Origin of the sequence: Flavobacterium sp. 120 (assembly GCF_003633605.1) — a bacterium.
GTDB classification, from domain to species: Bacteria; Bacteroidota; Bacteroidia; order Flavobacteriales; family Flavobacteriaceae; genus Flavobacterium; species Flavobacterium algoritolerans.
Genome location: NZ_RBKZ01000001.1, coordinates 2537549 through 2595219 on the forward strand (window position 1 = coordinate 2537549; position 57671 = coordinate 2595219).

Sequence of the window (57671 nt, forward strand, 5' to 3'; positions counted from 1 at the left end):
TCGCTGCTGATGTGTGAACACGTCCTTGCGTTTCCGTTTGCGGTACACGTTGCACACGGTGAACACCCGCTTCAAACTTCAAAGTTCCATAAACATCTTCACCAGTAACTTCAAAAATCACCTCTTTAAATCCACCAGATGTTCCTTCGTTCATATCCACAACAGATGTTCTCCAACCTCTGTTTTCACAATATTTTGTGTACATACGGAACAAATCCCCTGCAAAAATACTCGCTTCATCCCCACCCGTTCCGGCACGAATCTCCACCATAACATTTTTAGCATCTTCGGGATCTTTAGGAATCAACATAAACTTGATTTCTTCCTCCAGTTCCGGTAATCTTTCCTTTGCTTCTTCCAGTTGCATCTTGGCCATTTCGGTCATATCTGCATCACTGTTATCCGCTATAATTTCGTTTGCTTCATCGATATTCGCCATCAAAATAACGTATTCATCGCGCTTTTCAGCCAAAGCTTTTAAACTTTTGTACTCTTGATTCAATTGCACATAACGTTTCTGATCAGAGATAACATCCGGCTGAATGATTAAATCCGATATCTCATCGAAACGTTGTTTTACTATTTGAAGTCTATCTAACATTTTCTTATTCCTTTTATTGGAGTGCAAAAATACGAAAAAACTATTCAGTTTGCAAGGCTCGTTTTTGGCGTATTACTTATCAATTGAAAACTTAAGGAACGCTAAGTCATCAGTAAAACAAATGGTACATGAGTAGAAACTTTAAACGTTAAACTTTTAAACAATTAAACTCTTTTTCAGGAGCTATTTCCTGCTATCCGCTATATTCCCGATAATAAAAACTACGGCTAAAAAGCCTTGTTTTTCTAAATCGGGAGATGCCGCTGCAAACGAAGTTCACTGAACTCCAATTAAAATAAAAGTAAAGTGAAGTAATCAGGGCTTGGGCATTGTGCTAAAAAAAGCGTTTTACGGTTTCCCGTAAAGCTATTGATTCAAAAGAAGTTAGTTTTGAACACCAAAGATAACTTAATATGTTTTTGTCCGTATTTTCGGTATTAAGTTATATATTTGAAAATAACTAAACTCTGCCGTTTATCAGGCAAAGCGACCCAAAATTAGATGGCTTTGTATGATTTTGTCATACATATACACAAGATGTGTGTAATACTTTGAAAACCGAAATAAATAATAACATTCCAATACAAAGAAAAAATGATTGAAAATATAGTTAGTGGAGTTATTGGTGGTCTTTTTGTGTTACTTATACAATATTTAGTTGAGCATCTAAAAAACAAGAAAAACTCAAAAAATAGTCTGATTGTTGGAAATCAAGAATTGAAAATAATTGATAAAAAATTTTTATACACGTACGAACCTCATAAAATTTCTATCGAAAAAGTAATTGAGGATTTTGGACAACCAATAAAAAAATATAACGACGAATTCGATGATTTTAAATTAGAATTATATCAATATAATTTTCAGAATGCAAAAGTGCTGTTTTCAAAGAGTAATGAAAGTTCAGAAATCATTTCGATTACATTATTTTCTACAAATGATAAAAAAAATCCTGTATTATGTAGAATGTCATTCGAGGATGATGATATTGAATTTGGAAAAGCAAAAATTAATGATATAATCATAAAAGATGGTATAGATTTAGAAAACTCAATGACTCAATTGGGTAATGTTTGTATAATTAAATCTAAATATTTCTATAGACAAATAAAACATCTGACTTTTTCTTATGAAATTGGAGGTAATTATGAAAGTTTAGAAGAGACAAAAGATGAAATTATTAATCAAGTTTGTGTTAGCCAAATGCAAAATGTGAATCCAATGTTTACATTTTATGATACATTTTATAATTAGTACTACACACAACAGCGGTTTCGCAAGATTTGGGCTTTAGGTTTGATTTAAAGTTACTCTTGTATTTGGAAATTTTGTGTTTAACCGAAAAATAAATCTTAATTTAGTCCCAAACCTCGCGAAGCCGCGGGACGTTGGCAGTAATTCCACAAACACTCATTAAAAACACAAATATGTCAGAATCTTTAGAATATGCTGAAAAAACTTTAAAAGGATTTAAAGAAAAAGCAAATCATAATAAAAATGAATCTCTTGTAAGCTTTGTGATAATACTCACATCATCCTTATTAGCACCATTATTTATTACCTTGGGAGAAGGTATAATATTAAGTAAAATCATTCCATCAATTTTATCTGTTATTGCTGCTGGATTCACATCATGGTTACAACTGCGAAAACCCCAAAAACTTTGGAGTCTGTATCGTGAATGTCAAAGGCTAATTGAAGATCAGGTAATTAAATATAAATTTAAAGTTGGAGAATATTCGGAAAATGTCTCAGCAGATTCACTCTTAGCAGAAAAAGTTGCAGAGATTGCGCTTAACGCTCATTACCAATGGACTTCAGTTGTTCCTAATCCAGAAACACTTAACTCTAAAGAAAAAATATGAACACTCAATTTGAAAAAGCAGTAACCAGATTAAATACTCATTATGGAGATTTTGATTTCTATTGTTATTCATGGGGTCAGCATGAAGAGGACAATATACTATGTTTAGCAAATCTTAAATCTAACGATGAACCTTTAATACGTGTACAAAGTGCCTGTTATACAGCAGAAATATTTAGAAGTTTAGACTGTGATTGTCATGAACAATTAGATGAAAGTATTAAACTCATAAACTTAAAAGGCGGAATGGTTATATATATGCTTTGTGATGGTCGAGGAGCTGGTTTACTAAATAAAGTAAAAGGGCTAGAACTTGGGAGAACTGAAGGATTAGATACATCAGAAGCTTATCATAAATTGAATATTGCTCAAGATCCTAGAGAATATAGTCGTGTCGTTCAAATATTAGATGACCTTAATATTAAATCCGTTAAATTATTAACTAATAATCCTCGAAAGATTGAAGGACTAATATCTGCAGGAATTAAAGTAACACGTGAGCCACTTGAAATAAAAGCTACAGAAACATCTAAATCTTATTTAGAAACTAAGACAAATAAGATGGGTCATTTAATGAACCAATTCAAAAAAGACTAAGAACTAATGCCCACAGTGGTTTTGCGCAATGGCTGGTTTTATTTTCCTTAGCCGGAAATTTACAGATCTTTACAACAAAGCCGCGGAACGTTGGCAGGAATTCATTGAAAATCGGAGAATTCAAGAACCTAAACTATAAATTTTAAAATGAAAATTATGACAGAACAAGAGGCAAGAAATCTTTTATATGATCTTTGGGAGAATGGAGAAATTCCGAACAATTTTGACGAAAATCATTCTGACTATGAAAAAGCTGTAAAATTGACAATGAAGAATGGAAATTTTGATTTTGATAAGTTTTATGAAAATGTTTCAATAATAAAATTTGGCATTTGGCAAGTTGAACTAGACGCATTAGTTGCAAATGGTCATGACTATATAATTGATTGTCATAGATTTTGGGAAACTCGAGAGTATAATGGGCATTTAGTTTGGGATTGGCTAATTCATTTGGCGCAAAAATCATGGGTTAAAAGTGAAAACATTAATGATTTAAATACTGCATTCTTTTTTTGTCAAGACTATTTTAGAGAATTTAAGCCAAACAATATTCCATATATTTCAACCGCTCAAACTTTAAACATTCAGAAACAATTAATGGAAATTAGAGATGAAATGAGTAGACATGAAAAAGTAAGTAAAAATGGAATTTTAGAGGTTGATGTTGAACAAATGATAAAATATAGAGATTTAAAAAGTAACATTAAATTCATATAAAAACTACTGCCAACAGATACTAAAACTGATTTGGGGAATTGGCTTAATGGAAAGTTGGTTATGTATTTGAATGATTTGCTTCGCCAGTTCGCTATCGCTCGGGTGGCAAATCCGAAAACAGGGCTTAATTTATTCCCAAACCCACTTTAGTACCAGAACGTTAGTGACTATTTTAATACTCCGCGGTTGTAACAAACTATTTTTTTTAAAGACTACTTAAAGAAAAAGAAAACATGGAAACGAACAGAAGACTTTGGCTGAAAAAAATTGGAATTGGAGTAGCTGGTATTGGACTTACAAACTTCAATTCATTTGCATCTCCTCTTGTATCAGAAAATTTAATTAATAGTTTTGAGGATGATGCTAACTTAATTTTTTTACGCTCAAATGAAAACCCTTATGGCCCATCTCCATTAGCAAGGAAAGCATTTGTAGACAATGCGAATATAAGTAACCGATATAATTGGGATGTTGCAACACAACTGATTTCTGACCTTGCAAAAAAGAATAGTGTTAAAGACGAAAACATATTGTTGGGAGCTGGTTCAACTGAAATTTTAGATTTGGTTGCAAAATTCGTATCATTAGACAAAGGAAATTACGTAATCGCAGACCCAAGCTATGATTATTGGACAGTTACATTAGATAATTTAGGCTTAACAAAAAATAAAGTACCTCTTACAACCGACAAGAAAATTAATTTGCAAGCTATGTTGGAAGTTGTAAACCAAGATACAAAACTTGTTTATATCTGTAATCCAAACAACCCAACAGGAACAATTTGTGAAAGAGAAGCATTGGTAGAATTTGTAACCAAGATTTCACAAAATACAATTGTATTAATTGATGAGGCATATTTGGACTTTACTAAACAGCAATCCCTTAGCAATATCGTAAATGACCACAAAAATATTATTATAGCCAAAACATTTTCCAAAATGTATGGTTTGGCTGGAGCACGGATTGGGTATGCGATTGCGAACAAAACAATAATTGATAATTTGGCAAATTTGCAATCTAATACAAATAATAGCGTTAGTGTATTATCAAAACTTGCTGCTATAGCTTCTTTGAAAGATGATAAATTTGTTTCAAATTGCTACTTGCTAAATGAAGATGTGAGACAATATACTATCAGCGAACTCAAAAAATTAAATTGTGAGTGCATTTATTCTAATACAAATTTTATCTATTTTTCACTTGAAAAATACAACAAGGACTATTTCAAGCAATTAGAAAGCAATAATATTCAAGGGGGAAGAATATATGAAGAGCAAGGTAAATGGACAAGGATTACAGTGGGTAAAATGGGCGAAATGAAAAAATTCATTAAAGCAATACAATAAAAAACTGCCACCAACACACGCTACAAGCAATTTGGGTATTAGGCTTAATTTGAAATTGGATTTGGATTTGGGAGGATTTGGCAAACACCATCTCCGCAAACTATAAATAAGTCGCAACAACAAAATATAATCGTGATTGCTCTGCAAAGTCTCACGACTTCGTAGCAATTCCAATAATCAACAAACACAGAAAAATAAAGGTTACTAAAGTTAGAACGGCATATAGCAATGGGTACGAAGTCAGGAGACTTCGCACAGCATGCTATCAATACTATTTTCGATTTTTGAGAAGACAGCATATTCCACTGATGCTTGTTTGCAACGAATACCAATTTTAATTTGTAGCACAATCGTAGGGTTTGCAACGCGGTTTTTTATACTTTTATTGAACTAAAACCTTATTTTCATAAAATGAATCCCAAAGTTGATGACTTTATAAGCAATGCCAAAAAATGGCAGCCCGAAATGGAGCAATTGCGACTATTGCTACTCGATTGCGGACTAAGCGAAGAGTTCAAGTGGCGTACGCCTTGTTACAGTTTTCAGGGAAACAATGTGGTACTTATAGGCAGTTTTAAAGAATACTGTGCGCTTAGTTTTTTTAAAGGAACTTTACTTCAAGACACCGATGGAATTCTATGCAAACCCGGAGAAAACAGTCAGGCTGTACGTTTTTTTAAGTTTACCAATCTGGAAGAAATCATAGAACAACAATCGATAATCAAAGCCTATATTTATGAAGCCATTGAAATTGAAAAAGCGGGCTTGAAAGTAAATTTCAAAAGCAATACCGAACTTGAATTGGTGGAAGAATTACAAAATACCTTAGACAAAAATCCAGACTTAAAAGTTGCTTTCCAGGCCTTAACTCCAGGGCGACAGCGCGCTTACAACCTATACTTTTCAGGTTCCAAACAATCCAAAACCCGCGAAACCCGAATTGAAAAATATACTCCCCGTATTCTTGACGGAAAAGGAATCAACGATTGTACTTGTGGATTGTCTAAAAAAATGCCCAGCTGTGACGGCTCTCACAAGTACATTCGAGCAGAAAATAAATGACAATCCACAGCATCTTTTGCTTTGGTTATTATGAAAACGAAACGGAATCGATAGCCCTGATGGAAGCGGCATCTCCCGATTTAGAAAAACAAGGCTTTTCGGCCGTAGTTTTTATTTATAGGAAATACAGCGGACAGCAGGACGGTTCTTAATTGAAAACACCATTCGTTCTGCTCCAGCAATGCAAAGTGTTCTTTAAAAAAAACATCTTCTTAAAAGTCTGGATTGCTGTGCAAAGTATCCTGACTTCGTGAAGCATGGGTGAAATTATTTACTGTAAAAATATTTTTCACAGCAATTTTTTTTTACTTTTAAAATAAAAAACATGAACAGAGTTTTATTCTTACTATTTATTATTTCTTTCTCAAAAACCAGTGCACAAAATGCTGTTTCAGATAAAATAAAGAATAACAATCCTATTTTCAAAGGTTGGTATGCTGATCCTGAAGGAATCATTTTTGATAAAACATACTGGATATATCCCACTTTTTCAGCTCCTTATGAAAAACAAGTTTTTTTGGATGCTTTTTCGTCTACTGATTTAACCAATTGGACAAAACATGCTAAAATTTTAGATACAACTGCCGTAAAATGGGCAAAAAAAGCGATGTGGGCACCGTCAATCATTAAAAACAAGAATAAATATTTTCTGTTTTTTGGAGCTAACGATATTCAAAGTGATACTGAATCAGGAGGAATAGGTGTAGCGGTTGCATCCAAACCTGAAGGTCCTTATAAAGATTATTTAGGAAAGCCATTAGTTGATAAATTTTATAATGGCGCACAACCTATTGACCAATTTGTTTTTAGAGATAAAGATGGTCAACATTATTTAATTTATGGTGGATGGAAACATTGCAATATTGCTAAGTTGAAACCAGATTTTACGGGTTTCATCCCTTTCAAAGACAAAACAGTATTTAAAGAGATTACTCCGGAAAATTATGTTGAAGGGCCATTTATGTTTATCCGAAATAACAAATATTATTTTATGTGGTCCGAAGGCGGCTGGGGCGGACCCAATTATTGCGTAGCGTATGCGATTGCCGATTCTCCGATGGGACCATTCAAGCGCATTGGTAAAGTCTTGCAACAAGATCCTAAAATTGCTACCGGAGCAGGGCATCATTCGGTTATGAAAGCACCTGATTCCAATCAATATTACATTGTTTACCACAGAAGACCGCTTACAGAAACGCATGCCAATTCAAGAGAAACGTGCATAGAAGAAATGTTTTTTGACGAACAAGGTTTTATCAAACCCATTACGATTACCAACGAAGGTGTAAAAGCACATATAATTAAATAATTGTATGGTATCTTTATTAGTTCATAACCTCATCCTTCGAATTATCAACAATCATTAGCGCAGCATTACAGGCTATACCCACAAACCAGAACAGCTAAACAAACAGTAAAAAAACACTAACACATTTAAAAAACATACCTATGAAACTACTACTTGCCACATTCCTTTTAGTTTTCAACTTAACGGCATTCGGACAATCGAATGACTTCGCCGGTGATTATAATCGTATTTTAAATGGTAAAGATGAAAGTCATTTATTTGACTATAAATTGACCTTACATCAAGATGGAACATTCCTATTTCATTATTATTCGAAAATTAAACAAGGAATTCCACCTGAAGTAAATAAATACGGAAAAGGAAAATGGAGTGCGAAAGACAATGTGATTACTTTTTCTTCTAACAAACAAGAAGACTTTGATGAAAAATACACGTTGGATTTTAATAATTCCAAGGCGAGATTTGTAACTAAGAATCCTAGAGATAAATCGGACCGAATAATCAAAACCAGACTTACGTTTGTTGAATCAGAAATCTCCTGGATGCAAAAACTGGATGTTTTTAAGATATAAATCCACATTACAACGCCTGTATACAATTAAACAATTAACAGCTTGACGAAGAAGCAGTAAGGGTAACTTTTAATTTACCAATCGAATATAAATTGAATTAACGATTACACCATTTGACCACAATGAAAGAGGAGATTCAAACATATAACGACATACAGACCTCAGACGACAAAGCAATTTGCAACGTGCTTGCTCAGACTATTGACAACGAATTGACCGAGGCTGAGAGCAAAATTTGGCACGCCCACCCTGTTTGGTTTTTAGACGGTAATCCAATTGTTGGTTATAGCAAACAAAAAGCAGGATGGCGTTTGATGTTTTGGAGTGGTGCTGACTTTGAAGAAGATGATTTAAACATAAAAGGAAAAAAATTTAAAGACGCTTCTATTTTCTTCACTACAGTTGAACAAATCAATACAAAAGACCTGAAACGTTGGCTGAACAAATCAAAAGATATCCAGTGGGATTACAAAAACATAGTAAAAAGAAAAGGACAATTAGAAAGGTTGAAATAAATGGAGATTAACCTTAAAATCTAAAGCATGAACAAGACAAATAATCACGATGAGCGTATTGCAAAAATGACATTCGCCTCGGTATATCCACATTATATCGCAAAAGTCGAGAAGAAGAACAGAACAAAAGAAGAATTATTTCAAGTAATTGAATGGCTGACGGGTTACGATGAAAAAAAACTACTAGAGCTCGTGGAAGAAAAAGTAACTTTCGAGAAATTCTTTCAAAATGCTACACTAAACCCTAATGCGCACTTGATTACCGGTGTGATCTGTGGGTATCGGATAGAAGAAATCGAAAATCCGTTAACGCAACAAGTACGATATTTAGACAAACTGGTCGATGAATTGGCTAAAGGACGCAAAATGGAGAAAATTTTGCGAGTGGCGTAAAGCACCCCAAAGACAACGAGATAAATTTACACTCTTAAACCCTCTCTCAAATCAGCGTAATCCGGTTCCCAATAGGAATAATTAATCTTCAATTCCATAATAATAAGACCCGCTCTTTTTAAGATTATCCAATGCATTTTTTGGAAATACCAGTTCATAACTCCTACCGATTTCTTTTTAATACCAATTTCTAAATTCCTAATTTGCGCCCTTAAATCAGAAAGAGAAAATGAAGGTCTGTATTGCCGAGAAACCAAGTGTAGCACGCGAAATCGCATCCGTTTTAGGAGCCAATACCAAACGCGACGGGTATTACGAAGGCAACGGTTATGCCGTAACGTACACTTTTGGGCATTTATGCACCTTAAAAGAACCTAACGATTACAAACCCCATTGGAAAAGTTGGGATTTGAACAACCTGCCTATGCTTCCCGACAAATTTGAAACCAAAGTGGTCGAAAATTCGGGAATCCAAAAGCAATTCAAAATCATAAAAAGTTTGTTTGACAAAGCCGAGTTGGTCATCAACTGCGGGGATGCCGGGCAAGAAGGAGAACTTATTCAGCGCTGGGTCATGAATGAAGCCAATTATAAAGGCGAGGTAAAACGCTTGTGGATTTCGTCCCTGACCACCGAAGCCATCAAAGAGGGTTTTGAAAACCTAAAACCATCTGCCAACTACGATAATTTATACTACGCCGGATTTTCCAGAGCCATTAGCGACTGGTTACTCGGTATGAATGCCACCCGTTTGTACACCGTAAAACATGGTGGATACAAACAAGTATTGTCTATTGGAAGGGTACAAACCCCTACTCTAGCCATGGTTGTAGACCGATTTAAAGAAATTGAAAATTTCAAGCCGCAACCGTATTGGGAGTTGCAAACTTTATATCGAGAAACGCTTTTCAGCTATGAAGATGGACGCTTTTTAAAAAAAGAAGATGGAGAACTTTTGGCCAATAAAGTCAAAGAAAGTGAGTTCGAAATTGTTTCTGTCGAAAAAAAGAATGGCAATGAGTTTGCGCCAAAACTCTTTGATTTAACTGGCCTACAAGTATATTGCAATACAAAATTTGGCTTTTCAGCAGATGAAACGCTTAAAATTGTCCAGACTTTGTACGAACAAAAAGTAGTCACCTATCCCAGAGTCGACACCACGTTTTTACCAAGCGATATTTATCCAAAAGTACCCGGAATTCTGAGAAACTTGACGAATTATGCGGCGTTGACACAACCGCTTTTGGAAAAAAAGATAAAAAAATCGCCTAAAGTTTTCAATGACAAAAAAGTTACCGATCACCATGCGATTATTCCAACGGGGATTCAAAGCAACTTGCAATACAATCAGCAACAAGTGTATGACATAATTACTAAGCGTTTTATTGCGGTGTTTTATGATGATTGTTTGGTAGCTAATACAACAGTAATCGGGAAAGCCGCCGATGTAGCTTTCAAAACTACCGGAAAAGAAATCTTAAAAAAAGGCTTTAGAATAGTTTTTGAAGATCCGAACGCCAAAGAAAAAGAAGCCGATATCCTGCCGAGTTTTGTTGTAGGTGAAAAAGGCCCACACGAACCTTCATTTTTAGAAAAGGAAACTAAACCACCCAATCAGTTTACGGAGGCCACCTTATTGCGCGCCATGGAAACCGCCGGCAAACAAGTGGATGATGAAGATTTACGCGAATTGATGAAAGAAAACGGTATCGGTCGTCCATCCACGCGAGCCAATATTATTGAAACGCTTTTTAGACGTCAATACATCGTTAGAAACAAAAAACAAGTATTGCCAACGCCAACAGGAATTCAACTAATTGATACTATTCAAAATGAGTTGGTTAAGTCGGCAGAACTGACGGGTTCTTGGGAAAAACAGTTGAAAGATATTGAAAAAGGAACCTTTACCGCCGGTTCCTTTATCAAAAACATGAAGCGCATGGTTGAGGTTTTGGTGTATGAAGTACGCAGTGAAACCAGACGCGCTAATATCTCGCATGCAGGAAATGTCCAAAAGGAAGAGGCTAAAGTGGAGAAAAAGAAAGCTGCAGGAATTTTGGCGGAAGCCTGTCCGAAATGTAAAAAAGCAACGCTCATCAAAGGAAAATCCGCTTATGGCTGTGGCGAATACAAAGCAGGTTGCACGTTCCTATTGCCCTATACCTTTGCGGAGAAAAAAATATCCGAGAACCAATACCTGCGATTGCTTCAAAAAGGATCGACCGTAAACTTGAAAGATTTCAAAACCGATGCCGGCGCTGTGGAAGGTTTACTCCGCTTTGATGAAAATTTCAAACTCAAATTAGAACCGAAGAAAACTTTAATGAAAACCATACCGGACGAATTAGCCTGTCCGAAATGTGAAAAAGGAACGGTTCTTAAAGGAAAAACTGCTTATGGTTGCAGTGATTATAAATTGGGTTGTGATTTCAAAGTGACTTTCGATGTAGTCAGAACGAATTTAAAAGATCAAAAACCGACCAAAGAATTGGTTTATACCATTTTGAAAGAAAGCGAAAATAGTTACTGATTTCTGATTAATGCTATCTGAAATGCTTCGCTGGTTCGCTATCGCTCGGGTCAAAAATCATTAATCAAAAATCTTTCTATTCTATTTTTTTATATTTTAGCGTTTCAAAATAACACCAAATACTTACACATATGTTTCAAAAAACAACTCTTATACTGCTTTTGCTAGTAATTGTTTCCTGCAAAAATTCTGATTCCAATAAAAACGAAAAAATCAAAGCGGCAAGTTGGCTTTTGGGGAATTGGGAAAACAAATCAGCCGATGGTAATCTAACGGAAAATTGGGAGAAATTGAACGATAGCACCTTTCAAGCACAATCCTATTACATAAAAGAGAAAGATACAGTGCATTTTGAATCTATCATCTTACAACAAAAAGGAGAAAACTTAACGTATACTGCAACAGTAAAGGGACAAAATAACGACAAACCCGTTGTTTTCAAATTGACAACTGCAACCGACAAACAAGTATCATTTGAAAATTTGAAACACGATTATCCTCAAAAAATCAGTTACAGCCAAATTACTCCAGACAGTTTAGTCGCTAAAATTTCGGGAATCCAACAAGGAAAACCAAGTTCTGAACAGTTTTCGATGAAAAAAATCAAATAAAACTTTAACATTTAAGTTTCAATCAAAACCTTGCTCTAAATAAGCAAGGTTTTTTTTTATGCCGTAAAATACTGACTTTCAAATTACTGAAAATTATTTTTTAATATTATTTATATTTAGTCTAAATAAGTTTTGTCAAAACAAAAAGCACTATTATATTTGCGGTATTATTTTTAATTAATCTAAATAAATGAAAACGATAAATACATTTTACCTGTCTGTTTTATTAATTGGCATAACAGTGAGTGCTCAAGAAAAAAAAGAGCAAGAAAAAGATTCTCTTAAGACCTTAAAGGAAGTTATTGTAAACACCAACAAATACAAGTACAAAAGAGAAAAAAGCACCACGGTTTCAAAAATGCCTTTGAACAATATTGAAAATCCTCAAGTGTACAATACCGTTACCAGCGAATTATTGAAAGAGCAAGTGGTGACTAATTTTAATGATGCATTGAAAAATGCAACAGGTATAACGCGTCTTTGGGAATCAACAGGACGTGGGGGTGATGGAGCAGAATATTTTTCTATGAGAGGATTTGCTGTTCAGCCTACCATGATTAATGGTCTTCCTGGAATCAATAACGGAAGTATCGACCCTGCAAATGTGGATAACATTGAAGTTATAAAAGGACCATCGGGAACATTATTTGGAAGCAGCTTAATTTCTTACGGAGGTTTAATAAACACTGTCACTAAAAAGCCATACTCAACTTTTGGTGGAGAAATAAGTTATATTTCAGGATCGTATGGATTGGACCGAATCACTGCCGATGTAAACATACCTTTAAATTCAGATGTTGCCGTTCGAATAAATACAGCGTATCAAAAAGAAAATTCGTTTCAAGATGCTGGTTTCGGCAAATCATTTTTCTTTGCGCCTTCGCTAAGTTATAAAGTGAATGATAAACTTTCATTCTTAATAAATACAGAATTCACCAACAGAAATTCTGCTAATGCACCCATGATTTTCTTGAGCAGATATTCTCCTTTATCTTTTAATTCAATCGAATTATTTGAAAGAAATTATAAAAAATCGTTTACTTCAAACGAATTATCAATCAGTAATCCAACGTATAGTTTACAAGCTCAAATGTTTTACAAGTTGTCTGACCAATGGACTTCTCAAACGGTATTATCCAGAAGTAACAGTAAAACCAGCGGGTATTATTCGTATTTATTTGACGCGTCAAACGGAAATGATTTTTCAAGATATATTTCTAAAAGAAACGGAGAAACTTTGGCAACTGATATTCAGCAGAATTTCATAGGAGACTTTAAAATTGGAAGTTTAAGAAACCGATTGGTCGCAGGTATTGATTATTATAAATCAAATATTATAAACGGAAGCACCGGTTGGTTAGGAAACGGAACTGTTTCCTTAATCGATGGATCAGATACGGGAGATTTGACCCAAGCAGGAGTTGACAACCTTTTAGTAGGTTCGTTCGAAGGAAACTCAACTGCAGAAACGGAAGTTATTAGTGCTTATGCGTCGAATGTGTTGAATATTACGGATAAATTATCTGCCATGGCGAGTTTGAGAATTGACAACTTCAAATCTAAAACAGCAACCGAAGAAAACAGTCAAGCAGCCGTTTCTCCAAAATTCGGTTTGGTTTACATGCTGATTAAAGATAAAGTTTCTGTTTTCTCCAATTATATGAATGGCTTTGTAAATGTAACGCCACGAGAAGTTTCTGAAGTGGATGGTTCTAATCCGAGAATGGAATCTTTTGACCCAGAACAAGCCAATCAATATGAATTTGGACTAAAAACAAACTTGTACAAGGATATTATTTCAGCATCGATTAGTTATTACAACATTGATGTAAAAAATAGAATAATGACTGATCCCAATAATATCAACAATTCCATTCAAGGCGGCGAAGTAAACAGTAAAGGAATTGAATTGAGTTTTACGGCAAATCCTGTCAAAGGATTTAACATCATTGCCGGATTCAGCAACAACAAAAGTGAAGTTACTAAAGACAATCCCGGAGATGGTTATTTAGGACAAAGACCCGAAGAAGCAGGACCGGAAACCCTAGTTAATTTCTGGGCTAATTACACGTTGACTTCAGGAAAATTAAAAGGTTTCGGAATTGGATTTGGTGGAAACTATGCCAGCGAGTACAAAACCTTAAACAGAGCAAATATTGGAACATTTGAGTTGCCAAGTTATACCGTTTTAAATTCGGCTTTATCGTATACGAGTGATAAATTTAATATCGCATTAAAATTGAATAATGCATTAAACGAAAAATACTATTCTGGTTGGTCCACTGTAACTCCTCAGCGTTTGAGAAGTGTAACAGCAGGTTTAACCTATAAATTTTAAGTTTCATAATTGGTTTTGTTTCACTAAACTCCTCATTTCGGTGGGGAGTTTTATCCTTTTTAAATGAAAAATAACAACTTCAAAAAAGCAATTCGAAAAATCCATCTTTGGCTTGGTTTGTCCTCTGGTTTAATTGTTTTTATAATCGCCATAACAGGATGTTTGTATGCCTTTCAAGAGGAAATACAGGACATCACAGAAGAATATCGTTTTGTGGAAACGCAAAATAAATCCTTTTTACCTCCATCTCAACTGGAAATCATCGCTAGAAAAGAAGTTCCTAATAAAGTACTTCACGCCATCAAATACAATGAAAAAAATAATGCTGTTGAAGCTATATTTTTTCATTACGAACCCAGTTATCATTATACAACTTACATGAATCCTTATACAGGAAAAGTGCTGAAAACGATCAATAATGAGGAAGGTTTTTTCCCTTTTATACTAGACGGACATTTCTATCTTTGGCTGCCTCATGAAATTGGGCAGACTATTGTGGCATCGGCGACATTACTATTTCTGATACTGCTCGTTTCGGGTTTAATTCTTTGGTATCCAAAAAATAAAAGTGCCGCAAAACAACGCTTTTGGTTCAAATGGAAAAAAGGTACAAAATGGAAAAGAAAAAATTATGATTTACATAATGTCACCGGTTTTTATATCTTGATAATCGGAATTATTTTTGCCATTACGGGATTAGTATGGGGTTTTCAATGGTTTGCGTACTCGTATTATAAAGTGTCAGGCGGAGAAAAATCATTATTATATGAAGAACCGCTTTCGAAAAAAAATCAGAAAACTGCAACTACTACAATCGTAAAACCATTAGATGCTGTTTGGCTTAAAATGCAGAAAGAATATCCTCAAGCTAAATCCATTGAAATTCATCCGCCGGAAACGAATCTTTCACCAATAGCCGCCAATGCGAATAGTGACAAAGGAACATATTGGAAAATTGACTACCGCTATTTTGATCAATACAGCTTAGACGAAATGACTGTTTCCCATCTTTGGGGCAGAAAAACAGCGGATAAAGTTGCTGATAACCTCATGAAAATGAATTATGATATTCACACTGGAGCAATATTAGGATTACCGGGGAAAATATTCGCCTTTCTTTGTAGTTTACTCATTGCAAGTCTGCCAATATCCGGATGCTATATTTGGTGGGGACGAAATAAAAAAAATAAAAACACAACAACAGTTTCAGTGTAAATCAAAATAAAAAAACATAATTGAATTATTTAAAGCAATTGCATTAAACCTTTCAATTCATTTTATATCTAAATAGATAATTGAAAAAATTCTTATGCTTTTTGAATTAGATATAATGCAAACAAGTATAAAAAAACACAATAAAAAATTTCTCTTTATAGGGTAAATAATAATTGCTATTATACTATTTATTTTTACATTTGCGTTATTTTTATTTATTCTAAATAACTAAACTATTAAATAAACAAACTTTCCCTATTAATAAGAACCTTGACAATACATTTATGAAAAAGAATCTTTTTATTTCATTTGCTTTAGTCGCTACTTTATTTGTGAGTGCGCAGCAAAAAAATACACTTTTGGAGCAGTCTTTCTGGAAAACAACACCAGATGTAAACGCAGTTAAAGCAGAAATAGCAAAAGGGAACAGCCCATCAGCATCAACACCTAATGCTTTTGATGTAACCGTTATGGCTATTAATAATGATGCACCTGAAGCTACAATAAAATTCTTATTGGAACAACCCGGAAATGAAGTCACTAAATCTACTCATGATAATCGTATTTATTTACATTGGGCCGCTAATAAAGGAAATACAGCAATCGTAGAATACCTTATAGCCAAAGGATCAGACATTAACCTAGAAGATAGCCAAGGTTTTACTCCAATTACATTTGCAGCCAATAATGGTCAAAATAATACTGCTGTTTATGATGCGCTTTTTAAAGCTGGAATAGACCCAAAGAAAAAATATAAAGACGGTCTAAACCTATTGTTTATGGCAATACCGTCAGACAAAAACCTGACACTTACTACCTATTTTGTTTCTAAAGGATTGTCTCTTAAAGACATTGATAATGATGGAAATACTGCCTTTAATTATGCAGCCAGAACTGGAAATGTAACCCTTTTAAAAACACTGTTAGAAAAAGGAGTGAAATACACTGATAATGCACTAATTATTGCTGCACAAGGCTCTCGTAGAGACGCAAACACAATTGAAACCTATAAATACTTGGTAGAAGAATTAAAACTAAAACCAACAGTAACCAGTAAAACAGGAGAGACTGTACTTCATTTTCTGGTAAGTAAATCCAACCAAACTGAAATCATCAATTACTTTTTAGCAAAAGGAGTAGACGCCAACAAAGCCGATAATGAAGGGAATACTGCATTAATGGCAGCAGCCGGGTCAAGAGAAATTGCCGCACTAGAACTGTTATTGCCAATTGTAAAAAATATCAATATACAAAATGGTAAAGGTGAGTCGGCATTAACGATGGCTGTGAAATCTGGGACACCAGAAGCAGTTGCACTATTATTGAGTAAAGGTGCCGCTGCAAACGTTCAAGACAAAGATGGAAACAACTTAGGATATTACTTAATACAGTCCTACAGACCAATAGGTCGTGGACCAGAAGCTGCTAATGGACCAAAACAAGATCCTTTTGAAGCTAAAATAAAACTACTTCAGGATAAAGGATTAAACGTAGTCACTCCTCAAAAAGACGGAAGCACGCTTTATCACTTTGCTATCGCAAAAAACGATTTAACTTTGCTAAAGAAAATTACTGATTTAAATGTCGATGTAAACGCAAAAAACAAAGATGGTTTAACAGCATTGCACAAAGCAGCTATGATTTCTAAAGACGATACTATCTTAAAATACCTGATCTCTATTGGTGCCAAAAAAGAAATCACCACTGATTTTGACGAAAGTGCCTATGCCTTGGCAAAAGAAAATGAGTCTTTAACAAAAAACAACGTATCTCTAGAATTTTTAAAATAATAGTATGAAATTGCCGTGATACAAAATCACAAACAATAATGAAGAATGGCGATACCATATTCCTTTAAAACAAATATTATCTACATATGAAATCAATCCTGAAAATTAGTTTATCTATAGCGTTTCTATTCCTTTTGTCCTTTCAAGCTGCCGCACAAACCAGTAAATACAAATGCATGCTCCAAATGTCCAACTACATGGGAGAAGGCGCTTATATTGTAGTTTCACTTGTAAACGCAAAAGGCGAATATGTGAAAACATTATATGTAATGGGTGACGATAAAAAATGGTACAAAACCCTAAAAGAGTGGCATAAATTCTATTCTAAAAAACCAGAAAACATCAGCGCCAAAACTGGAGCTTCAGTAACTGGCGGCGACCGTAGCATCACTACACTAGAAATTGAAGATGCTAAAATCAACAAAGGATTTAAATTGCGATTTGAAACAGCTGTAGAAGATCATAAATATTACACCGCCGATTTAGAAATTCCGCTTACAACAGAAGGAATTGCTGCAAAAACTGAAGGTAAAGGTTATATTCGTTACGTAAGATTAAACAAAATATAAAATAAACAGCTTTTACATTAAACCATAATAAGTCATATAAGCTTTTACAAAACGTAAAACTTATATGACTTATATGTTAAAATTTATTATCAATGACTCTTTCTTTTTGGCGTTACTCACACTTGGCTTTGGCTGTATTTTCTGCTGCATTTTTGATATTGGCATCCGTAACTGGTGTCATACTCGCAGTCGATGCCATACAAGAGAAAACACCGCCATACAAAGTAGAAAATTTCGACAAAATAACACTTGGAGAAACTTTGCCGATATTGCGCAAAACCTACCCTGAAATAACGGAATTGAGTGTAAACCACAATCAATTTGTAACACTGCAAGGTATCGACCAAGAAGACAATGATGTAAATGCTTATGTTGATCCAAGAACTGGAAAAATACTAGGAGAACCTATCAAAAAAAGTGAGTTTATCCAATGGACGACAGCGCTCCATCGTTCTTTATTTCTTAAAGAAACGGGGCGTTTTTTTGTTGGTTTTATTTCCTTTTTGTTAGTATTGATTTCCATTTCGGGTTTTGCTTTGATACTCAACCGACAAAGAAGTTTTCGCAGTCTATTTTCTAAAATTGTAAAAGAAAATTTTGCCCAATATTACCATATTTTTCTAGGACGATTATCGCTGATTCCGATTCTGATTATCGCACTTTCTGGAACCTATTTAACCTTGGAAAAGTTTAATTTTTTCCTCGAAAAAACAGATTCAGAAGAGAAAACCGAAGCGACTGTAACTACGCCAATTGCAGAAAAAAGTGCTGCTACTTCCGTTTTTAAAAATACGCTTCTGGCCGATGTTCAAAAAATCGAATTCCCTTTTTCGGATGATCCCGAAGAATATTATATCATTACCTTAAAAGACCGAGAAATAGAAGTCAATCAGGTTTCCGGGGCAATTGTAAATGAAACTCCTTTTCCGATGAGAACTTTAATATCGGATTTGAGTCTTAACTTACATACCGGTCGAACCAATATTTTATGGGCGATAATTTTAGGAATAGCGAGTTTAAATATTCTCTTTTTTATCTACTCGGGATTTGCAATGACTTTGAAACGAAGATCGAGTCGCATTAAAAACAAATACAAACCCGAAGACAGTACATTTATTTTGCTGGTAGGTTCTGAAAATGGAAGTTCATTGCGATTTGCTAATGCTATTCACAAACAATTACTTGCTCACGGAGAAAAAGCTTTCCTTACTGAATTGAATAATTATTCGGTTTACCCAAAAGCAGAACATCTTATCGTATTTACTTCAACCCACGGATTAGGAGATGCTCCATCTAATGCGAGTAAATTTATTTCGCTCATTAACAAAACCGAACAACAGCACAAAATCAATGTTTCGGTAGTCGGATTTGGTTCAAAAGCGTATCCTGATTTTTGTGGTTATGCACGTGACATTGACACTTTATTGGCGAAACAAAATTGGGCGGAGCACTTTTTAGAATTACAAACCGTAAACGACAAATCAGCTGAAGAATTTGTAGGTTGGGTAAAATTATGGAGTGCCAAAACAGGAATTTCTCTTTCCTCCACTCCATCAATATACAATGAGGTTCCAAAAGGTTTGGAAAAACTGGTCGTACTGGACAAGACCGCTATTTCTGATACGGAACATACTTTTTTACTCACATTACGCGCTAGCAGGAGCGCTAAATTTACTTCGGGCGACCTGTTGGCTATTTATCCTGCAAATGACACCCGAGAACGCCTATACTCCATCGGAAATCATAATGGCTATATATTATTAGTGGTAAAACTACATCCTTCTGGTTTGGGATCCGGTTTCTTATATGGTGTGGAACCTGGTTCGATTATAAAAGCCAGAATCCTCAAGAATGCTGCTTTTCACTTTCCGAAAAAAGCACCCAAAGTAGCACTAATTTCAAATGGAACCGGTATCGCTCCCTTTCTGGGAATGATAGAACAAAACAAGAAAAAAACCGAAATCCACTTGTATTCCGGCTTTCGAAAGGAAACTGAAACTGTTTTAGGATATAAAAAATTTGCCGATGAAATGATGGAGAAACAACAACTTCAAAGGTTTCATTTGGCTTTATCCCGTGAAGCAAACCATAATTATGTGATGGATTTAATCAAACGTGACGCTGATTTTTTCATGGATTTGTTAACACAAGGAGGCGTTGTAATGATTTGCGGTTCGCTTGCTATGCAAAAAGATGTAGAAGCTGTTCTTGATGAATTATCTCTTTCCAGAACAAGTATGGAAATTGCAGCTTATAAAGCGAATGGACAAGTGTTGACGGATTGTTATTAGTGGAATTATGTTACTTTGTAATTGCGAGGAACGAAGCAATCACATTAGTTGCTCAACTTATATGCTTATGCTAGTGCGATTGCTTCGTTCCTCGCAATGACTACTGATACTTTTATTATGAAATTCCAATTCCTCTTTCTCCTTTTACTAATTTGCGCTTTCACAAGCCACAGCCAGGTCTTACGAAAAAGAACCACCTTACTTATGGGCGGGCGTTTTGATGTTAGCATTGTTGCCAAAGATTCACTATCGGCAGAACAAAACATAGACGCCGTTATTGCAGAAATTACCCGAATCGAGAATTTAATTTCTGATTGGAAATCGGACTCACAAGTATCGGAAGTAAACCAAAATGCGGGTATTCGACCAGTAAAAGTGGATAGAGAAGTTTTTGAATTAACACAAAGAGCGATTCGATTTTCTGAAGTAACCCATGGCGGTTTTGACATTAGTTTTGCGGCGATGGATAAAATCTGGAAATTTGATGGTTCCATGACTGCGATGCCATCGGCGGAAGCCATTAAAAAATCGGTTGAAAAAGTGGGCTATAAAAATATTGTTTTGGATAGTGTTCAATCGACTATTTTCCTAAAACTAAAAGGAATGAAGATTGGATTTGGAGCATTAGGAGAAGGATATGCCACCGATAAATGCCGAGATATGATGCTTGCAAAAGGCATCAAAGCCGGAATTATAAACGGATCAGGCGATATGAGTACTTGGGGAAAGCAACCTAACGGGAAACCTTGGAATATAGGAATTACCAACCCCTTTCATCCTGAAAAACTTTTGGGTGTTGTTCCATTAAAACAAGATGCAGTAACCACTTCAGGGAGCTATGAGAAATTTGTTGTTTTTGACGGCAAACGCTATTCGCATATCATCAATCCGGCAACGGGCTATCCCGCAACGGGCTTGTGCAGTGTAACGGTTTTTGGACCAAATGCTGAAACGGCTAACGGCTTGAGTACTTCGCTAATGGTTTTAGGAAAAACGGCAGGACTGCTTTTACTCAACAAATATCCTGATTACAGCTGCATCATAATTACTGATGATGGAAAAGTTGTGAAATCAAAAAACTTCCGAATCAAGAAATTTAAGGCACGACTTTAATGATTCTAAGCTTAAACTTCCGAAATTAAATACTATTGCATCAAAGATAGGCTTCCTATTTGTAGTTAGGAATGGTTAATTCCAATATTCTGTTTTGACACCAATTCCACAAATCAAGTATTCCCTTTGAAAACAGTTGCTAATCCTTAAAATCTGCAGCACCGAAAATGTCCTCCTCAGCGATGGTATTTGCAAATTGCTTTAACAAAATTTAACATAAAAGATCTTCAAACACTTTTCAAGGGATGAATTTCAGAATTCACAGGGTCAAAAAAGTAATATTAACAAGACAAAGACCATCAAAAAGAAAGCTTCGGGTGAAAATGGTTGTTTCATAAAAATATAAAACACTAAAAAACAATACGTTAAATATATTTTTAATTTTTATTAATATTTAATCTAAATAAGTTTTGCAAATCCATACTTGGGTTTTATATTTGCATCGTTATTTTTAATTATTCCAAATAAACAATCATGAAATATATTTTACTTCCAACTTTAACACTTTTATTCAGTTTATCCTGTCTAGCACAAGAATCAGCAAATGCTTCTGGTGATAAAAATTATGATGAAACTACTTCTTCAGAATTTGACACTATAAAAAACAAAAAAGGAGGGATACTAAAAGAAGTTATTATCACAGCAAACAAGGAGAAAAAACCAGTTTCAGCATTGAGATCAGGTTTAAAACCAATGGACACTCCACAAAGTGTACAAGTTATTGGATCTGAAATTATAGCACAACAACAAAGCATTCGTTTGAGTGAGGTACTGAAAAATGCCAATGGTGTTTATGTAGGTTCTGCACGTGGTGGCGCTCAAGAATCATTTTACTCTAGAGGTTATGATATGTCAGCCAACAATATGTTTAAAAATGGTTTTCGCTATAATGCGGGGTCTATTCCTGAGGTTTCTTCTTTGGAAAAAGTAGAATTTTTAAAAGGTAGTGCGGCTTTATTATTTGGTAACGTTGCTCCTGGAGGAATCTTAAATTTGGTTACGAAAACACCATCTTTCAAAAGCGGTGGAGAAATTTCTATGCAAGCAGGAAGTTTTGCTTACTACAAACCAGCTGTAGATTTTTACGGACCATTAAATAAACATATTGCATATCGTTTTACAGGTTCTTACGAAAACTCAGAAAGTTTTAGAGATGTTGTGAAAAACGAACGTTTATACATTAATCCTTCCTTCCTTTTTAATGTAACTGATAAAACTCAAATTACAGTACAAGGAGATTACTTGAAAAGCAATTGGACACCAGATTTTGGAACTGGAGTAATAGGAAAAGAAATTGTTGATGTGCCACGCAGTAACTATTATGGTGCGCTTTGGTCAAATGGAAAAACAAAATCAGCAAGTGCTTCCGCATTACTTAATCACAGTTTTAATGACAACTGGAAATTAAATTTCAATGCTTCTTTTCAAAATTTCGACAGAGAATCAAAAGCTACAGAACGTATTGTAATATCTCCAACAGCTAATCCTTATGGAAATTTCAATAGACCATTAGGACAGAATAAAGGTACTGAACAAATTTTTGGAGATCAATTAAGCATACAAGGAAACTTCAACACCGGAAAAATAAAACATCAATTGTTTACAGGTGTAGATTTTGAAAACTCTTTTGCACAAGCATATACGTTTGCTTTTAGTACTGCCAATTATGACACTGTAAATATCTTTACTTTCGACCCTGCAACACAGCGAATGGATGAGCCAAATTCTACGCTTACCCGAATAGTAAGTACTGATACAAACCGTTTTGGGGTTTATGCACAAGATTTGATTTCGTTTACAGAAAAAATTAAGCTTTTAGCAGGTATTCGTTGGTCTTGGCAAGAAGCAGAAGTAATCAACAACAGCTTGACAACTCAAGCTCCAATACGTAAAGATGAGGCATTCTCTCCAAAATTTGGATTAGTGTATCAACCAACAAAAGAGATGTCTTTGTTTGCCAGCTACTCTAACTCATTTACACCAAATACTGGAACAACAGTTGATTTAAAACCAATAAAACCTTCAATCATAGACCAATATGAAGCAGGTATTAAAAAAGATTTCTGGAGAGGTATTTTGAGTACAAATATTACTGCGTACCAAATTACAAACAGCAATTTGGCACAAACAGCAGAATTTAAAGCTGATGGATCAAACAATACTGATACGACTATAAAAGTCTTGAACGGAGAAACTACTAGCAAAGGAATTGAAATTGATATTACAGCCAGACCTACAGAAGGCTTAAACATTATTGCCGGTTACAGCTACAACGATATGCGTTATACCAAAACATCCGGATTAAACGGAAGTACTATTGAAGGAGATCGTGTGGTAAGAACTCCAGCTAATACCGCTAATTTAAGCTTTTTCTATACTTTGCCAGCCGGAGCATTAAAAGGTGTTTCTTTTGGAGCAATCGGGAACTACATTGGTAACCGTCTTGGAGGTTGGAATAATCTAGTTGTAATTAATCCTAATACTGGAGCTCAAACAATCAATGACAGAGAAATTCCAATGAGTGGTTATACAACAATCGATGTTTCTGCAGGTTATACTTGGAAAAAAATCTCAATCTTATGTAGGTTGTCAAATATTACAAATGAGTTGAATTATACGGTACACGAAAACTACAGTATCAATCCAATTGCACCGCGTCAAATATTGACAAGTTTAAAATATAAATTCTAAAACCAAACTTTGGTTTTATTTCATCCAAAACTTTTTCTGCCAATTTCATTTTTTTGAAAAGCAGAAAAAGTTTTTGTTATTTTAACGAACTAAAAAATTGTATTTGCAAAAGAATAAAAATACGATTCCCTCATTAAATTAAAAATTATGAAAAAAATAAAATTCAGAAATTTACATCGTGATTTAGGCTATTTTTATATTGGACTTATTGTATCATTTGCCTTCTCTGGACTTTTGATGAACCACAGAGATGCTTGGCATCCAGAAAAATATACTACTGAAACAAAAGAGATTGAAGTGAAATTACCGGAGGAAAGTGAAATCAACGAAAAATTTTCTGAAGATTTAGGAAAACAACTGGGCATCGATGACAAAATGAGACGTCACACAGTGAAAAAAGGAGACTTTAAAATTTCTTTTGAAAATCACGATGTCGAAATTGATATGAAAACCGGAAAAGGAGAAATCATCTCTTTTGTAAAAACACCAATAATTAGTCAGGCGATGAAATTGCATAAAAACACTTCTAATTTTTGGATTTACTATTCTGATATTTTTGCCATCAGTTTAATCATCATCGCTTTGACAGGAACTATAATGATCAAAGCCGGAAAATTCAGTTGGAAAAACAGAGGTTGGAAACTCGCAGTAGCCGGAGTGATTTTTCCATTGATTTTTCTGTTTTTATTGGGATAAAATTCAAATTTAAGGCATGAAATTTAAAAACCTCGTTTAGAAATAGACGGGGTTTTCTATTTTTCACCAAAGCGTTATTTTTTTCATATATTTGATGGTAACAATTGATATATAATGACTTAACAAATTTTAAATTATGAAAAAAACATCTATTTTATTTGGGGCTTTATTAATCATGATACTTTCATCATGTAAGGATGAGAAAAAAAAGGAAGAAGCACGTTTGCCTGAACAATATGAGTTGGAAGATTTTTACAATACCAAATCGATAAGTGCTTCAGGATTCAATGACGATGAAACAAAAATTCTAATAAACAATAACACAACCGGAATCTACAATGCGTATGAGTTATCTCTCGCAGATACTACCGCTATAGCATTGACAAAATCTACTAAAGAAAGTATTTATACTGTAGATTACTTACCTGGAAGTTCTAAATTCATTTATTCGGCTGATGAAGGAGGAAACGAAAATTCTCATTTATTCCTAATGGATCGTAAAAGTAGTACTCCAAAAGACATCACTCCTTGGGCAAATAGCGCCAATAGTTTCAATGGCTGGAGCCAAGACAAAAAAAACATGTACATAAACAGTAACAAGCGAGATGTAAAGTATTTTGATATTTTAAAATTAGACACTCTAACTTGGAAACCAACCATTTTATACCAAAACGAATCCGGTTTAACCCCATCAGTAATTAGTAAAACGGAACGTTATATAGCACTTACCAAAGAAATCACTACGGATAAAAACGAAATGTATTTATACGATAGTAAAACCAAAACAACTAAACGTCTCAGTAACGACAAAGAAGCAAATTGGAGTCCAATGGCTTTTGAAAAAAATGACAGCATTTTTTATTATACCAGTAATGAAGATAAAGAATTCAGTTCGTTACTCAAATACAATATCAATACTGGAAAATCAGAAGAAATTTTCAAAGATAAATGGGATGTAATGTATATGTCTTTAAGCGAAAAAGAAAAATACCATATTGTTTTTGTGAACAATGACGGGAAAAACAAAGTACTCCTTTTTGAACATGCAACCGGAAAACCGCTAAAGCTACCTGACTTTGATGATGGTGATGTAATAAATGTAATCATTTCCAATAGTGAAAATAAATTATTGCTGACTGTAGGAAGCAGTACCAGCTCTCCAAACTTATATCTTTATGATATTCCTTCCAAAAAACTAAAACAACTGACTTCCACTCTAAGTAAAAAAATCAATCAAGACGACCTTGCAAAAGCCGAAGTGGTTCGTTTCAAATCTTTTGATGGCAAAGAAATACCAGCTATTTATTATAAGCCTTTACAAGCTTCTAAAAACAATAAAGTTCCAGCATTAATCTGGGTACACGGAGGACCTGGCGGACAAAGTCGCATTGGATATTCAAACACCATACAATATCTGGTTAATAAAGGATATGCGGTTTTGGCCGTAAACAATCGCGGCAGCAGTGGCTATGGAAAAACATTTTACAAAATGGATAATAAAGATCATAGTAACGGAGATTTAAAAGACTGTATTTGGGGCAAAAAATGGCTAACAGAACAGGATTATATTGACCCGAATGCTATTGGTATTTACGGCGGAAGTTATGGCGGATGCATGGTTTTAGGTGCATTAGCATTTCATCCCGAAGAATTTAAAGTAGGTATCGATTTATTTGGCGTTGCAAATTGGCCCAGAACATTAAAAAGTATTCCTCCTTATTGGGAATCATTCCGTAAAGCGCTCTATGACGAAATGGGTGATCCATATACTGCTGATAGTATTCGATTGAAAAAAATATCGCCATTATACAATTACGATAAAATAAACAAACCATTACTTGTTTTCCAAGGGGCTAATGATGTAAGAGTATTGCCTGTAGAAAGTGATGAAATTGTAGAAGGAGTAAAGAAAAATGGAGTGCCGGTTCAATATGTAGTATATCCAGATGAAGGGCATGGATTTCAAAAAAAGGAAAACCAAATTGCGACAACAAAAACCACATTACTCTTCTTGGATAAATACCTAAAGTCTAAGAAATAGAAATAATTAAGTATGTTCAAAAAAAATCCATCTCGTTATAAATGAGATGGATTTTTTTAATGTAAACCTTCTGAGTCTATCATTATTAGTTCAATACTTATATCTAAGGGAAATTTTGTGAATTGCAACCAATTTAATCGGCGAGCAATTTCATAAAAAGCTTAATTTATTTGAATTCCATTTTTTTCAAGTAATTCAAAAAGAGCGATACTTTGATTTGGCTCGTATTTTTCTACACCACTTTGATACCATTTTGCAATTAAATTCATCTGATGTGAAGTATAACCATCTGTATCAATGCTTAAGCCAAGCAAACCTGACAGAAGAAAATCTTCCAAAATTTTATTAGTTACAATACATTCCGGAATTCCATCACTAACGCATCCGTTCATCCGTTCATAATCTGATCTCCCAGAATCAAATCCAGCAATAAAAGCTTCATTCCTTTTTGCATAATTAAACTCCAAAAATGGATTCAAACCAATTGAATATCCTTCAAAATAATGTTGTCTGTAAGCTGGACTATATATTTTTTTCATTTCTATACTAAAGTATTAATTGAAAATCTCACTACAAACATATTAACAATATTTTACTTAGTACATAAAAATCGTTTAAAGGACAAAATACTCTTTAAATCACAATAGAATAGCCGTTTATCGACAAAATATTGTCAAATCACAACAAATCACAAGAATTCTGCTTTTTCCGAAATCGGAATTATTTATCTAATTTTCAACAAAAAAATCCCATTCGCCGAGACGAGTGGGATTTTAAATTTTATAAATAAACTAACTCTTATTTCAATCCTGCCAAACTATGTTCGATAGTCTCAATTTTAGATAAGGCATCAGCTTCTTTTTGTCTTTCGTTTGCCAAAACTTTCTCTGGCGCACCAGCCACAAATTTCTCGTTTGCCAGTTTATTTTGAACTGATTTCAAGAAACCTTGCGTATAAACTAACTCAGCAGTCAGTTTTGCAATTTCCTCTTCAACGTTTATATTTCCTGTAATCGGAATGAAATACTCATTCGATTTTACACGAAAAGATAACGCTCCTTCTACTTTATCCGAAACATATTCTAATGATGTTATGTTTCCTAATTTAGTTATAACAGTATCAAAATAAGTAGACACTTTATCATTGTTTACCGCTTTCAATTCGATTGTATCTTTAAACGGAATATTCTTGTCTTTACGAATCGTTCTAATTCCAGATATCACTTCAATTGTATTTTCGAAATCAGCAATTAGACTCGCATTAAAAGGTTTCATTTCCGGCCAAGTCGAAACGATTAACGCTTCCTCAGTAGTTCTTTCGGCAAGAATTTGCCAAATTTCCTCTGTCAAGAAAGGCATAAAAGGATGTAATAATTTCAAATTATTTTCAAGCATTTCGATGGCTTTCGCCAAAGTTACGCTGTCAATTGGTTGTTGGTACGCCGGTTTAATCATTTCGAGGAACCAAGAACAGAAATCGTCCCAAACCAGTTTGTAAATGGCCATTAAAGCATCCGAAATTCTGTATTTTTCAAAATTGTCTTCGATTTCCAAAAGTGTTTGTTGCAATTTGGCTTCATACCATTCAATCGCCACTTTAGATGATTCCGGTTGCGGAATTGTATCCGAAACTTCCCAACCTTTTATCAGTTTTAACGCATTCCAAATTTTATTGGTAAACGCTTTTCCTTGGTTACACAATTCCTCATCAAACATAATGTCATTCCCTGCAGAAGCGCTCAAAAGCAATCCTACACGAACTCCATCAGCACCAAATTTTTCAATCAAATCTAAAGGATCAGGTGAATTTCCTAATGATTTAGACATTTTGCGTCTTTGTTTGTCACGAACTAAACCAGTCAAATATACATTTGTAAATGGTTTTTTTCCTGTGTATTCATAACCTGCAATTATCATTCTCGCTACCCAGAAAAATAAAATATCCGGACCCGTTACTAAATCATTCGTTGGATAATAGTATTTAAAATCTTCGCTTTCGGGATCCATAATTCCTCCAAAAACAGACATTGGCCACAGCCAAGAAGAAAACCAAGTATCAAGAGCATCAACATCTTGTTTCAAGTCAGAAGTTGTAAGTTGTAAGTTGTTGGTTCTTTCTTTAGCTAAAACTAAAGCTTCTTCGATAGATTCAGCAACTACGAAATCTTCTTTTCCGTCCCCGTAGAAATAAGCTGGAATTTGTTGTCCCCACCATAATTGACGCGAAATATTCCAATCGCGGATATTATTTAACCAATGTGCATACGTATTATTAAAACGAGCTGGATGCAATTTGATTTCGCCATCTTCTAAAACAGATTTAATCGCAGGTTTAACCAAATCTTCCATTTTCAAGAACCATTGGTCTGATAAACGAGGTTCGATAACCGCTTTAGTTCTTTCAGAAGTTCCAACTTTATTCAAGTGTGTTTCTGTTTTTGCCAAAGCTCCAATAGTTTCTAATTCTTTGACAATTGCCTCACGAACCACAAAACGATCTTGTCCTTGATATTGCAATCCAAAACTATTCAAAGTAGCATCTTCATTGAAAATATCAATAATTTCCAAATTGTGCTTCTCGCCTAATGCTTTGTCATTCATATCGTGCGCCGGAGTCACTTTCAAACAACCAGTTCCAAACTCGATATCAACATATTCATCTTCGATAATTGGAATTACTCTTCCGCAAATAGGCACAATCGCTTTTTTTCCTTTCAAATGAGCAAAACGTTCGTCATTTGGATTGATACAAATCGCGGTATCTCCAAAAATAGTTTCCGGACGTGTGGTTGCAATCGTCAGGAAATCTTCACTTCCTTCGATTTTATATTTTAAGAAATATAATTTTCCTTGTTGTTCTTCGTAAATTACTTCTTCGTCAGACAAAGTAGTTTTTGCTTCGGGATCCCAGTTTACCATTCGGTATCCTCTGTAAATCAAGCCTTTGTTGTATAAATCCACAAAAGAACGAATTACTGAGGCTGACATATCAGGATCCATCGTAAACTTGGTTCGTTCCCAATCGCAAGAAGCCCCTAATTTTTTCAATTGATCAAGAATTACACCTCCGTATTTATCAGTCCATTCCCAAGCATGAGCCAAAAATTCTTCGCGTGTTAAATCATTTTTATTGATTCCTTCGGCTTTTAATTTAGCAACTACCTTAGCTTCAGTAGCTATCGAGGCATGATCCGTTCCCGGAACCCAGCAAGCGTTGAATCCTTTAAGACGCGCTCTTCTGATTAATACATCTTGGATGGTATTGTTTAACATGTGTCCCATGTGCAAAACCCCGGTAACATTAGGCGGAGGAATTACTATGGTATATGGTGTTCTATGGTCTGGTTCTGAGTGAAAATAATTGTTTTTCATCCAGTAGTCATACCACTTATTTTCAATGGTTTTAGCGTCAAATTGTGCAGGAATTGTCATTTTATTGTGGATTCGTTTAATCGTTAAATTCGATTGTTTGTTAGTTCAGTTAAACAAATAACCAAATCAACAAATAAACTTTAAAACTTTGGTCTGATATTTGTAATTCTAATTGGGAACAAAAGTAAATAATTAAGTACACTATAAAAAGAGAAATAAAAATTTGTACGTTAATTAAAAGAAAGTAAATTTACTAAATGAATTTAAATATAAGAAAATGAAAAAAACAATAGCTTTATTCGCATTCGCATTAATCAGCAGTATCGGTTTTGCTCAGAATGGCCCAAAAATTGAATTTGCAGCCAAAGACAATACAATTGATTATGGAAAGGTTACTAAGAATGAAAATGGCTCTCGTGATTTTATCTTTACAAATACAGGTAATGCTCCATTAATTATCACTAATGTACTGTCTACTTGTGGCTGCACGGTTCCTACAAAACCAGATGAACCAATCATGCCAGGGAAAACAGGAAAAATAACTGTGAAATACAATATGGCTCCAGGACCAATCAGAAAAACGATAACTGTTGAGTCAAATGCAGTAAACTATGAAGGTGGAAGAGTTGCTCTGAAAATTAAAGGTGAAGTTATTTCTAATTAATTTCAGAATCAAAAATAAATTAAAAACGCTTTTGGATATTATTTCCAAAAGCGTTTTTTGTTTATAAAATATTATACAATTGAAACCTGAATTTTAAGATTTCGCTTTTACGTTCCACTTCTAAAGTAATCCATTTTTCTTCTTCCTCTTTAAAAAGGGCATTAATTTCTTGCAATGAAAGTTTATGAATGGGATTATTATTAATTAAAATGATTACATCTCCTTTTTGTAATCCTGCGTTAGCTGCCGGAGAATTTTGCCTCACATAGGCAATCTCATAAATAGGTTTTAATTGGAATTTATATTTAAAGTCATCCATAAATACTCTAACACCACCGGACTCATTATATTTTGTAGACAAAGGAACCGTTTCCATCCGCACAGTTTCCTGAACCCACTGTAATCCATTTTGTTGTATTTCGACTCCACTTTTATTGTAGCTGAAAGGTACACTGTAATCACTATTCTTTTTTAAATACATTTGGCTGTTTTGGTAATCAAAAACAACTGTAAACCGCTTCATAATTTCTCCTCCTACTGAGCCTTTTCGATCTGGCACCATATTTACATTCCTAATTGATATCGAATCTGGAAAGGCAACCACAGGATTATTAAATTCAAAATCACCCATCTCAAATTTTTTAATTATGGCTCTTTTACCTTTTACATCACCACTAAAACCCCTACCCAAGAAATCTTCGAAATTTTTTGCAGGAACTTTAATCAATTCTGAACGATCTTGAAACAACCATATTGCATCGCTGTTCCCTATATCTATCAATAACTTTACAGGAATTTCTTTATTATCCTGAATTATTGTGCTTTTTAAATAGGGTTTGGATTTTTCAACAGTGATAGGAATTGTTTTGTAACTTTTTTCAATTTTTTTTCTGTTTTTATCATTGTCCTTATAAACTATAACTCTTTTTTTCCTGTAATTGACTTCTATTAAATTATTTTGAAAAAAATGATACCCAATAATTCCGTTGACCGGAATCCCTACATGTGACGATAAATTAAATTCAGGGTCCAAAATAATATAGAGCATATGATTACTATACTTCATATCATTAAACTCTAAGACATTATTAGTGGATTTCAATCCTTCAACAGCCTCTTGGCTTCCTAATCCTTTCAGCAATATTTTCTCAGCATTGAAAAAACGAACTTCTTTTTTATCTTCTAAACTAAATAATATCGTTTCGGAAACACCGGTATCCAATAAAAAATTCAATTCTACTCCATTTACTTTTATAGGTACAAAGACTAAATTATTAATCAATTTAAAAGGGACACTAATTTTATTCATGTCTTTTTTAAACTGAAATCCTTGTTGTGCAAAAACAGGGCAAGCAAACAGGTAAATGAGAATTATTACTATTCTTTTTTTCATTATTAATCTTTTACATAAAAATACTAAATAAATCATATCAAAAATGCAGATTTAACAATATATACGCATATTGATTATAATAAATTCGAAAAAAAAATTGCAAATTTGCAATTCAATAATCAAGACTATGCCAAAAATATCAAACAAAGGCAAACAAATGCCTGAATCGCCAATACGAAAATTAGTTCCATACTCAGAAATAGCGAAGAAAAAAGGACATAAAGTATACCATTTAAACATTGGCCAACCAGATATCAAAACTCCTGAAGTCGCCATGAACGCCGTTAAAAATATTGATTTAACTATTCTGGAATACAGCCATTCTGCTGGAAATGAAAGCTACAGAAAAAAATTATCTGCCTATTATATCAATCAAGGCATTTCGGTAAATATTGAAGATATTATTATCACTACCGGTGGATCAGAAGCACTTATGTTCGCGATGGGAAGCACTATGGATCAAGGAGATGAAATCATTATCCCAGAACCATTTTATGCTAATTACAATGGATTTTCAACAGCTTCAGGCGTTACTGTTGTTCCAGTAATTTCGACTATTGAAACAGGTTTTGCTTTACCGGCTATAGAAGATTTTGAAAAACTGATTACTCCAAAAACTAAAGCCATCCTGATTTGTAACCCAGGAAACCCAACGGGATATTTATATTCGAAAGAAGAAATTATGAAATTGGCAGCTTTGGTCAAAAAACATGATTTATTCTTGATTTCTGACGAAGTATATCGTGAGTTTACCTATGATGGTGACATCCATTATTCAGTAATGAATGTTACCGGACTTGAGGAACACGCTATTATGATTGATTCGGTTTCTAAGAGATATAGTATGTGCGGTGCAAGAATAGGATGTATTGTTTCTAAAAATAAAGAAGTCATGGCGACCGCTATGAAATTTGCACAAGCAAGATTAAGCCCTCCTACTATTGAACAAATTGCAAGTGAAGCTGCACTTGATACTCCAAAAAGTTATTTTGATGAAGTAATTTCAGAATATAGAGAACGCAGAGACACTTTAATAAATGAGTTGAATAAAATTGAAGGTGTTATAGTATCTAAACCAAAAGGTGCTTTTTATTGCATTGCACAACTTCCAGTTGATAATGCTGATGATTTTGCACAATGGCTTTTAGAAACCTATGATTTGAATGGTGAAACCGTTATGGTAGCTCCAGCTGCAGGGTTTTATTCGACTCCAGGAATGGGATTGAATCAGGTTCGAATAGCTTATGTGCTAAAGAAAGAAGATTTAATTAGTGCTGTATCAATTTTGAAAGCAGCGATTCCAGTTTATAATGCAACGCAATCAAAAAGCTAATATAAGCTTTGCTTTTTTAGTGCTAAACTGACGCTAAAAAAACATTCCTATTACATCAAAAGGCAGTAACTATTGAGTTATTGCCTTTTGCTTTTTATAACCAATAGAAACAAGCCATTGACTTTATAGCCTATAAAGTCATCATTAAATAGTATGAGCTTTAGAAATTCTTTAATTTTTATTATTTATCTTTACGGCTTAAATATTTACACCCACAATAATAGTTGCTTTTAATGATAAAAAACGAAGAATTTCAAGACGAAATAGGAGATAATCATGTTAGTTTATCCGCAAAAAATCCAGTAAGAGATGATGCTTTTGACATTACTGATGATGAAAAAATTGAGAAAATAAAAAAAGACGTTGAGAGCATTCTACTGACACTTGGAATGGACTTGACTGACGATAGTTTAAAAGGCACGCCCAATCGTGTTGCAAAAATGTTTGTAAAAGAAATTTTTGGAGGTTTAAATCCTGCAAAAAAACCAAAAGCATCTACATTTGACAATAATTACAAATATGGCGAAATGTTGGTTGAAAAAAACATTATCGTTTACTCAACTTGCGAGCATCATTTATTACCAATCATAGGAAGAGCTCATGTGGCTTACATTTCTAATGGGAGCGTAATTGGTTTATCCAAAATGAATCGTATTGTAGAATATTATGCCAAAAGACCTCAGGTTCAAGAGCGTTTGACTATGCAAATTGTTCAGGAATTACAAATCGCTTTGGGTACTGAAGATGTCGCTTGTGTGATTGATGCGAAACACCTTTGCGTTAATTCAAGAGGAATCAGTGATATCGAGAGTAGCACTGTGACATCCGAATTTGGTGGAAAATTTAAAGACAATGTAACTCGCAGAGAGTTTTTGGATTATATTAAATTAGAAACAAAATTCTAAAAAAGAAATAAATTTCATAGTACTGATAAGCCCTAGCCCTGATGGAAGCGGTATCCTTTTTATGGCTTTTTTGCTATAAAAAGATTAAGCGTACAGCAGGAAAAAGCTCCTAAAAAATAAAAAATGCCATTATATAGTAGCCAAACTCTAAAAATATACAATTCTCTTTCGGGAGAAAAAGAAATTTTCACACCAATACATGAAGGAAATGTAGGAATGTACGTTTGTGGACCTACGGTTTACAGTAATGTGCATCTTGGAAATGTGCGAACATTCATGTCTTTTGACGTGATTTTCAGGTATTTTTTGCATTTGGATTACAAAGTGCGTTACGTTCGAAACATTACGGATGTGGGGCACATTGTGGATGATGTGGATGAAGGTGAAGATAAAATTGCAAAAAAAGCCCGTTTAGAGCAACTGGAACCTATGGAAGTGGTGCAGCGCTATACGGTAGATTTTCATGATATATTGAATGAATTTAATTTTTTACCGCCAAGTATTGAGCCAACAGCTACAGGTCATATTATTGAGCAAATTGAAATTATTAAAACCATAATCGACAAAGGAATTGGTTACGAAGCCAATGGATCGGTTTATTTTGATGTAGTGAAATTCAATGAAACCAATCATTATGGCAGATTAAGTGGTAGAAATATTGAGGATATGCTGGCTAATACCCGTGATCTAGATGGTCAAAGTGACAAGAGAAATTCACAGGATTTTGCGCTTTGGAAAAAAGCCGAGCCTCAACATATCATGAGATGGCCTTCGCCATGGAGCGATGGATTTCCGGGTTGGCATCTTGAATGTACTGCAATGAGCACAAAATATTTAGGTAATCATTTTGACATTCACGGAGGTGGAATGGATTTGAAATTCCCGCATCATGAATGTGAAATTGCTCAAAATGAAGCATGTACTGGACAAACTCCAGTCAATTACTGGATGCACGCCAATATGCTTACGTTAAACGGTAAAAAAATGGCCAAATCTACTGGTAATAATATATTGCCAAGAGAAATTTTGACCGGAGAAAATACTATTCTAAGCAAAGCCTTTTCAGCATCGGTAGCACGATTTTTTATGTTACAAGCGCATTACCGAAGTATTCTTGATTTTTCTGATGATGCCATTGTCGCTGCCGAAAAAGGATACAAACGATTGATGGAAGCAATGAATTCATTAAAAGATATCACTGCAGACACAAAAAGTACGATTGACATTCCGGCTTGGAAACAATTCTGTTATGATGCAATGAATGACGATTTTAATACGCCAATTTTAATTGCGCAGTTATTTGAAGGCGTTCGTTTTATCAATTTGTTGAAAGATGGAAAAGAAACGTTGAATACCGAGGATTTAAAATCTTTTGAAAAAGCAATGAACAGTTTTGTTTTTGAAGTCCTGGGACTGGAAGATGAAAAAGTTTCGGATAGCGGTAATGACAAATTAGAAGGAACGGTAAACATGCTTATTGAAATGAGAAAACAAGCTCGTGACAATAAGAATTTTGCTTTATCAGACCAAATTAGAGATCAATTGATTGCATTGGGAATCCAGTTGAAAGATGGAAAAGAAGGAACTACTTTTAGTATTTAGTTTTCTATACCAAGTCGCAGATTAATACCGTAAAATAATTTTGATTAACAAAAGTGAAGTTTTAAATTCTAATACTAAAGTCATGTTGTCAAAAATAGTTGTTTACCCATTTTTGCTATTGGTTCGATTTTATCAAGTTGCCATTTCCCCTTTTACTCCAGCAGCTTGTAGATTTGAACCTACCTGCTCTTCCTATATGATTGAAGCATTACAAACCCATGGCTTATTTTATGGTGGATTTTTAGGAATGAAACGTATTTTAAGTTGCCATCCTTGGGGCAAAACAGGTTATGATCCTGTTCCCAAAAAAGCATGTCATCATAAACATTAACTTTTTTTAAATACGAAATTTTACTTTAAATCTTTATTTTTACGACTAATAAACAAATTTAACACTAAATGACACACGCTTTAAACATCGTTTGGAATCCATCAGAGGGAATCGATTTAGGCTTTTTTATCATTCGATATTACAGCTTAATGTTTGTAATTGCTTTTGGATTAGGCTGGTACATAATGAAACATATATTTGAACGTGAAGGAGAATCTATAGAAAAATTAGATTCATTGTTTATCTGGACTGTACTTGCCACTTTGATTGGCGCCCGTTTAGGACACGTTTTCTTTTATGATTGGGAGTATTACCGCAATCATTTATTGGAAATCATTTTACCTTTCCGTTTTTCTCCAAATTTTGAATTTACCGGTTACCAGGGTTTAGCAAGTCATGGCGCTGCCATTTCTATCATAATTGCGATGTATTTTTACAGTAAAAATGTGCTAAAAAGACCTCAAATGTGGATTTTAGACCGAGTGGTAATTCCAGTTGCCAGCGGAGCCATTTTTGTGAGATTAGGAAATTTTTTCAATTCAGAAATTATAGGTCATGAAACCACATCGCCATTTGGAATAAAATTCATCAAAGATCATTTCAGTCCGATGGATGCGGTCAATGCTACTCAAATAGCCAATCCTAAAGATGCCTATACAGCAATAGCAACCGATCCAAAATTTGCATCATTACTGGAGCAGGTTCCAGTAAGACATCCTACGCAATTGTACGAAGCATTTTGTTACGTTTTTGTTTTTGCTATTTTATTTTTCTTGTATTGGAAAACTGAAAAAAGAAATAAAACAGGATACCTATTTGGTATGTTTCTAGTCCTTTTATTTTCTGTTCGTTTTGTTGTAGAATCCGTTAAGGAAAGCCAAGGTGGATTCGAAAGCTCTTTGGGATTATTCTCTACAGGACAATGGCTAAGTATTCCTTTTATACTTATAGGACTGTATTTCATTTTCACTGCTGAAAAACCTCTTAAAGTATAACATCATGTTTACTTAATAAAACGAAAAAGCTCCCGTTACAATGGGAGCTTTTTCGTTTTATTATCTTTTTAATGAGAAATGAGATTTGAATTTCTTAGGAATATCTTGTTCAGTGTACTCAATACTGAACCAATAATCATTGGCTGGCATTGGCTGTCCAATGTAAGTTCCATCCCACCCCGTGCCATTTGGAAAAATTTCTTTTAAAAATTTACCATGACGATCAAATATTAGAATTTTTGAATTTAATTGGTCTTGCAAAGCAAAAACATTCCAAGTATCATTATACCCATCAGCATTTGGTGTGAAAAACTTAGGATAATTGATTACTAAAACATTAGTTCTAGTTATTGGCGGACTACAGCCATTTTTGTCTATAACAGTAACGGAATGAGTTCCTAAAGAAACATATTCAAAAACGGGGCTTTCCTGAAATGGTCCATCATCTAATTGATACAAATAATCGCCAGTTCCTGTAGCGATAACTGTAACTATTTGATTTTTCGCAAAAGCCTCAGAAACTGTCCAATCTACATCTAAAAGGGTATTTGAGGGAGTCACAGTAACATTAATTGTTTGTGAAGTGGCACATTGATTTGAATTTGGAGAAAAAACATAAGCACCACTTGCCATATTGTTAACAATTGCAGGCAACCAAGTTCCTGAAATTCCATTTGGAGAAGTAGTATTCAAAATAGGCGGTATACCTCCCATACAGATTGAAAAATTAGAAAAATTAGGCTGAACAAGAGGAGTAACAGTAACTGCTAATGTTTGGCTATTGGCACATTCAGATGCATTTGGCGTAAAAACATAACTTCCGCTAGTTGTATTACTAACTGTTGATGGCGACCAAGTTCCTGTGATTCCATTAGGAGAAGTTGTTGCTAATATTGGCGCAGTAGACCCTGAACAAAATGGGGCTATTGCGGGAAAATTAGGTGTTCCTTTTGGTATAATCGTCACACTTAATGTTTGTGTAGTCGCACATTGATTTGGATTTGGTGTAAAAACATAGTTCCTGCTAACAGTATTACTAATCGTTGATGGAGCCCATGTACCAACAATACCATTTGGAGATGTATTTACCAAAAGTGGTGCGGTAGTTCCAGAACAAAACGGTGGAATACTTGCAAAATTTGGCGTAACAACCGGTACAATATCTATTGTGACTCTTGTAGGAGTTACTGAAGTACATTGTCCTGTATTAGGTGTAAAAGTATAAGTAACTGGACCTAAAACTGCCGTATTAACTGTAGCTGGACTCCAAGAACCTGAAATAGCCGGTGTATTATTTGAAGTTGTTGGCAAGATTGGCGCAGTCGCATTTTGGCAAACTGTAGTTGGAATACCCGTAAAAGTTGGTGTTACCAATGGGGTAACGATTACATTCAAAGTTTGTGTGGTAGCACATGGAAACAAAGTTGAATTTGGAGTAAATACATAACTTCCGCTAGTCGTATTGCTTATTATTGCTGGCAACCAAGTTCCTGTGATTCCATTTGGAGATGTAGGACCTAGTAACGGTGCTGGAGTTCCAGTGCAAAAAGGAGCAATAGCAGGAAAATTAGGAGTTACTGTTGAAGTTCCGCAAGGCACACTACAAGTGATAGTTTGTGGAGGCACACAAGGATGTGTAGCTGAAGACAATGTTAATGTTGCAGATTGCCCTGGTAACATATTAAATACTTGAAAATGAGAAACACCTGTACTTCCGGTTACAGGAGAGCCACCTTGAATTGTATAGGTGTAATTATACGAATTAGAAATCAGAGGATTATTAGACCAATCAAAAAATACAGAAGAAGCTCTATCAGCTGGTAAAATTTGCGAAGCGTCACATCTGAAATTAAGAATAGTGGCTGCATTATTAGCAACTACAATAACATCAATTTTTGAACGAGTACTTTCAACACCTCCTACAGTTTCACTAACATAATAAGAAGTAGTTCCGACGGTAGCTGTTGAGGGAGTTGGTGCGGTAGCTGATGCCGTTCCCCCAGTTGCGTTTGTACCATACCAATTTAATGTTCCTCCGGAAGATGCTGTGGACGTCAATGCAGTTGCTACAGCATTTTGACAATAATAAACAGGAGTAGTAACTGTTGGTGGCGAAGCTAAAATATCTGAATTTTCATTTCTAGATATAAGAAATAGTAAAGCATCCTTAGAATTAGAACTTGTTTTTAAAGTAAAAATCGAGCCACTCTTAACTAATCCAAGGCTCTTGTTTTCAAGACCAATGCTGCTATTTTTAGCATGAAGAATTGAATTAGACAAAATTGTAATTAAAAAAATAAAAACGAAAGACTTAATAAATTTTTCCATTATTAGTTAGGTTTTAATTTCATCAAAAAAACAGCGAGCTTTAACAAATATTTAGTAAATATATAAATTTTATACTTTCATAATCTATAAGTTCATAGATATTAATAGATTATACATAACATAGAAAATTCAGAAGTAATTCTATAAAGGAAATGAAAAACCAAAATCAATATTTTTAGTATTATAACCTGAATTTGAACCTTGCAATCCTGCATTGGACACATGACGAAAATTTGGCCTTATGTCAACTGTTATTTTATTTATTTTAAAAGTAAAACCTAAAGCTAGCACATCTGAAAAAGCAAATCCTTTTGACAATCGCTCTGTCTCTGTGTCAGTAAACATAGGCCCAATACTACCTAGAATATAAATACTTGCTGTTTTAAAAACTGGTTTACGCATCAAAAAACCAATATTTAAAACATATTCTTTTATATCTTTTAACTTGGTATATCTTTCTCTTTTTTCAATATAATTGGGGTCATCAGGCTTAACAAAATAAAAATTTAATAGTTGATGTTTCGCAAAGTTTAGTTCTGGTTGCAACAAGATTTCATATTGAAAATGTTTTGTTTGTTTTACGGTATAGTATACTTGTAGTTTATAATAACTGTTTGTATACGTATAATCGCTATTTTTTAATTCAGTTCCAAAGCCATAACCCAAACCTAATTTTACTTTACTCAATGTATCTTGCGCATAAAATGTTTGATAACTAAAGACAAAAATTAAAATAAAAATTATTTTTTTACACATGAAATTTAGTTTATAGCCAATATATTTCTTTACCATTAAATTACAAATAAAAACTTAAAATTGACATTATGTATTAAAAAAAAAGAGATTCAACTTTCGCTGAATCTCTTTTAAAAATTTATGTAAAAAGCTCATTTAGCTTTCTTGATGTGCTTTTTCTACCTTGCTTTTATCCTCTTTAGATATTGTATCTACAAGTACCGGAGTAGCAATAAACAATGAAGAATATGTTCCTACGATAATACCCACTAACATAGCGAATATAAATCCTCTGATAGATTCTCCTCCAAAAACAAACATGATTAATAAAACCACGATCATTGTTAATGAAGTATTGATTGTTCTGGACATTGTTGTATTAATAGATTGATTTACAATCTCAGCAAAAGTACCTTTAGTTTTACCTGCTAAATACTCTCTAACTCTATCAAATACAATAACAGTATCATTCATAGAATACCCAATAACCGTTAGAATCGCAGCGATAAAGTGCTGATCGATTTCCATACCAAAAGGCATAAATTTATAACACAAAGAGTAAATTCCTAATACAAAAACAACATCATGCGCAATAGCTGCAATTGCACCTAAACTATATTGCCATTTTCTGTAACTGATCATCAAGTATAAAAATACGATAGCCATTGCTCCAAGTACTGCCCAATATGCATTTGTTTTAATATCTTCTGCAACTGTTGGACCAACTTTAGATGCTAGTAAAATACCTGATTTTTTACCATCATAAGCATTTACAAATTTCTCATACGTCATATCTGCTGAAAAATGTTGTTTTAAAGTAGCAAACAACAATTTATTCACTTCTTCATCAGCTTTAATTCCTGGCTCCTGAACTTTATATTTTGTTGTGATTTTTAATTGATTATCACTACCAAAAACTTTTACTTCAGCGCTACCATCAAAAACTTTAGCTAACTCCGCTTTTACAGCTTCAGTTTCAATTGGTTTTTCAAAACGCACTTGGAATGTTCTTCCTCCTACAAAATCAACCCCTTGATCTAAACCATTTGTTGCCAATGAAATAATACTTATAACAACTACAACACTAGAAAACAAATATGTCCATTTTTTTACTCCTAAGAAATCAAAGTGAAAGTTGTTAAACATATTCTTAGAGAAATTCGTAACAAACGTCAAATTATTCTTTCTACTTATGTTCCAATCAATGAAGATTCTTGCAATGAAAATAGAGGTAAATAATGAAGTTACAATACCAATCAATAATGTAGTAGCAAAACCTTTAATTGGTCCTGAACCAAAAATAAACAATACCGCTCCTGTTAAAATATGCGTTACGTTAGCATCAGTAATTGATGACATTGCACCTCTCCAACTGTAAGAAGTCTTAATGGCTTCCTCTAATGTTTTACCTGAACGTAATTCTTCTTTTGCTCTTTCGTAAATAATGATATTCGCATCAACTGCTGTTCCCATTGTTAAAACGATACCTGCAATACCTGGCAATGTAAGAACTGCTCCGATACTTGCTAAAATTCCGAATAAGAAAAGTAAGTTAACCGCTAACGCTACATTAGCATACCAACCTGCTTTACCATAATATATCATCATCCAAAGTGATACTAAAAGCAATCCTATCAAAGCAGAATTAGTACCATTATCAATAGCTTCTTGCCCTAGGGATGGTCCTACCACTTCTGATTGAACAATATCTGCAGCAGCAGGAAGTTTACCTGCTCTTAAAACATTCGCTAAATCTTTAGTTTCTGTAACATCAAAAGCTCCTGAAATTTCAGATCTACCACCAGAAATTGGACCTGTAGATACTCCCGGTGCAGAATAAACCACATCATCCAAAACAATAGCAATATTGCTTTTTTGAGTATATGCTCTACCTGTTAATTCTTCCCAAGATTTTGCTCCTTGACCATTCATTTGCATTGAAACCGCTGGTTTACCCATTTGGTCAAATGTATCTTTTGCATCAGTAACAACACCACCACTCATAGAAGGAACATTGTCTCTGTTCCCTTTTAAAGCGTATAATTCTACAGCATCAACACTTTTTGCTTTAGCATCTTTAATAGTCATTGGTTTACCCCAAACAAATTTTGCATAACGTTGGTCACCTGCTAATAAAACTCTAATATCTGCTCTTTTCAAATATCCGTTTACTACGGCAGTATCTTTTGGAGAGAAAAGCCCTAAAACTGGACCTCCACCTTGACCAATGATTTTATCAAACAAAGGATTTTCTCCTTTTTTAGTAGCAGTTGAATCTTTTTCATCTGTAAGTAATGCACTTAAAGAATCTTTTACAACTGGTTTTACTTCAGTAGTTTTGATTTCAGTTTTTTTCAATGACTCATTAGCAGCCATTAAGAAATTACCAATTTCTTCAATTTTATACGTTTCCCAAAACTCTAATTGAGCTGTACTTTGTAATAATTTTTTAATTCTATCTACATCTTTTGCACCAGGAAGTTCCACAAGGATTCTTCCAGATTCTCCTAATTTTTGAATATTAGGTTGTGTTACACCAAATTTATCAATACGTTTTCTTAAAACACCAAAAGCACTTTCTACAGACTCATCTACTTTTCTGGAGATAACCTTTTTTACTTGTGCATCTGTCATTTGAAAATCAACTCCACCTTCACCTTGCAAGCTTCTGTTTGCAAAAATATCAGGAGATGCTAATTTTACAGTTCCTTTTGAATTTTCATCAAAAGCATCATAAAAAGCATCTAGATACGATTGATTTCCTTTTTGATTTGCAGTAGCATCAGCCAAAGACTTATTGAAAATTGGGTTTTTAGAATTATTCGATAATCCTTTTAAAATATCCTTTACAGATATTTGAAGTATAACATTGATACCACCTTCTAAGTCAAGACCTTTATTGATTTGTTTGTCACTAACTTCATTGAATGTAAAATCGGTAAAACCAAGATTAAATACTTTTTCTTTACCAATAGAATCTAAATATTTTACTTCTTTTTCAGGATTTCCACCTGCAAAAGATTTTGCATCACTTTTTACTTTGCTCGCGACAAAAGTGAAAGAAAGTTGGTAAATACTTACCAATGCAAATAGAATTGCGAAAAATTTAATAAGTCCTTTATTCTGCATTATTACTAAAAATTAATTATTTTTTATTTATTTATTTTTGCTTTAAACCTTATAGAATAAGACTTGACATCGATTTTTTAATTTCAAAAAAGAATATCTCGAACTACATCATTTTTTTAAACCGAGCAAATATATAATTAACGTTAAGATTAACCAATTTATTTATTAATTAATCTCAAGAAAAAGACTGCATATTAGCAGTCTTCCTTATTATATATGTATTTTTTTATGCTAAAATCGATTTTAAGGCATCATTCATTTGTCTAACGGCATCAGCACTTTTAGCAAATAAGGCTTTTTCTTGTTCATTGAGCTTAATATCAAGAATTTCTTCTACTCCATTTTTACCAATAATACAAGGAACACCTATACAGATATCATCTTGACCGTATTCTCCTTCAACAAAAACGGAACAAGCGATCATTTTCTTTTGGTCATTCAAAATACTGTCAACTAAGAAAGCAACTGAAGCACCCGGAGCATACCAAGCTGATGTTCCTAAAAGACCCGTAAGTGTAGCACCACCTACCATTGTATCTGCAGCTACTTTTTGTAATTGTTCTTCTGATAGAAACTGAGAAACCGGAATTCCATTATAAGAAGCCAATCTTGTCAAAGGAATCATAGTAGTATCACCATGTCCACCAATAACCATTGCTGAAATATCATTTGCAGGTTTATCTAAAGCCAAAGACAAATACGTTCTGAAACGAGAGCTGTCTAATGCTCCTCCCATACCTATTATTCTATTTTTTGGCAATCCAGTAGATTTCAATGCTAAATAAGTCATAGTATCCATAGGATTAGAAACTACAACTATTATAGTATCCGGTGAATGTTTCAATACGTTTTCAGCAACCGTTTTCACGATTCCTGCATTAATACCTATTAATTCTTCACGAGTCATACCTGGTTTTCTTGGAATTCCTGATGTAATCACAACTACATCACTTCCAGCGGTTTTAGAATAATCATTAGTAACGCCTGATACTTTGGTATTAAAACCCGTATTAGTAGCACACTGCATAATATCTAAAGCTTTACCTTCAGCAAAACCTTCTCTGATATCTAACAACACTACTTCGCTGGCAATTCCTCTATAAGAAATTACATCTGCACAGGTCGCACCTACATTTCCTGCTCCTACAATGGTAACTTTCATATTTTAAAGTTTATTCGGTTATTAGTTAATTTGGTTAATCTCTATGGTGTTAATCGTAATTTATTCTAACAAAAAGCAAACGATTATACTACGTTATGCATCAATATTAGCATAAACTGCATTCTTCTCAATAAATTCTCTTCTTGGTGGTACCTCATCACCCATTAACATAGAGAAAACTCTATCGGCTTCCGCCAAACTGTCAATAGTTACCTGACGTAAAGTTCTGAAACTTGGATCCATTGTAGTTTCCCACAATTGCTCCGCGTTCATCTCCCCAAGACCTTTGTAACGTTGGATTCCTGCGCTTCCGCCCATTCTTTCATTCGCTTGATCACGTTGTACGTCATTCCAGGCGTATTCTTTCTTGTTTCCTTTTTTAACTAAATATAAAGGTGGTGCTGCAATATATACGTGACCTTCTTCGATTAATTCTTTCATGAATCTAAAGAAGAATGTCAAGATTAAAGTAGAAATGTGGCTACCATCGACATCGGCATCACACATAATAATTACTTTATGGTAACGCAATTTTTCAATATTCAACGCTTTACTATCTTCGGCAGTTCCAATTGTAACACCAAGAGCAGTAAATATATTTCGAATCTCTTCGTTTTCAAAAACTTTGTGATGCATTGCTTTTTCTACGTTCAAAATCTTACCACGTAATGGCAAAATAGCTTGAAACGCACGGTCACGACCTTGTTTAGCCGTTCCACCTGCCGAATCTCCCTCGACAAGATATACTTCACATTTTGCAGGATCTTGTTCCGAACAATCAGAAAGTTTTCCTGGCAATCCACCGCCACCCATTACGGTTTTGCGTTGTACCATTTCACGCGCTTTTTTGGCTGCGTGACGTGCTTGTGCTGCAAGAATTACTTTTTGAACGATGATACGGGCATCATTTGGATTTTCTTCCAAATAATTCTCAATCATTTCACTCACTGCCTGACTCACCGGAGAAACAACTTCTCTGTTCCCCAGTTTTGTTTTAGTTTGTCCTTCAAATTGTGGTTCAGCAACTTTTACCGAAATAATAGCCGTCAATCCTTCACGGAAGTCATCACCTGAAATATCAAACTTCAACTTATCCAACATTCCAGAAGCATCTGCATATTTCTTTAATGATCTGGTCAAACCAGTTCTGAAACCTTGCAAGTGCGTTCCTCCTTCATGTGTGTTGATATTATTCACATAAGAGAAAATATTTTCGGTATAACTTGTGTTATAAATTAACGCAACTTCAACCGGAATCTCTCCTTTTTCATGGTCCATAGAAATAACGTGTGCAATAATTGGCTCACGATTTCCATCTAAATAACGGATGTATTCTTTTAAACCTTCATCAGAATGAAAAATTTCAGAAACAAAATTTCCGTCTTTATCTAATTCTCTTTTATCTGTAAAAGTGATTGTAATTCCTTTATTCAAAAAAGACAATTCACGCATACGAGCTGACAAAGTATCATATGAATACTCTATCGTTTGGGTAAAAATACTTGGATCAGGATAAAAAGTTACGATTGTACCTCTTTTAGACGTTTCTCCAATTTGTTTAACCGGATACAACGCTTTTCCTTTTTCGTATTCTTGTTCGTATACTTTTCCATCACTACTGTGAACGGTAGCTCTCAAATGATTGGACAAAGCATTTACAACAGAAACCCCAACACCGTGAAGTCCTCCAGAAACTTTATACGAATCTTTATCAAATTTACCTCCGGCACCAATTTTAGTCATTACAACCTCCAATGCCGAAACACCTTCTTTTTTATGAATACCAACCGGGATACCACGTCCATTATCTTCAACAGAAATAGACCCATCTTCATTTATATCGACTCTGATGGTATCACAATGACCTCCCATTGCCTCATCAATAGAGTTATCTACAACCTCATAAACTAAATGGTGTAGTCCTCGAACACCTACATCTCCAATATACATTGATGGACGCATTCTTACGTGCTCCATTCCCTCTAATGCCTGAATACTATCCGCTGAATAATTGTCCTTCTTGATTTCTTCGCTCATATATTTTATTCTAAAAAAATGTAATTTTTGTCTAACACGCAAATATATAAAAACGCAAATTATATAACCGTTAAAATCCCTTTTTAAGCTCTTAAGTTATTAACATTTGTTCATATAACCACAAAAAAAACGCTCTCAAAATCGAGAGCGTTTTCTATTCCTGCAAAATCAATTTAATATTTTAAACCGTAACTCCTGTTTTAGCAATTTCGGTATCTGCCTGAACGTGCGCTGCATTGGCTCTTCCGCTTGGATCCTGATTTTCTTGCCATTTCGGAATCCACTTTCTAACCGTTTGTGCCGCACTAACTTGCGGATAATATTTATTAAATATAGACCTGTAAAAATACGCTTCTTTAGTTGCAGGGGAATTGTATGGGAATTCAGCAGCAGCTCCGGCTAATTGCTCATCACTAACTTGAGAGGAACAGTATTCAATCAATTGATCAATCCAGTTGTATCCTACTCCATCTGAAAACTGTTCTTTTTGTCTCCATAAAACCTCTTCTGGAAGATATGGATTATCCGGTGTGTCAAATGCTTTTCTCAGAATGTATTTTTCCTTTCCATCGTACGTTTTAGGCATCTTTTCTTCTGCTTTGATACGAACTGCCATCTCCAAGAAAGCTTTGTCTAAAAACGGAACTCTAGCCTCTAATCCGTGAGCCATCGTTGATTTATCTGCCCTTAATAAATCGGCAGTAAATAATTTCTGCACTCTTTCGATTGTTTCCTTTTGAAAATCTTCTGTTGAAGGCGCATTTCTAAAATACAAATATCCTCCAAAAATCTCATCTGCTCCTTCGCCCGAAAGCACCACTTTTATTCCCATATCCGTAATCGCTTTAGATAAGAAATACATTGGAGTACTTGCTCTTACCGAAGTCACGTCATAGGTTTCTAAATGCCAAATTAGTTTGTCCAATATTTTAATTCCTTCTTCGATAGTAAAGTGAATTTCATGATGTTCCGTTCCTAAATATTCCGCTACTTTTCTGGCAGCAGCAGCATCCGGAGCATCAGCATCTAAACCAATCGAGAATGAATGTAATTTTTTACCGCTTTCCGCCAAGAGTCTGCAAGCAATTGCCGAGGTCAAGGAAGAATCCAATCCTCCAGAAAGCAACACCCCAATTGGCACATCACTCATCAATCGTTTACGAGTCGCTTCAGTCAAAGTTTCTCTGATTAATTCTAAATCTAATTCTTGGTCTGCTTTTAAATAATCTTCATATTCCGGCTTGTAATATTTTACAAAACCCGTTTTTTGAGTATAAAAATGTCCCGGAGGAAAAGTAGAAAATGTTTTACATTGATCTGCAATAGGTTTCATTTCCGATGAAAAATAGATTCTTCCTCTTTCATCCAAACCATAATACAACGGCTTTACTCCCATTGGGTCTCTACCCGCAATAAAATCATCACCATCAACTACTACAAAAGCCCAATCTCCATCCAACATATTGCAAAAATCATATCCAAACTCTTCGTACAAATGCACAATAACCTCTGAATCTGATTTAGTTCTAAAAGTATGTTCTTTCAAAACACCATCTCTTAATTCCTGATGATTGTATATTTCGCCATTATGAACCATATAGGCCGTTTTTGTGCCTTGTATCGGTTGTTTTCCGGAATGCAAATCGATTATAGACAACCGTTCATGGCTCAAAACATGTCCTTTTTCGGTAACATGCAAATCACTTTCATCCGGGCCACGATGCGACATTCTTTTCGAAAGTTCCCCAACTAGCTGTTCATCTTTTGCTCTTCCAATAATGGCTAATATTCCGCACATAACATTATATTTTTATTTTTTACCAATTCTAACTCAACAAATATGCGATAGTAGTTACAAATATAAAACACAAACACACTATTTAGTTTAAATTTGAAACAAAAAAAATAATTTTACATTTAAAGTGTAATTAAAATACTCAATTAATAAAATTATTCCATTACAATTGTAAATCCTCAAAAAGTATCCTCTTATTTATTTCGCTTTCTTGCCTTTTAAATACGTACTTGTTGGCTTCATTTTTACTATTTTATGCTCTTCTACTTTCATTAAATCCTGATCATACATTACAAAATCAGCCCATTTACCCACTTCCAGACTTCCTTTTTCTTTTTCTTCGAAATTAGAATAAGCTGCCCAAATGGTCATTCCTCTTAAAGTTTCGGCTCTAGTCAAAGCATTTTCCATCTGGAAACCACCTTTTGGGTATTCCTTACTGTCTTTCCTTGCAACTGCAGCATGAAAAGTCAGCATCGGGTTCACTTCCTCTACAGGAAAATCGGTTCCTAAAGCTACCATTCCAGCTTTTTGGAGTAATTTTTTATAAGCATACGCATTTTTCAGCCTTTCTTTCCCCAATCTATCACCAGCCCAATACATATCGGATGTCGCATGCGTAGGTTGAACCGAAGGGATAATCCCGAATTTAAAATAGTCAAAATCAGCTTCACGTAAAACTTGGGCATGCTCAATTTTCCATCTTCGGTCTTTAGTACCTTCTAAAACTTGTCTGTATATTTTTAAAATCACCGTATTTGCGGAGTCTCCAATGGCATGCGTATTGAGTTGAAAATCCGAAGCCGCAATTTGCCTTGCCACTTCTTTTAATTCTGTAACCGGTGCCAACAAAGCACCATATTGGTCTGACTTGTCAGAATACGGTTTGTGCATACAAGCACCACGAGAACCCAAAGCGCCATCTCCATACATTTTAAAGGAACGGACATTTAGATTATCGGTTTTATAGATTCCTTTTTTTAGATACAAGTCGATATTTTTTTGATTTGCTGTAATCATAGCATAAACATTAAGCTTCATCAATTTTGCTTTTTGCAAACTATCCATCAAATGAATAACATCCGGATCTAATCCCGCATCATTTATTGTTGTCAATCCGTAATCAAACATTACTTTTTCAGCATCCAATAAAGCAGCTATTTGTATTTTACGATTTGGTTTCGGAATTATTTTAAAAACCAATTCCATCGGATTATCAACTAAAATTCCTGTTGGTTCCCCGTTTGCAATTTCAATTTGACCACCAACAGCTTTCGTGTTTTTTGTAATTCCAGCTAATTTTAATGCCTTACTATTCACAATAATGGCATGCCCGTCAACTCTATTCAATACAACAGGAATATCAGGAAAGGCAGCATCTAATTCTGCTTTTGTAGGATACTTTTTTACTTTCCAATCGTTTTGATCCCAACCGTTACCTACAATAAACGTTGGATTTTTATCTTTTTGAAAAGCCTTTAAACGAGTAATTATTTCGTCCATACTTTTGGTACCGCGCAAATCAGCTTCCTGTAAACTTAATCCATAGCTGTAAAAATGACAATGCGCATCAATCAAGCCTGGATAAATAAATTTCCCTTCGGCTTCTATCGTATTCTTAGATTCATATTGTTTTGCAATTTCACGATTTGTACCAATAGCTACAATTTTTCCCTTATCAATTGCCATAGCCGAAGCCTTTTCAAAAGAATTATTGATGGAATAAATCGTTGCATCTGTAATAATCGTATCAACGGAAATCTTATCCTTTTGATCACAGGAAATCAATAAAAATAAAGCAAGGAATGATGTAATAAATCTCATAATAAACATTTTAGTTATGCTAATATAAAAAAACTCCACCTAATTATTTTAGACAATGCCGTAATTATATTTTTTTCAAATTGTAACCTTCTCCATAAAAATAGTTCCCATAAAAAAACGCTCTCGAAATGGAGAGCGTTTTTTATCTATTTATAAAATCTTATTTCAATACTGTTTAGGCTTTTGCATATGCATCATCATGCACACTAGCTACTGCTCTTCCTGAAGGATCATTCATGTTCTTGAATGCTTCATCCCATTCCAATGCAATTTTTGTACTACACGCCACACTTGCTTCTTGCGGAACACACAAAGCTGCGGCATCACTTGGAAAATGCTCATGGAAAATAGAACGGTAATAATATTCCTCTTTTGAAGTTGGCGTTTGTAAAGGAAACTTGTATTTAGCATTTGCTAATTGTTCATCCGAAATTTCAACAGCTACAACCTCTTTCAAAGTATCAATCCAACCGTATCCTACACCATCACTAAATTGTTCTTTTTGTCTCCAAGCCACACTTGGCGGAAGCATTTCTTCAAAAGCTTTACGAACTACCCATTTTTCCATAGGATGTTCCTTGTTGATCATTTTATCTTGTGGATTAACTCTCATCGCCACATCCATAAATTCTTTATCTAAAAACGGCACACGTCCTTCAATTCCCCATGCTGCTAAACTTTTGTTGGCACGCAAACAGTCATACATGTGTAATTTACCTAGTTTACGTACGTTTTCTTCGTGGAATTCTCTTGCGTTTGGCGCTTTGTGGAAATACAAGTATCCTCCAAAAAGTTCATCTGCTCCTTCACCCGACAATACCATTTTGATACCCATTGATTTGATAACTCTCGCCATTAACCACATTGGTGTTGATGCTCTAATCGTAGTCACATCATACGTTTCCAAGTTGTAAATCACATCTTTAACTGCATCTAAACCTTCCTGAATAGTGAATTTTATTTCATGGTGAATAGTTCCAATATGATCTGCCACTACTTGTGCTGCCGCTAAATCTGGAGAACCTTCTAATCCTACCGAGAAAGAGTGCAATTGTGGATACCAAGCATCAGCAACATCACCGGATTCGATACGTTTTTGTGCATATTTTTTGGCTACAGCCGAAGTTATAGAAGAATCTAACCCTCCCGAAAGCAATACTCCATAAGGCACATCGCTCATCAATTGTCTGTGAACTGCGGCTTCTAAAGCAACTTTAATTTCGTCAATGCTGGTTACGTTGTCTTTTACGGCATCGTAATCTGTCCATTCTCTTTTATACCATTGTACAAATTCTCCGTCTTTGCTCGTCATATAATGCCCTGGAGGAAACAATTGGATTTTGGTACAATATCCTTCTAATGCTTTCAATTCTGAAGCCACATAAAAAGTTCCGTGTTCATCCCAACCTATGTATAATGGAATAATTCCCATGTGATCACGAGCAACAAAATACTCATCTTTTTCTACATCATAAATGGCAAATCCAAAAATTCCGTTCATTTCATCAATAAAATGAGGTCCTTTTTCTTTGTAAAGTGCTAAAATAACTTCACAGTCACTTTCAGTTTGAAAGTTGTATTTCCCTTCAAATTGTTTACGCAATTCTCTGTGGTTATAGATTTCACCATTTGCAGCTAAAACAAGTTGTTTGTCTTCACTAAATAAAGGTTGTTTCCCTGACGCAGGATCAACAATTGCCAAACGCTCGTGAGACAAAATAGCTTTTTCATTACTAAAAATTCCACTCCAGTCCGGTCCACGATGACGGATAATTTTAGACATTTCTAATACTTGCGGTCTTAAAACTTCCGCTTTTTGTTTTAAATCAAAGGCACATACTATTCCGCACATAACTATATATTTTTAATGTTTTGTTTATTTTGATAAGGCAAAGATGGAGTTATAGTTCTAATTGAAAAACACAAATGCTATTTTTAGTTATAAATTATAACCAAAAATTAGCATTTGTGTTTAAAATGTAATTAAAAGAGAATAAAAAAGGAATCGAAGTTAAGAATTGTAAAAAGGGATGCAAATGAGACGGATGCAACTTCCGAAGTTTCGGGACGGATTATAACAGATTTTATTCAATATTCTCCACTAAATACTTCGTACCATTAATCTCAAAAGTAAACCCTTCTTGATTTCCCATGAGTTTATTTCCCAAAGGCGATTGCGGTGATAATGCGATAATATTGATTCCTTCGACATTGATTTTAGGAAGCGCCACACTCAGGTACAAATAGATTCCGTTTGCTTTTACCAAGCTCCCTACAATGATGGTTTCGGCAATTGTAGTGGCATCAATTTTATCTAAAACTGTTTTTTGATCCAGTACTTCTCTCAATTTACGATTGAGTTTTTCCTGCTCAATATGCATCATTGACAAAGCGGTTTCGTGTTTGTCTCCGGCAGAACCTTTGGCATCGTTCTTAGAATCTTCGGTAAGCGCTACAATCATGTCTTTGAAAACATCGATTCTATCCTGAACTAATTGTAGATAATGGGTATGTATTTTTTGCTTGAAAGTCATAATTTAAAGTTTAACCACAAAGTTCACAAAGAAAGCACAATGTTCACGAAGTTTTTTTATTATAGTTTCTGTATTTAGAAAAAGTTTAATCATAAAGAAGACAAAAGGTTGACTTCTTTATGATTAAACTTTCTGTAGTCTTTGTATCTTCTTTGTGAACTTTGTGGTTAAGTAACAAATTAAAAATCAAATTTATAGTTCACTCCTAAAATTACCTGAAAACCTTGAACCGGATAATTCTGCCATTTTTGGTAGGCATTATTAGTGATATTATTGGCTCTTGCAAAAGCAGTCAATCGGTCGCTGTATTTGAATCCTACATTTGCGTTTACATCAAAATAAGATTTTAAAGTTACTGGAGCAGCATTCGCTGAAAAATCAGTATTTATCTGGATATCTTTACGCTCGCCTACGTAAAACACATTTGCACCAGCGAACCATTTCTCAGTTATATTGAAATCAAGATTTGAATTTATTTTAATTGTTGGCATATTCCAAGCTTCTTGCTGAAAATCATTGGTGTAACTACTGAAAGTTCCATTGATTCCAAAAGATACAGCTGAAGAAAAATCAGCTTTTAGTTCTCCATAAAAACGCAATGTTTTCATATCGTCATACACCACTTGAAAGGAATTTCCAAAAGCATAATCCTCGTTACCCGCATTTTCAGTATAATCATTGCTTCTAAACAAAGCTTTATTTCTCTCGTTTGCATACGAAGCTTTTATATTATAACTTACTGTATTGGTTAATTTTCCTTTTAATCCGGCAAAAATATCATACTGCTTATCTGTTGACGCAATATTCAATGTTGGTGATAAAAATGGATTTTCATTGACAAAATCCATATAGGAGTTTTGCTCTAAATCCCCTTCGGCTCCTGCATAGAAAATCATCAAATCACCAACAACTTTGTAAGAAGCATTGAATTGTGGATACACTAAAAAGGTATTGTTGCTGTTTTCATTATCCATACTATAAAACAAACCAGCTCCAATATTCAGCGTCCAATCATCTTCCTGCATTACAAAACTGGGAACAATTCCAAAATTTGTAAAACCATATTTTACACGCTCTGTATTGGTATTTGAATAATTTTTCTTGAAACTACCGCTAACATAATCTACAATTATATTTGTTTTTACCGCGCTTTCCATTACATCAAATTCTACTGTCGGCTTTGCATAAAATCGATTTTCAGAAGATCCTGAAGCATCCGAAAAATGATTGTATTTCAGACTTGCTTTGTTCAAAATACTTTCGCTAAATGCTACATTTCCGCCTAACGATATCGTACCGTAAGTTTGCTGAGGATTAATTCCGTTAATCAAAACCATTCTGTCTTGAGGAGTCAAAGTGCTGCCAAAATTTGCAGGTAATCCATACCAATTATAAATTTGGTTTTGATACCCTAAATCAAGATTCCATGACACGTCTTTTTGATTGGAACCATACATCAAGTCCAACGATGTATCGTAAAAACCATCCTCTAATGCTATATTTTGGATTCCGCCCTCAGACGAATGATGACGAAACATTCCACCAACATAATCTGTGTCATTAAGATCATGATTCACGAATAATTCCCCAATAAAGGTTCCGTAATTCCCCACTCCAAAAGTGGCGTAATTTTTAAACAAATGGGCTTGCTTTTCTTTTTCTACCCCTTCAGCTTTTCCTTTGGATGGTGTAAAAGTTGAAGCTACCGGAAAAGAGAAAATCGTGTATTTTATCTTTTCTTTTTTGGCATTTGCGTCTTCATCCAGTTCAGGAATTTCTTTTACTTTGAAAGCGTCTGAAATTTTTGGCGTATACGGTTTTACAACATTTACGGTCTCTGTTCCTATTTGCTCTTTCTTTTGTGCAAACGAAAATTGGAATACGAAGAAGAATAAAATCCCCAACCCAATTCTCCCCGAAGGAAAGGGAGCCGAAAAAGTTGCTGCCTTATTTGTGAATGATTTTATGTTTAATTGTTTAAATGTCATGTTTTATTTTTTTTTACTTCTTATTTCTAACGCTAATAATCTTAATCTTTAAACTTCCCATTCCCCTTTTGCAATGAATTGCGTTTCTCCGCCTATTTTTATATCAAAATGATTTTCACTTAATTTTCCATCAAAATAAATCTGGGAAGCTCTGTTTATAAAATCTCCCTGATGATTGACCATTTTAATTTCTGGTGAATAATATTTTAAAAGAAAAGCCTGTAAACAAGTGCTGGCACTTCCCGTTGCTGCATCTTCAATAAGTTGATTGTTTTCAACACATAGCATTCTGCTAATAAGTTTTGCATCTTCTAAACAATAAAAATATAACGCTCTATGATTAGTTTTACAGTGTGCATGCAACCATTCGCTCATTTTATCCTTGTCAAGAATTAAATTCTCCAATGCTTTTTTATTTTTCAGAGGGACAATTACAAAGGCGCTTCCTGTGCTTACTTCCTGAATGGAAAATTTATCATCAAAATCAGCACTGCTTAAATTGCTGAAGGATAAAAAACCTTCTGCTGAAAAAGTATCCAAAAACTGAGGTTGAGCCGCCTCCAACCAAACCAAATCTCCCGATTGATGCACTGGAATTTCTCCAATTGGAACCGATAACGTAATCTTTTCTGGTTGGCCTTCAAATATGGTATTCATCAAAACCCACGATGTTCCTATTATTGGATGTCCAGCAAACTTCATTTCGTGCTCTGGAGTAAAAATTCTAATTGTTGCTGCTTTATTTTCAGGGTCAAGCTTTGTTATAAAAGTGCTTTCCGCAAAGTTGATTTCACGGGCAATTTTTTGCATCTGTTCGTCACTTAAGGCATCAGCCTCTAAAAAAACAGCCAATTGATTGCCTGCATATTTTTGCTTTGTAAAAACATCAACGATGTAAAAAGGTAAATTCATTCTATTTGTTTTTTGACTTTCCATTATTCTAAAAATTTCATGCCGATTTTTGTTGTTTTCCAACATACAATCACAGCCTTCTTTATTTAGTTATCGATGAATTTGTTTTAGATTCCTCAGCTTTTATAGTATCCAATTCTCTTTGTGCATCTGAAACTACATCCGTAAAATCAGTAAAATTTTGGATTACATTTTCTAAAATGTATGTTGCCTGATAACTGTCTTTTAGTCCGTAAAAGTTTTTCGCCATTACCACTAATCCTTTCGCACCAAAATATTTATAGCTGGAATAATTTTTCGCTAATTTTTGAACAGCAGTATTAGAAGCTTCAAATTTTTCGTCTTTATTTTTAAAATAAGCGTCATAATACAAGGCTTCGGCAGCTAATTCTCCTTTAGCAATCGTCATCAATTTTGCGTAGGCAACTTTCGCTTTCGCTTCATCACCTGTTTCAATTGCCGCACGCGCTATGATAATTTGCGCATCACTTTTTACATTATCATCCGTTTTAGGATTCATCAATACTTTCTCCGCGTAAATAACTGAATTTGGATAATCCTTTTTGTCATAATACGATTTCATCAAATTAGATTGTGCAAAAGTTTTATTCTGAGAAATATCCGCTTCGTTTTCTAAACGGGATAAAACCGGAATTGCTTTCTCATACTCTTTATTTTTAAGGAAAATTTGAGCTAATCTTGATAACGATTGTTCTGTAAATTCACTTCTGGATTGCGCAATTACATATTCATAATTAGCGATAGATTTACTCTCCGAACCTTCAGAATAATACAATTGAGCAAGATAATAATTAGCTTTCAAAGCATGAATCCCACGAGGAAATTGGTTTATATAACCACTAAATCCTGCTATTGCCTGTTTAACATTGTTTTGTTGAAATTGTTTTTCAGCAGCTTCATACGTGTCATTATCCAATTCAACATCTGTTACAGCAACAAAATCCAACGTACGAACCCAAGTTGCATATTCATCTACTCTGCCATTATCCACATAAATCAATCGAGCGGTGGCTACAGCTTCTAAAGCCTCTGGAGTTCGAGGAAAATCAGCAGCTACTTTCTTAAATTTCAATAATGCCTGCTCGTCTTTATCCGTATTATAATACACTAATCCCTGACGCAAAATAGATCTGGAAGTGAAAGATCCTTTTTTAAATTCCGTATTTAATCTGTCGTAGGTTTTTACCGCAAGATCATTTTGATTCTCGGCAACATACGTATTGGCCAATTCAAAAAGTGCATCGTCTCTGTATTCTGATTTTGGATACAATTGTAAAAAAGCATTTAGCTCATCTATTTTCTTGTCATTTTTTGCTATAAATCCATAGCAAATCGCTTTTTGAAAATACGCATAATCTGCATCTACACTTTTAGATTCTATTACTTTACTGTACGCATCCATAGCCGGACCGTATTTTGAAGTTACAAAACGGCAATCCGCCAAACGCAAATACGAATCATTCAAACGTACTTTATCCGAAGGTGCTTTTTCTATTTGATTTTGGAAATAATTACCCGCTTGGTCGTATTCTTTCAATTTAAAATACGTGTATGCAATATTGTAATTGCTGTTTTTAAATTCTGGTGTTGTTGCCGCTTGGTTTGCACCAATGAATTGCTTGAAACTTAATAACGCGTCTTTGAAATCATTCAAAACATATTCCGTTTCACCTTGCCAGAAAGTAGCACGAGCAGTAAAAACGGCATCTTTTTGTTCGCTCACAGATTTTGTGAACATCTTCAAGGCTTC

General features: G+C 34.4%; 44 protein-coding genes (2 of these 44 running past the window's edge). 28 read left to right on the forward strand and 16 right to left on the reverse strand.

The window, feature by feature from the left end; genetic code table 11:
* Positions 1-601, reverse strand: the 5' portion of a protein-coding gene (gene prfA / locus C8C87_RS10800; RefSeq protein ID WP_121342612.1) for a peptide chain release factor 1. It extends 476 nt beyond the left edge of the window; the window shows 601 of its 1077 coding nt (coding positions 1-601); the start codon lies at positions 599-601; the stop codon falls past the left edge of the window.
* 594 nt (positions 602-1195) lie between these two features.
* Between prfA and C8C87_RS10805 the strand changes: the two genes are divergently transcribed.
* The 22 genes from C8C87_RS10805 (at position 1196) to C8C87_RS10905 (ending at position 26861) form a co-directional block, all read left to right on the forward strand.
* Positions 1196-1855 carry a hypothetical protein gene (locus C8C87_RS10805; RefSeq protein WP_121342613.1) on the forward strand — a complete coding sequence of 220 codons (660 nt, stop codon included), beginning with the start codon at positions 1196-1198 and terminating at the stop codon, positions 1853-1855.
* Positions 1856-2028: 173 nt separating this feature from the next.
* Positions 2029-2466 (forward strand): DUF4231 domain-containing protein, encoded by a 438-nt coding sequence (locus tag C8C87_RS10810; RefSeq protein WP_121343352.1) that lies wholly within the window; start codon positions 2029-2031, stop codon positions 2464-2466.
* On the forward strand, positions 2463-3062 hold the full coding sequence (locus tag C8C87_RS10815; protein ID WP_121342614.1) for a GTP cyclohydrolase II: 600 nt from the start codon (positions 2463-2465) through the stop codon (positions 3060-3062). Before C8C87_RS10810 ends, C8C87_RS10815 begins: the two co-directional genes overlap by 4 nt.
* A gap of 156 nt (positions 3063-3218) precedes the next feature.
* Positions 3219-3779, forward strand: coding sequence for a hypothetical protein (locus C8C87_RS10820; protein ID WP_147402370.1), 561 nt, complete (start codon positions 3219-3221; stop codon positions 3777-3779).
* Between the two features lie 233 nt (positions 3780-4012).
* A complete protein-coding gene (locus C8C87_RS10825) occupies positions 4013-5125 on the forward strand; it encodes a histidinol-phosphate transaminase (protein ID WP_121342616.1) in 1113 nt (370 codons plus the stop codon).
* Between the two features lie 411 nt (positions 5126-5536).
* Positions 5537-6187: a DUF1801 domain-containing protein gene (locus C8C87_RS10830; protein ID WP_121342617.1), complete on the forward strand. Its 651-nt coding sequence runs from the start codon at positions 5537-5539 to the stop codon at positions 6185-6187.
* On the forward strand, positions 6184-6339 hold the full coding sequence (locus tag C8C87_RS15800; protein ID WP_158589743.1) for a hypothetical protein: 156 nt from the start codon (positions 6184-6186) through the stop codon (positions 6337-6339). The genes C8C87_RS10830 and C8C87_RS15800 overlap by 4 nt, the downstream gene beginning before the upstream one ends.
* A gap of 173 nt (positions 6340-6512) precedes the next feature.
* Positions 6513-7496, forward strand: a complete 984-nt coding sequence (locus tag C8C87_RS10835; protein WP_121342618.1) for a glycoside hydrolase family 43 protein — start codon at positions 6513-6515, stop codon at positions 7494-7496.
* 140 nt (positions 7497-7636) lie between these two features.
* A complete protein-coding gene (locus C8C87_RS10840; protein ID WP_121342619.1) occupies positions 7637-8068 on the forward strand; it encodes a hypothetical protein in 432 nt (143 codons plus the stop codon).
* Between the two features lie 122 nt (positions 8069-8190).
* Positions 8191-8583, forward strand: a complete 393-nt coding sequence (locus C8C87_RS10845; protein WP_121342620.1) for a DUF1801 domain-containing protein — start codon at positions 8191-8193, stop codon at positions 8581-8583.
* A gap of 27 nt (positions 8584-8610) precedes the next feature.
* Complete coding sequence (locus tag C8C87_RS10850; RefSeq protein ID WP_121342621.1) at positions 8611-8976, forward strand: DUF2200 domain-containing protein; 366 nt, start codon at positions 8611-8613, stop codon at positions 8974-8976.
* Positions 8977-9205: 229 nt separating this feature from the next.
* Positions 9206-11506: a DNA topoisomerase 3 gene (locus C8C87_RS10855; RefSeq protein ID WP_121342622.1), complete on the forward strand. Its 2301-nt coding sequence runs from the start codon at positions 9206-9208 to the stop codon at positions 11504-11506.
* A 131-nt stretch (positions 11507-11637) separates the two neighbouring features.
* A complete protein-coding gene (locus C8C87_RS10860) occupies positions 11638-12117 on the forward strand; it encodes a DUF6265 family protein (RefSeq protein WP_121342623.1) in 480 nt (159 codons plus the stop codon).
* Positions 12118-12307: 190 nt separating this feature from the next.
* Positions 12308-14455, forward strand: a complete 2148-nt coding sequence (locus tag C8C87_RS10865) for a TonB-dependent siderophore receptor (protein WP_099714663.1) — start codon at positions 12308-12310, stop codon at positions 14453-14455.
* 63 nt (positions 14456-14518) lie between these two features.
* Positions 14519-15670, forward strand: a complete 1152-nt coding sequence (locus C8C87_RS10870) for a PepSY domain-containing protein (protein WP_121342624.1) — start codon at positions 14519-14521, stop codon at positions 15668-15670.
* A 284-nt stretch (positions 15671-15954) separates the two neighbouring features.
* Positions 15955-17460 carry an ankyrin repeat domain-containing protein gene (locus tag C8C87_RS10875; protein WP_121342625.1) on the forward strand — a complete coding sequence of 502 codons (1506 nt, stop codon included), beginning with the start codon at positions 15955-15957 and terminating at the stop codon, positions 17458-17460.
* A gap of 86 nt (positions 17461-17546) precedes the next feature.
* Positions 17547-18029, forward strand: a complete 483-nt coding sequence (locus C8C87_RS10880; RefSeq protein WP_121342626.1) for a DUF2271 domain-containing protein — start codon at positions 17547-17549, stop codon at positions 18027-18029.
* Between the two features lie 92 nt (positions 18030-18121).
* The gene (locus C8C87_RS10885) at positions 18122-20320 is read left to right on the forward strand and encodes a PepSY domain-containing protein (protein ID WP_121342627.1); all 2199 of its coding nucleotides are present in this window, start codon (positions 18122-18124) and stop codon (positions 20318-20320) included.
* 117 nt (positions 20321-20437) lie between these two features.
* The gene (locus tag C8C87_RS10890) at positions 20438-21433 is read left to right on the forward strand and encodes an FAD:protein FMN transferase (RefSeq protein WP_121343353.1); all 996 of its coding nucleotides are present in this window, start codon (positions 20438-20440) and stop codon (positions 21431-21433) included.
* 474 nt (positions 21434-21907) lie between these two features.
* Entirely contained in the window at positions 21908-24124 is a 2217-nt protein-coding gene (locus tag C8C87_RS10895) for a TonB-dependent siderophore receptor (RefSeq protein ID WP_121342628.1), read from the forward strand.
* 147 nt (positions 24125-24271) lie between these two features.
* Positions 24272-24820, forward strand: a complete 549-nt coding sequence (locus tag C8C87_RS10900) for a PepSY-associated TM helix domain-containing protein (protein ID WP_121342629.1) — start codon at positions 24272-24274, stop codon at positions 24818-24820.
* A gap of 136 nt (positions 24821-24956) precedes the next feature.
* Positions 24957-26861 (forward strand): alpha/beta fold hydrolase, encoded by a 1905-nt coding sequence (locus C8C87_RS10905; protein ID WP_121342630.1) that lies wholly within the window; start codon positions 24957-24959, stop codon positions 26859-26861.
* 161 nt (positions 26862-27022) lie between these two features.
* Here C8C87_RS10905 and C8C87_RS10910 read toward each other — a convergent pair whose 3' ends face one another.
* Together C8C87_RS10910 and C8C87_RS10915 are read right to left on the reverse strand one after the other, a co-directional pair.
* Positions 27023-27400, reverse strand: a complete 378-nt coding sequence (locus C8C87_RS10910) for a hypothetical protein (protein WP_099714655.1) — start codon at positions 27398-27400, stop codon at positions 27023-27025.
* A 259-nt stretch (positions 27401-27659) separates the two neighbouring features.
* Positions 27660-30293, reverse strand: coding sequence for a valine--tRNA ligase (locus C8C87_RS10915; RefSeq protein WP_121342631.1), 2634 nt, complete (start codon positions 30291-30293; stop codon positions 27660-27662).
* A gap of 217 nt (positions 30294-30510) precedes the next feature.
* On the opposite strand from C8C87_RS10915, the gene C8C87_RS10920 reads away from it, so the two are divergent.
* Positions 30511-30897: a DUF1573 domain-containing protein gene (locus C8C87_RS10920; RefSeq protein ID WP_099714653.1), complete on the forward strand. Its 387-nt coding sequence runs from the start codon at positions 30511-30513 to the stop codon at positions 30895-30897.
* Between the two features lie 61 nt (positions 30898-30958).
* On the opposite strand, the gene C8C87_RS10925 is transcribed toward C8C87_RS10920, so the two are convergent.
* Positions 30959-32290, reverse strand: coding sequence for a retropepsin-like aspartic protease (locus tag C8C87_RS10925; RefSeq protein ID WP_121342632.1), 1332 nt, complete (start codon positions 32288-32290; stop codon positions 30959-30961).
* A gap of 127 nt (positions 32291-32417) precedes the next feature.
* On the opposite strand from C8C87_RS10925, the gene C8C87_RS10930 reads away from it, so the two are divergent.
* From C8C87_RS10930 to lgt, 5 genes are all read left to right on the forward strand, one after another.
* Positions 32418-33623, forward strand: coding sequence for a pyridoxal phosphate-dependent aminotransferase (locus C8C87_RS10930; RefSeq protein WP_099714651.1), 1206 nt, complete (start codon positions 32418-32420; stop codon positions 33621-33623).
* A gap of 233 nt (positions 33624-33856) precedes the next feature.
* Complete coding sequence (gene folE, locus C8C87_RS10935; protein WP_099714650.1) at positions 33857-34528, forward strand: GTP cyclohydrolase I FolE; 672 nt, start codon at positions 33857-33859, stop codon at positions 34526-34528.
* A 123-nt stretch (positions 34529-34651) separates the two neighbouring features.
* A complete protein-coding gene (cysS, locus tag C8C87_RS10940; protein WP_121342633.1) occupies positions 34652-36130 on the forward strand; it encodes a cysteine--tRNA ligase in 1479 nt (492 codons plus the stop codon).
* A gap of 82 nt (positions 36131-36212) precedes the next feature.
* Entirely contained in the window at positions 36213-36461 is a 249-nt protein-coding gene (gene yidD, locus C8C87_RS10945; RefSeq protein WP_099714647.1) for a membrane protein insertion efficiency factor YidD, read from the forward strand.
* Between the two features lie 68 nt (positions 36462-36529).
* Positions 36530-37456, forward strand: a complete 927-nt coding sequence (lgt, locus tag C8C87_RS10950) for a prolipoprotein diacylglyceryl transferase (protein ID WP_121342634.1) — start codon at positions 36530-36532, stop codon at positions 37454-37456.
* Between the two features lie 60 nt (positions 37457-37516).
* Here lgt and C8C87_RS10955 read toward each other — a convergent pair whose 3' ends face one another.
* The 12 genes from C8C87_RS10955 to C8C87_RS11010 form a co-directional block, all read right to left on the reverse strand.
* Positions 37517-39784, reverse strand: a complete 2268-nt coding sequence (locus C8C87_RS10955; RefSeq protein WP_121342635.1) for a T9SS type B sorting domain-containing protein — start codon at positions 39782-39784, stop codon at positions 37517-37519.
* A gap of 141 nt (positions 39785-39925) precedes the next feature.
* Positions 39926-40540, reverse strand: coding sequence for an acyloxyacyl hydrolase (locus C8C87_RS10960; protein ID WP_121343354.1), 615 nt, complete (start codon positions 40538-40540; stop codon positions 39926-39928).
* 135 nt (positions 40541-40675) lie between these two features.
* Positions 40676-43648, reverse strand: coding sequence for a protein translocase subunit SecDF (gene secDF, locus C8C87_RS10965; protein ID WP_099714644.1), 2973 nt, complete (start codon positions 43646-43648; stop codon positions 40676-40678).
* A 226-nt stretch (positions 43649-43874) separates the two neighbouring features.
* Positions 43875-44810 carry a malate dehydrogenase gene (gene mdh, locus C8C87_RS10970; protein ID WP_099714643.1) on the reverse strand — a complete coding sequence of 312 codons (936 nt, stop codon included), beginning with the start codon at positions 44808-44810 and terminating at the stop codon, positions 43875-43877.
* A 93-nt stretch (positions 44811-44903) separates the two neighbouring features.
* The gene (gyrB, locus tag C8C87_RS10975) at positions 44904-46847 is read right to left on the reverse strand and encodes a DNA topoisomerase (ATP-hydrolyzing) subunit B (RefSeq protein WP_099714642.1); all 1944 of its coding nucleotides are present in this window, start codon (positions 46845-46847) and stop codon (positions 44904-44906) included.
* Between the two features lie 181 nt (positions 46848-47028).
* On the reverse strand, positions 47029-48645 hold the full coding sequence (asnB, locus tag C8C87_RS10980) for an asparagine synthase B (RefSeq protein ID WP_121342636.1): 1617 nt from the start codon (positions 48643-48645) through the stop codon (positions 47029-47031).
* Between the two features lie 195 nt (positions 48646-48840).
* Positions 48841-50466, reverse strand: coding sequence for an amidohydrolase (locus C8C87_RS10985; RefSeq protein WP_121342637.1), 1626 nt, complete (start codon positions 50464-50466; stop codon positions 48841-48843).
* Positions 50467-50641: 175 nt separating this feature from the next.
* Complete coding sequence (gene asnB / locus C8C87_RS10990; RefSeq protein WP_121342638.1) at positions 50642-52318, reverse strand: asparagine synthase B; 1677 nt, start codon at positions 52316-52318, stop codon at positions 50642-50644.
* Positions 52319-52550: 232 nt separating this feature from the next.
* The gene (locus C8C87_RS10995) at positions 52551-53000 is read right to left on the reverse strand and encodes a hypothetical protein (RefSeq protein ID WP_099714638.1); all 450 of its coding nucleotides are present in this window, start codon (positions 52998-53000) and stop codon (positions 52551-52553) included.
* Between the two features lie 179 nt (positions 53001-53179).
* A complete protein-coding gene (locus C8C87_RS11000; RefSeq protein WP_158589744.1) occupies positions 53180-54988 on the reverse strand; it encodes a TonB-dependent receptor in 1809 nt (602 codons plus the stop codon).
* Between the two features lie 48 nt (positions 54989-55036).
* Complete coding sequence (locus C8C87_RS11005; protein ID WP_121343356.1) at positions 55037-55900, reverse strand: PhzF family phenazine biosynthesis protein; 864 nt, start codon at positions 55898-55900, stop codon at positions 55037-55039.
* A gap of 82 nt (positions 55901-55982) precedes the next feature.
* Positions 55983-57671, reverse strand: partial view of a tetratricopeptide repeat protein gene (locus C8C87_RS11010; RefSeq protein ID WP_121342639.1) — the 3' portion only. 1326 nt of this gene lie beyond the right edge of the window; 1689 of the gene's 3015 nt are visible here — the last part of the coding sequence; the start codon falls outside the window, past its right edge — the gene reads right to left on this strand; its stop codon occupies positions 55983-55985.

Excerpts from the sequence above, each read along its gene's own strand:
- C8C87_RS10855 (WP_121342622.1), top strand. The coding sequence starts at position 9,206 with ATGAAGGTCTGTATTGCCGAGAAACCAAGTGTAGCACGCGAAATCGCA.
- C8C87_RS10895 (WP_121342628.1), top strand. The coding sequence starts at position 21,908 with ATGAAATATATTTTACTTCCAACTTTAACACTTTTATTCAGTTTATCC.
- C8C87_RS10830 (WP_121342617.1), top strand. The coding sequence starts at position 5,537 with ATGAATCCCAAAGTTGATGACTTTATAAGCAATGCCAAAAAATGGCAG.
- yidD (WP_099714647.1), top strand. The coding sequence starts at position 36,213 with ATGTTGTCAAAAATAGTTGTTTACCCATTTTTGCTATTGGTTCGATTT.
- C8C87_RS10955 (WP_121342635.1), bottom strand. The coding sequence starts at position 39,784 with ATGGAAAAATTTATTAAGTCTTTCGTTTTTATTTTTTTAATTACAATT.
- C8C87_RS10810 (WP_121343352.1), top strand. The coding sequence starts at position 2,029 with ATGTCAGAATCTTTAGAATATGCTGAAAAAACTTTAAAAGGATTTAAA.
- C8C87_RS11000 (WP_158589744.1), bottom strand. The coding sequence starts at position 54,988 with ATGACATTTAAACAATTAAACATAAAATCATTCACAAATAAGGCAGCA.
- C8C87_RS10925 (WP_121342632.1), bottom strand. The coding sequence starts at position 32,290 with ATGAAAAAAAGAATAGTAATAATTCTCATTTACCTGTTTGCTTGCCCT.
- cysS (WP_121342633.1), top strand. The coding sequence starts at position 34,652 with ATGCCATTATATAGTAGCCAAACTCTAAAAATATACAATTCTCTTTCG.
- C8C87_RS10985 (WP_121342637.1), bottom strand. The coding sequence starts at position 50,466 with ATGAGATTTATTACATCATTCCTTGCTTTATTTTTATTGATTTCCTGT.
- C8C87_RS10915 (WP_121342631.1), bottom strand. The coding sequence starts at position 30,293 with ATGACAATTCCTGCACAATTTGACGCTAAAACCATTGAAAATAAGTGG.
- C8C87_RS10900 (WP_121342629.1), top strand. The coding sequence starts at position 24,272 with ATGAAAAAAATAAAATTCAGAAATTTACATCGTGATTTAGGCTATTTT.
- C8C87_RS10905 (WP_121342630.1), top strand. The coding sequence starts at position 24,957 with ATGAAAAAAACATCTATTTTATTTGGGGCTTTATTAATCATGATACTT.
- C8C87_RS10995 (WP_099714638.1), bottom strand. The coding sequence starts at position 53,000 with ATGACTTTCAAGCAAAAAATACATACCCATTATCTACAATTAGTTCAG.
- C8C87_RS10890 (WP_121343353.1), top strand. The coding sequence starts at position 20,438 with ATGAAATTCCAATTCCTCTTTCTCCTTTTACTAATTTGCGCTTTCACA.
- secDF (WP_099714644.1), bottom strand. The coding sequence starts at position 43,648 with ATGCAGAATAAAGGACTTATTAAATTTTTCGCAATTCTATTTGCATTG.
- C8C87_RS10850 (WP_121342621.1), top strand. The coding sequence starts at position 8,611 with ATGAACAAGACAAATAATCACGATGAGCGTATTGCAAAAATGACATTC.
- mdh (WP_099714643.1), bottom strand. The coding sequence starts at position 44,810 with ATGAAAGTTACCATTGTAGGAGCAGGAAATGTAGGTGCGACCTGTGCA.
- C8C87_RS10870 (WP_121342624.1), top strand. The coding sequence starts at position 14,519 with ATGAAAAATAACAACTTCAAAAAAGCAATTCGAAAAATCCATCTTTGG.
- C8C87_RS10845 (WP_121342620.1), top strand. The coding sequence starts at position 8,191 with ATGAAAGAGGAGATTCAAACATATAACGACATACAGACCTCAGACGAC.
- C8C87_RS10960 (WP_121343354.1), bottom strand. The coding sequence starts at position 40,540 with ATGTGTAAAAAAATAATTTTTATTTTAATTTTTGTCTTTAGTTATCAA.
- C8C87_RS10840 (WP_121342619.1), top strand. The coding sequence starts at position 7,637 with ATGAAACTACTACTTGCCACATTCCTTTTAGTTTTCAACTTAACGGCA.
- lgt (WP_121342634.1), top strand. The coding sequence starts at position 36,530 with ATGACACACGCTTTAAACATCGTTTGGAATCCATCAGAGGGAATCGAT.
- C8C87_RS10910 (WP_099714655.1), bottom strand. The coding sequence starts at position 27,400 with ATGAAAAAAATATATAGTCCAGCTTACAGACAACATTATTTTGAAGGA.
- C8C87_RS10885 (WP_121342627.1), top strand. The coding sequence starts at position 18,122 with ATGACTCTTTCTTTTTGGCGTTACTCACACTTGGCTTTGGCTGTATTT.
- C8C87_RS10865 (WP_099714663.1), top strand. The coding sequence starts at position 12,308 with ATGAAAACGATAAATACATTTTACCTGTCTGTTTTATTAATTGGCATA.
- C8C87_RS10805 (WP_121342613.1), top strand. The coding sequence starts at position 1,196 with ATGATTGAAAATATAGTTAGTGGAGTTATTGGTGGTCTTTTTGTGTTA.
- asnB (WP_121342638.1), bottom strand. The coding sequence starts at position 52,318 with ATGTGCGGAATAGTATGTGCCTTTGATTTAAAACAAAAAGCGGAAGTT.
- gyrB (WP_099714642.1), bottom strand. The coding sequence starts at position 46,847 with ATGAGCGAAGAAATCAAGAAGGACAATTATTCAGCGGATAGTATTCAG.
- C8C87_RS10815 (WP_121342614.1), top strand. The coding sequence starts at position 2,463 with ATGAACACTCAATTTGAAAAAGCAGTAACCAGATTAAATACTCATTAT.
- C8C87_RS10820 (WP_147402370.1), top strand. The coding sequence starts at position 3,219 with ATGACAGAACAAGAGGCAAGAAATCTTTTATATGATCTTTGGGAGAAT.
- C8C87_RS10880 (WP_121342626.1), top strand. The coding sequence starts at position 17,547 with ATGAAATCAATCCTGAAAATTAGTTTATCTATAGCGTTTCTATTCCTT.
- C8C87_RS15800 (WP_158589743.1), top strand. The coding sequence starts at position 6,184 with ATGACAATCCACAGCATCTTTTGCTTTGGTTATTATGAAAACGAAACG.
- C8C87_RS10930 (WP_099714651.1), top strand. The coding sequence starts at position 32,418 with ATGCCAAAAATATCAAACAAAGGCAAACAAATGCCTGAATCGCCAATA.
- C8C87_RS10835 (WP_121342618.1), top strand. The coding sequence starts at position 6,513 with ATGAACAGAGTTTTATTCTTACTATTTATTATTTCTTTCTCAAAAACC.
- folE (WP_099714650.1), top strand. The coding sequence starts at position 33,857 with ATGATAAAAAACGAAGAATTTCAAGACGAAATAGGAGATAATCATGTT.
- C8C87_RS10825 (WP_121342616.1), top strand. The coding sequence starts at position 4,013 with ATGGAAACGAACAGAAGACTTTGGCTGAAAAAAATTGGAATTGGAGTA.
- asnB (WP_121342636.1), bottom strand. The coding sequence starts at position 48,645 with ATGTGCGGAATATTAGCCATTATTGGAAGAGCAAAAGATGAACAGCTA.
- C8C87_RS10920 (WP_099714653.1), top strand. The coding sequence starts at position 30,511 with ATGAAAAAAACAATAGCTTTATTCGCATTCGCATTAATCAGCAGTATC.
- C8C87_RS10860 (WP_121342623.1), top strand. The coding sequence starts at position 11,638 with ATGTTTCAAAAAACAACTCTTATACTGCTTTTGCTAGTAATTGTTTCC.
- C8C87_RS11005 (WP_121343356.1), bottom strand. The coding sequence starts at position 55,900 with ATGAATTTACCTTTTTACATCGTTGATGTTTTTACAAAGCAAAAATAT.
- C8C87_RS10875 (WP_121342625.1), top strand. The coding sequence starts at position 15,955 with ATGAAAAAGAATCTTTTTATTTCATTTGCTTTAGTCGCTACTTTATTT.